The sequence below is a fragment of the Limnohabitans sp. G3-2 genome, assembly GCF_002778275.1.
GTDB lineage: Bacteria > Pseudomonadota > Gammaproteobacteria > Burkholderiales > Burkholderiaceae_C > Limnohabitans_A.
Map to the genome: position 1 here is coordinate 1 of NZ_NESG01000007.1, position 55,628 is coordinate 55,628.

Sequence of the window (55,628 nt, forward strand, 5' to 3'; positions counted from 1 at the left end):
GGAAGGTCAGAACATGCGTCCTGCCAACAGGTGCCGACGGTGTCGGCGTTGAACCCCTGTCCCCGATCAATTCAGGTGGGGGAGTTTGAGGTGGCCATAAGTGGGGGAATTTAGGTGGCCATCAGGGGCCAGTTCGCCTTTAGCCTGTTTTGCCTGTCTCAAAACACTTAACAAGTGCGTTTTCCCAGTGCCTCTGCGACCGAACACGATTTGATGATCGATCGAAGATAGCACTGTAAAAATAGATCCAAAATCAACAAAGGTCTTTTGAAGAACCGCGTCGTCCTGACGTTCTGCTCGCTTGACTATGCGTAAGAATGCAAGATTAGTTGGTCGCATTTTCGTTTCATTCATATTTTTCAACTTTCTTTAGATTTAGATTTGCGTGTTTTCTGCGCGGCTGGTGCGGGCAGCAAGCTGGTCATGCGTTGGTACAGCTCGAACAGGAAGGCGACGCGTTCGGCGTCGGAGGCGTAGGATTTTTTGCCGCCGCTGGGTTGGTAGGCGGCGTCTACGGCGGCGTCTAGTTTTTGGTGGGCCTTGAGCAGGGCCGGGGGCATGGTCAGTGGGTCGTACAGGTCGGCCAGTGATGCGTCTGCAAATTGGGCGCGGGCGTCGAGCACCCATTGCGCGGCTTGTTCGATGGCGTTCCGGTGTTTGTCGCTGAGTGGTTCGCCAGCGTAGCCGGGCCAGGGGTAGTTGTTGTAGACCACGCTTGCAGAATATTGGTAGTCGCTTTTCATGCGACCACAAACAGCCCGCATCCAAGACATGTGCATTGATGAATTGAGCACACCGAATTCATGCAATGTTGCGTTTGGAATGATTAATAGGCTTCCGCTTGCGATCCACTCCTTCGGGGCGTAGCAGATCGGGAGGTACAAACGCCTTTCTGATGAAACCTTTGGAATCGCCAAGTAATCGGTCGTTGGTTGCCGATCTTCTGTAAAAAGAGAGGGCGTGCTTGCCCATTCTTGTGTGCGTTGTTTGCCGCTGTTCAGTCGTGCAGTTTTTACCTTTTGGATTCGCTCAAGGGTTAAAGGCATGCTCCGTAATTCAGCTGGCGAAAGTCCTTTTAACCACAAACACCATCGATCTTGGTTGTTGATGAGTTCGTCACCGCCGACGAACTTTCTGATCCAGTGCTCAGCTTTGGGTTCGTTGGATATCAGTTCGGTTTTTTCCTCCGTTGATAAAACCAAATGCCCGAAGTCAGTCGCTTCGCTGCCTTTTGTTATCGGAGGTGATGCGCAAACGGGTGTGCTTCTTTTTGAAATTGCAATGCTCGGGGCATCAACCAAATACGGATTGATGTTCTTGGCTGGCACAGCCAGAGGCTCGCCTTTGATGTCGGCGTATTCATAAATGATTTTGTCGGAACGATCCTCTCGACCAAAACCCACGATCACGCAATGCACGGCTGCGTTGCCTTTGGCTTCGTTGGACCAAGAAAACGTGCGATGCGCAAATTGGATGTGGATGCCTTGCGACAACATCCACGCCCACAAAACGCCAACCTGTTCACCTTGAGTAATGCTGTTGGTTGAGACGAACGCCACGCGCGGGGCCTGTTGAGACTCAACGCAGCGCATGTAATTGGCCGCTTTGACGTACCAAGCTGCCACAAAATCCAAAACGCCAAACCCTTTGATGCGATTCATCACCGGCTCAAAGTCAGCTTTTTGATGTGGTGTTTGTTCTTTCTTGCCGATGAACGGTGGATTGCCCAACACATAACTGCACCGCTCCGCAGGTAGCACTTCGTTCCAGTCCAGCCGCAGCGCGTTGGCGTGGCGTATTTGCGGTGAGCTTTTGAGCGGGATGCGGGCAAAGTACAGGCCAAACTCCACGCTCACGCGCAGGTTCATCTGGTGGTCCACCAGCCACAGGGCCACTTGGGCAATTTGCGCCGGAAACTCTTCGATCTCGATGCCAAAGAATTGGTCCACGTTCACGCCGATCAGGCCATGCACGTCCACCGCCAGCTGGCCTTTGTGGGCGCTCAGTTCGTGGTCGGCCCGCAGCACTTTCAGTTCCAACTCGCGCAGTTCGCGGTAGCTGATGACCAAGAAGTTGCCGCACCCACAGGCCGGGTCCAAAAACGTCAGCCGCCGCAGCTTTTTGTGAAACTCAAACAGCTTGTTGCGGTGGCCTTTCACGCGCTCAAACTCGGCGTGCAGTTCGTCCAGAAACAGGGGCTTGATCAGCTTGAGGATGTTGGCCTCAGACGTGTAGTGCGCGCCCAGATTGCGGCGGGCTTGGTCGTCCATGATGCTTTGGAACAGGCTGCCAAAAATCGCCGGGCTGATGGCCGACCAGTCCAGCGCACAGGCGTCCAGCAGGGCTTCGCGCATGGCGGTGCTGAAGTCGGCCATGGGCAGGGTTTCTTCAAACAGGCGGCCGTTGATGTAGGCAAACTGGCCCAGCTGTTCGTCGATGTTTTGGCTGCGTTGGCTCTCGTGCGTGTTGAGCACCTGAAACAGTTGCCCCAGGCGCGGCCCCAAGTCCGAGCCGTCGGGCGCGGTGCGTTCTTCCACAAAGTCTCTGAAAGATTGCGCGGGCTGAAAGATGCCCGTGTCGTCGGCGAACAAACAAAACAGCAGGCGCACCAGCAGCACTTCGAGCGCGTGGCCTTGGTAGCCTGAGGCCTTGAGCGCGTCATGCAGGCGGCCCATGCGTTCGGCGGCCTTGATGTTGACCGGGTCTTCCGAACGGATGTCTTGCACCTTGTAGCCCGCCAACAGGCCAAACAGCTTGATGTGTTTGTGCAGGTGCCGGAGCTCAAACGCCACCGTCTCGCCCGTGGCCAGGCGGTGCAGCCGAAAGCGGGCAAAGTCGCAGACCACCACCAGCTGGGGCAGGTCGCGCTCGCTGAGGTTGTGCAGGTAGCCCATGGCCTGGTCTACCGCGCCGTCCAGGCTTTTGCCGCGCGACTTGTGCTCCACCAACAGCACGCCGGGCCAAAACAGGTCCACAAAGCCTTGCGCACCGCCGAGCTTTTTGACATTCAGCTCGAAGGTGGCGACGCGTTTGTTGGTGATGCCAAAGATTTCAAAGAAATCGATCCAAAAGGGCTTGGCCTGGCTGTCTTCGTTGCAGGCGTCGGCCCAAGTCTTGCTGAAAAGCAATGCCCTGGATTTGATTTCGTTCCAATTAAGACCCATTTGGTACTCACAAAGTGAGACCGGATGTTAACGGAAAGTTCTCGGTTTTTTGATGGAGGGAGTGCTGGGGGTGTAACTAAAGGGTCTGAGGCTCGGTCAGTCGCTGCTGTCGCCGATCAAGCTGCGAAGCGCTCAATCTTGGGACGTTTGACCTCGCCCGCTTGATAAAGGTCGTATTGCATCTGCATGCCCGCCCACATTTCGGCACTGGTGCCGAAGGCTTGCGCGAGTCGGTAGGCCATGTCAGCCGAAACGCCTGATGCGCCAGACACCACACGCGAGAGCGTGACACGGTTGACGCCCAGCCTGACAGCGGCCTCGGTGATGGTGATGTCACCCAGATATTCCCGAAGGACTTCCCCTGGGTGCGGAGGGTTGTGCATGCGAGTCATGACGGCCTTAGTGATAGTCGAGGTAATCCACAAGCACAGCGTCCGTTCCATCGAACATGAACACCATGCGCCAGTTGCCATTGACGGTGATGGCCCAATGACCTTTCAAGTCGCCCTTGAGGGGGTGCAGTCCCCATGCTGGTGCTGAGAGGTCTTCGGGCTTGACCGCTTGATCAAGAGCCGCCAACTGAAGACGCAGCCTTGCAGCGTGCGCAGCCTGAATACCTGCCTTGCTGCCGGTCTCAAAAAAGCGCTGCAGGCCTTTGTGACGAAATGTCTTGATCATTTCAGGGGCATTGTAGTGTGTAGCGCTTCAAGCTACAACTCGGTCAATAGGACGTGTACCCTGCCTCTCGCTCACGGCTTGGTTTCCTACAAAAACCGCTATCGCTCAGCCTTTCAAGCCTTCCAATACATTCACCGTGTTCACGCCCAAATCTGCCGCAGCGTAGCCACCTTCGAGCGTCAGCACCGTGGGCAAGCCCAAAGCGGCGATCGCTCGGCCGACCTGCAGGTAATCGGCACTGCGCAACTTGAAGCCCGAGATCGGGTCACCCTCGAACGTGTCCAGCCCCAGCGGCACCACCAGTGCTTGCGGGGCAAAGTCAGCTACCGCCTGCAAAGCGGTTTGCAGGGTGGCCCACCAAACGTCAAACCCGGTGCCACGCGGCAGCGGCAGGTTCAGGTTGAAGCCTTCGCCCGCACCATGCCCGCGCTCGTCGGCATGGCCCAAAAAGAAGGGGTATTCGGTGCGCGGATCGCCGTGGATGGATACCGTCAGCACATCGCTGCGCTCATAAAAACAAGTCTGTGTGCCGTTGCCGTGGTGGTAGTCCACATCGAGCACGGCCACGCGCTGCAGCCCGCCATCGCGCAAGGCCTGTGCGGCCATGGCGGCGTTGTTGATGAAGCAATAACCACCCATGTAGTTGGGGCCTGCATGGTGGCCCGGCGGGCGGGTCAGGGCCATGGCAACACGACCACCCGCCAGCACCGCTTGCGCGGCGGCCAGCGCACAGGCCGCGCCCTCGCGTGCGGCGGCCCAGCTGCCCGCCATCAAGGGCGTGCCCGAGTCAAACGCGTACTGCCCTAGCCGCGCCGCAAAGTTGAGAGGCGGCGCGTCGGTGCGAAAGCCGTGCCGAGCGGCCAGCGGCCAGACCGAGGGCAGGGCGTCGACCAACGCATTGGCCGGGTCCAGCGCCACCCAGTCGCGCCAAGCGTGGGCCAAAAAGTCCAGATAGTCGGCGTTGTGCACTTGGCGCAAAGCCGCGTCCAGCGGCAGGTCGGCTGCGGGTTGCACCAGGGTGCCGACAGGGCGCTTGTTCAGTTCATCGAGCACATGCTGCAGGCGCATGGGCACTTCGTGGCAATCGACCATGCGGCCCCGGAACATTTCCTGGCGGCCTGCGTGCTCAGCGTGGCGGGTGTTGTGGAAGATTTTCATAGGCTTGAGTCTTGTTTGGGCTCCAGTGTGCCAGTGCCCAAGGAAGGCAAACCGCTGCTTACCTTGACAGGGGTACGAAATATGAGCAGACTAGATGGCTGACTAGTTTAAGGGGGCTGAGATGCATACATGGCCGGTACAAGACGCGAAAGCGCGGTTCAGTGAGTTTTTGGATGCGTGCCTGGTCGATGGGCCGCAAATGGTCACCCGACGTGGCGCTGAAGCTGCCGTGTTGGTGCCCGTGCAGGAGTGGCGGCGTATGCAGTCGGCAGCTCGCCCTTCGCTGAAGCAACTGCTGCTCTCAGACCAAGCTCGCACCGAGTTGATCGTGCCGCCTCGAGGGCAGGCCAAACGTCGACCTGTGGAGCCGATGCTGTGACGCAGCGCTATTTGCTGGACACCAACGTGGTGTCTGAGTTGCGCAAGCCGCGCCCGCATGGGGGCGTTGTGGCTTGGCTGGAGTCGCTGGATGACGCTCAGCTTTACGTGTCGGCGGTCACCCTGGGCGAAATCCAAGTGGGCATCGAGCTGACGCGTGAACAAGACCCCGAAAAGGCTCAACAAATTGAAGACTGGCTGGCCTTGGTGGCGGGCGCTTACAACGTCTTGCCCATGGATGCGGCAGCCTTCACGGCTTGGGCGAAATTGATGCACCGCAAGTCAGACACCTTCTACGAAGACGCCATGATTGCCGCCACGGCCAAAGTGCATGGACTGACTGTGGCGACAAGGAATGTGGCGGACTTTCAGGCGCTGGGGTTTGAGGTCTTCAACCCGTTTGCCCCGGTTTAATCCAATTCTTTGCACGGGGCTTTGCTAAGCCATCAACCAAATTCCCGAAACCCCTTGAGCGGCGGCAGCGGCGCAAAGTTGGCTTCGCGTTTTTGTTGCATGGCGCTGATGGCTTCGCGCACGTTGGCGTTGCTCCAGATGGCGCCTTGCAGCCAGCCCATGTGGCGCAGGCTGTCTTCTGTGCTGTGGTCGCGGGCGTAGTGCAGCACTTGCTTGGTGCCCCAGATGGCCACGGGCGGTTTGCTGGCGATCTCTTTGGCCGCTTGCAGGGCGGCGGCCACGGTGGCTTCGTGGGTGGGCAGCACCTCGTTGACGAGGCCGTGGGCCAGCGCTTTGTCGGCGCTCAGGCGGCGGCCCGTGTAGGCCAGCTCTTTGACCAGAGCCATGGGCAGCAGCTTGGGCAAGCGCTGCAAGGTGCCCACGTCGGCCACCATGCCGATGTTGATTTCTTGGATGCAGAAGAACGCATCGGCCGAGGCATAACGCATGCAGCAGGCGGTGACCATGTCCACCGCGCCGCCAATGCAGCCGCCGTGGATGGCGGCGATGACCGGGATGCGCAGTTCTTCGAGCAGGGTGAAGGTGTGCTGCATGTCGGTCAGCAGGTCGTACACGGCCGAGCGGCCTTCTGCGCTGCTGTCGTCCATCTGGATGGCGCTGCCAAAGGTTTGCAGGTCCATGCCCGCGCTGAAGTGTTTGCCGGTGCTGGAGATCACCAGCGCCCGGGCGGTGCCCGCTTTGTGGATGTCGGTCAGCACCTCGTGCAGCTCGCGCCAAAACGTCGGGTGCATGGTGTTCATCGCCTCGGGGCGGTTCATCACCAGGTGGGCCACGTGGCCTTCAGTTGTCAAAGAAAAGCAGTTGAGTGATTTCATGGGGTGTCTCCTTTGGCGCAGGTTAGCCCATCGTTGATGGGCTGCGCTGTCCCCGTCTTGACCCGAGGGCTTGCACTGGGCGGCCCTGTCAAGTTGGATCAGAGGTATTCGGACTTGATGTTGGCGGCGTCTGCGACGAGTTGGCTCAGTCGCTTTGCCTGCTGCGCCACAAATTGAGCGATCCCTTGGACAAATGCCTGTTCGTCTGCTTTGTAATCCGCTGCTTGTGCTTGCGCCATGGCCGCTGTCTCGGCCAGTTTGGCCAGGCGTTGGCCTTCTCTGCGTAGCAATTTTCGGTCGATGCCGCAGCGGGTGGCAAAGTCGGCCAGAGCGAAAGCGCTCACGGTTTCGTGCTCGAAAACATCGCCATAGGCCATGGCCAGTTCGGTGTCGAAGCCTGGGTATTGCAGCACGCTCACCAGGTCGTACCAAGGGCTTGGCTCCAGCAGGCCACCGGGGCGCACGAAAAACGAAAAGTTTTTGCCGTGTGCATCGCTGTTGCCAATCAGGAACTGGAACAGTGCCCAGCGCAGCATCGCCAGCCGGGTGCTGGCCTTGTTGCCGCTCAAGTCGGCGCAGGCAAAAAGCTTTTCGTAGCTCACGCCATCCCGTATGTGTCGCACTTCGGGGGCATTGCCCAGATGGCGTTCATATTTGTAGCTCACGGGCAAGTCGCAGGCCTGACACGCGTCGATGATGTGCAGGCGTTGGACTTGCACTTGATCGCCCGTGTGCTGAACAGTTCGGTCGAAGCGGCGCACCACCAGCACGGGGCGAGGTGTGCGCAGCAAGTCCACTTCAGCCGCAGGCAGGCCCATGCGGCGGGCCAGTGACATGCAAAAGTGCTCGTTGACGGCCAGGTGAGGCGTCTTGGGGTGGCCCGTGTCGGGTTTGAGGATGTGTGTGGAGGCCATTTGTTGCCCGTCCACCAGGAAAAGTCGGCCCCCATCCACCCATGGTTTGTCGATGTAAACCAGCAGCTTGTCTTGCAGGCCTGCGACCGACATGCGCACATGGCCGTCCCAAACGGTCAGCGGCACCTGTTCGTGCTGGGCGATGCGCTCATCCAGTTCGCTCAGTGGTATTTCGCGTGGTGTCGATGCCTGGTCGCTCGCATCTTTGGTGGCTGTTGCTGCATCGCCCGTGAAGCGCAGGGCCCCCGCTGTCTCGGCACCCAGCGCCCAGATGAGGCCAAAGACATTGGTCTTGGTCAGGCCTTTGAAGGCGACCACCACGTCCAACGCCCGGCCCTCCGGGAGCAAGTGTTCGATGAAGCGCTTGATGGTTGCAGAGGCGTGCTCATTGGGTGCGCGCCCCAGTGGCAACGCGGGCGACAGCGGGAAAGCCTGTGCATCGGCGAGCCATGGCGGTGCATAGCGCAAGCCCCACCGATCATCCCGGCCTTCGTGCTCGATGACCGCGACGGGGTTGTTGTCCACCCAGACCTGCAGCGCATGGGTCATGGCTTGTCTTTCGTGGGTCTGCTGGCGTTTGCGGCCGTGGCCTGTTGAACCCAAGGGTGGTCTTTGGGCAGCACCATCAAAGTCAGTCCCAATCCGTCCAGCACGGCCATGGCTTTGTTCAGCTGCACCGTGCCTTGGCCGTTTTCGAGCCGGGACATGAGGTCTACCGACACACCCAGCAGCCCAGCAGCATCATCGATGCGCAAGGCTTGGGATTTGCGCCGTTCGCGCACAAGGGCGCCGAGTGCGCTGGCGCTGCTCAAAAGCTTGGCTTGCCGGGTGAGCGTTTCATTCATCCTGTACTTTCAAAGAGCACCCAAGTGTTGGCTTGGCTAAATTTCTGAAATTCCGAAAATATGAGATTTTTCAGGCTAAGTCAATAGATATTTCGGTAAATCAGAAATGTTTGAAGATAAATAGACTCAAGCTGTTAAATTTCTTATATTCCGAAACTTTAAAAGGGTCGCAAGGGCACATCAGGCGGCGACCCCCCCCATCGGTGGCCATCAGTCGTCTGTGAACAGAAGCTGCGTTTGCCACTCATGGCCCGGCTCTTCGGCCTTCATGGGCTGACTGACCGAATCAGGCGCTGTTCCCGCCTTGACCAGCGAGCCTACCCGCACACCCAGCAGCCGAATGCGGCGTGACAGGTCCACCCGTTTGAGGCATTGGCCAGCCACTTGGCGGATGCGTTTGGCGTCTGCGGTGTATTCGCTCAGGCTCTGGTCGCGGGTCACGGCTTGGAAGTTGTCATAGCGCAGCTTGATGCCGATGGTTTTGCCTTCGTAGCCTTTGCGCTGCAAATCGGCGGCCACCTGTTCGCACAGCCGGGTGAAGACGGCGCCGAGTTCTTCGCGGTCGCGCACGGCCTGCAGGTCGTGCTCAAACGTCGTTTCGCGGCTCATGCTGACGGGTTCGCTCTCGGTCTCCACCGGGCGGTCGTCGCGGCCCCACGAGGCCTCGTGCAACCAGGCGCCGTAGCTTTTGCCAAAGTTTTCAATCAGCCAGTGCTGTTCGCGCGCGGCCAGGTCGCCGATGGTGTGGATGCCAAAGCCTTTGAGCTTTTCATCGGCCTTGGGGCCCACGCCGTTGATCTTGCGGCAGGCCAGCGGCCAGATGTGGGTTTGCAGGTCGGCCTCGTGCACGATCGAGATGCCCTTGGGTTTGTTGAACTCGCTCGCCATCTTGGCGATCAGCTTGTTGGGGGCCACGCCCACCGAGCAGGTCAGGCCCGTGGCGTCAAAAATGCTTTTCTGGATCAGCCGCGCCAGCACGCGCCCGCCTTCGCGTTGGCCACCGGGCACGTGGGTGAAGTCGATGTAAACCTCGTCCACGCCTCGGTCCTGCATGACGGGGGCGATGTCGGTGATGATGCTTTTGAAGGTGCGCGAGAAGTAGCGGTAGCGTTCAAAGTCCACAGGCAACAGGATGGCCTGCGGGCAGAGCTTGGCGGCTTTCATCAGCCCCATGGCCGAGCCGATGCCAAACTGCCGCGCCGCATAGGTGGCGGTGGTGATGACACCGCGCCCGGTGTAGCCCTCAATCCGCGGGAAAAAATCGACCGGAATGCGGTCGAGCCGCTCGGCAAAGGTCTCTTCTGTCCACTCGCCTTCGGGGTAGGCCGTTTGGAGCTTGCCCAGCAGGTCGTCTTCTTTGCGGCGGCCGCCGCCAATGACCACGGGCAGGCCCTTGAGCTGCGGGTAGCGCAGCAGCTCGCACGACGCGTAAAACGCGTCCATGTCGAGGTGGGCGATGCGCCGGGGCAAGGCTGTGGTGGGGGCGGTCTCGGTCACCCTAGAAGCATAGCGCCACGCGAAGGCCACTCACGCACGGCGAGAAGCCCAGGCGCTGCATTCACGCCTTTGGGAATGTGCCGGGCAACAAGATGTTGGTGCCCACGTTCTGGATGTTGGTGTGGCCGCAAAAGGCCATGGTCACGTCCAGCTCTTTGTGGATGATTTGCAGCGCTTTGGTCACGCCTTCTTCGCCCATGGCGCCCAGGCCATAGACCATGGCGCGACCGATCATGACGCCTTTGGCACCCAAGGCCCAAGCCTTGAGCACGTCTTGGCCGGAGCGGATGCCGCCGTCCATCCAGACTTCGATTTGGTCGCCCACAGCGGCCACGATGGCGGGCAGGGCCTCGATGCTGCTGGGCGCGCCGTCAAGCTGGCGGCCGCCATGGTTGCTGACCACGATCGCGTCGGCCCCGCTGGCCACGGCCAACTTGGCGTCTTCCACGTCCATGATGCCCTTCAAGATCAGCTTGCCGCCCCATTGCTTTTTGACCCAGGCGATGTCTTCCCAATTGAGCGTCGGGTCAAACTGCTCGTTGGTCCACGAGGCCAGCGACTTCATATTGGTCACGGCTTTGACGTGGCCCACCAGGTTGCCAAAGGTGTGGCGTTTGGTGCCCGCCATCCCTAGGCACCAGCGCGGCTTGGTCATCAGGTTGAGGATGTTGGCAATGGTGGGGCGCGGTGGCGCGGTCAGGCCGTTTTTGAGGTCTTTGTGGCGTTGGCCGATCACCTGCAAGTCGAGCGTGAGCACCATGGCGCTCACGTTGGCGGCTTTGCAGCGGTCGATCATGCGGGCCATGGCTTCGCGGTCGCGCATCATGTACAGCTGAAACCAGAACGGTGCTTGGGTGTGGGCCGCGATGTCTTCGATGGAGCAGATGCTCATGGTCGACAGCGTGAAGGGGATGCCGAACTTCTTGGCGGCCATGGCGGCGTGCATTTCGCCATCGGCGTGCTGCATGCCCGTGAGGCCCACGGGGGCGATGCACACGGGCATCTTGGTGTCGATGCCGACCATCTTGGTGGCCGTGGTGCGGTTTTCCATGTTCACCGCCACGCGCTGGCGCAGCTTGATTTTGTGAAAGTCCGTCTCGTTGGCGCGGTAGGTGCCCTCGGTCCAGGAGCCGCTGTCGGCGTAGTCGTAAAACATGCGCGGCACGCGCTTTTCGGCCAGAACGCGCAGGTCTTCGATGTTGGTGATCACGGGCATGGGGGGTCTCCTGCTGGGGGTCGAGCGATTTTTGAAAGTCGCCCATCGTAGCCGCAGGCCTGGCCGCTCGCTGTGAAACTTGAGACAGCCCCTTTGAAATTTTTGGTGGGGCTGTGCCTGCGCCTGGGCCCGGGCCCAGGGTCCATGCGCCCAGGCGCAGGCTGGGGGCCGGATGCTCAGCCGTGCGGCGTGGCCTTGACGAAAGCGCCGCCTTGGTAAATGGCCGCCGGATCGTGCCGGTCGATGGTTTGCTGACGGGCTTCGACCGCTGGGCGAAACACATCAGAGGAATCGAGTGGCCGGTAACCGATGTGTTTGGCGTGGGTGTTGTCCCACCACGTGGTTTGGTTGTCCGACATGCCGTAGATGATGCTGTGGCCGACGATGGGGGCGCTGAGGGCCGCCACCACCAAGCGCTCCAAGTCGTCGTAGCTGAGGTAAGTGGCCAGCATGCGGCGGTCGCGCGGCTCTGTGAACGAGGAGCCAATGCGCAGGCTCACCGTTTCGATGCCCCAGCGGTCCCAGTACAGCTGGGCCAGGTCTTCGCCAAAGGCTTTGGACAGGCCGTAAAACCCGTCGGGCTTGGGCTGCATGCGGGTGTTGACGACTTCGTCCTGGCGGTAAAAACCGGTCACATGGTTGGAGCTGGCAAACACGATGCGCTGGACGCCCTTCAGGCGAGCGGCTTCATACAGGTTGACCATGCCCACGATGTTGCCCGCCAAAATCGGGTCCCAAGGCTGCTCGGTCGAGACGCCGCCCATGTGCACCACGGCGTTCACGCCGTCGAGCAAGGCCAGCATCTGGTCCTTGTCTTCCAAGGCGGCGAGTTGAACTTCCTCGCCGGCTGTGGCGGGTTCCAACTCGCGGCGGTGGCTCACGCGCAGCACATCGCAGTAGGCTTTCAGGCGGGGGCGCAGTTCTTTGCCCAGATTGCCGCCGGCGCCCGTGAGCAGCAAGCGGGGGAATCGGATGGTGGAAGCGGGGGTGTTGAGCATGTGGGTTGTCCTGTTCAGGCTTTGAAACGGCCAGCCAAGGCCGTGGCGCTGTCGCGCAACACGTTTTGGTCGGCGCCCACGGCCACAAACAGGCAGCCTTGGTCCACATAGTGTTTGGCCAGCGCTTCGTCGCCCGTCAAGATGCCCGCCGCTTTGCCGCAGGCCCGGATGCGGGCGATGGATTCGTCGATGACCTTGAGCACCTCGGGGTGCTTGGGGTTGCCCAAGTGGCCCAAGGCGGCCGACAAGTCGCCAGGGCCGATGAACACACCGTCCACGCCGTCCACGTTGGCAATGGCTTCGATGTTTTTGAGGCCCTCCACGGTTTCGACCTGGAGCAGCACGCAAATTTCTTCGCTGCTGTGTTGGGCGTAACCCTTCACGCGGCCATAGTGGCTGGCGCGGGGTGCGCCCGCGTAACCGCGCACGCCGTGGGGCGGGTAACGGGTGTAGGACACCGCTTGTTGGGCTTCCTCTTCGTTCTGGATGTAGGGCACCAACAGGGTCTGCACGCCCACATCGAGCAAGCGCTTGAAGGTCACCATGTCGTTCCACGGTGGGCGCACGATGGGCGTGGTGGGGCTGCCTTTCATGGCCTGCAATTGCGCCACGATTTCCGTGAGGTCGTTGGGCGAGTGCTCCATGTCCAGCAGCAGCCAGTCAAAGCCGCAGTGCGCCAGGATTTCGGTGCTGATGTTGCTGCACAGGTGCGACCACAGGCCGATTTGCTTTTGGCCGGACTGGATGGCGTGTTTGAAATGGTTGACGGGCATGTCCATGGTGTTGTTCTCTTAGGTGGAATGGGGGAAAGTTCAGTTGCCTGCAACCTGGAAATTGGCCGCGATCTCCAGTGCACGCACCATGCCGGAGTGGTCCCAGGCTGCGCCGCCGTGCGCCACGCAGGTGTTCATCAGTTGCTGCGCGTTGGCCGTGTTGGGCAGGCTCAGGCCCATGGCCTTGGCGCCTTCCAGCGCCAGGTTCAGGTCTTTCTGGTGCAGCTCGATGCGAAAGCCCGGGTTGAAGGTGCGCTTGATCATGCGCTCGCCATGCAGCTCCAGAATGCGGCTGGTGGCCAGGCCCCCCATCAGGGCTTGGCGCACCTTGGCCGGGTCGGCACCGGCTTTGGCGGCAAACAAGAGGGCTTCGCCCACGGCCTCGATGTTGAGCGCCACGATGATTTGGTTGGCCACTTTGCAGGTCTGGCCACTGCCGTTGTCACCGATCAGGGTGATGTTCTTGCCCATCAAGGCAAACAGGGGCTGCACTTGGTTGAAGGTGGCTTCAGATCCGCCGACCATGATGGTGAGGCTGGCGGCTTTGGCACCCACTTCGCCGCCCGACACGGGAGCGTCCAGGTACTCGCAACCCAGTGCGTTGATTTGGGCGGCGAAAGCCTTGGTGGCGATGGGTGAGATGGAGCTCATGTCCACCACCGTTTTGCCTGTGCTGAGGCCTTTGGCCACACCTTGCTCGCCAAACAGCACGTCTTGCACATGCGGGGTGTCGGGCACCATGGTGAAAATGATGTCCGCTTTTTGGGCGACTTCGGCCGGGCTGGCGCAGGCTTGGGCGCCTTGTTCGAGCACGGCCGCAGGCACGCCGCTGCGCGAAAAAGCAAAGACTTCGTGGCCGCCCGCGAGCAGGTGCCCGGCCATGGGCACGCCCATGATGCCCAAGCCAATGAATCCGAGTTTCATGGTGTTTCCTTTGAAATGAATGGCTCGGGTGCTCAGCGCACCATGCAAGGCATTTTGTTGTTGAATTTCCAACCGGGGATCAGGTATTGCATGGCGATGGCGTCATCGCGAGCACCCAGGCCGTGTTGTTGGTAAAGCCGGTTCGCTTGCATCACCGCATCCATGTCCACCTCGATGCCCAGGCCGGGTTTGGCGGGCACATCGACGTAGCCGTCCTTGATTTGGAGCGGGTCTTGGGTGAGGAACTGGCCGTCTTGCCAAATCCAGTGCGTGTCAATCGCGGTGACTTTGCCCGGCGCGGCGGCCGCGCATTGGGTGAACATGGCCAGCGAAATGTCGAAGTGGTTGTTGGAGTGCGAGCCCCAAGTCAAGTCGTACATCTGGCACAGCTGGGCCACGCGCACCGAGCCTTGCAGCGTCCAGAAATGCGGGTCGGCCAGCGGGATGTCGACCGACTGCAGCTGGATGCTGTGGGCCATCTCGCGCCAGTCGGTGGCCACCATGTTGGTGGCCGTCAGCAAGCCCGTGGCACGGCGGAATTCGGCCATCACCTCGCGGCCCGAGAACACGCCTTCTGCGCCGCAGGGGTCTTCGGCATAGGCCATGGTGCTGCGGTGGTCGCGCAAGAGGCGAACCGCGTCTTTGAGCAACCAGCCGCCGTTGGGGTCGAGCGTGATGCGGGCTTTGGGAAAGCGCTCGTGCAGCGCCACCACGGCTTCGACTTCTTCTTCGCCGCGCAGCACACCGCCCTTGAGTTTGAAGTCCTGAAAGCCGTAGCGCTCTTGTGCGGCTTCGGCCAAGCGCACCACGGCCTCGGCCGTCATGGCTTTTTCGTGGCGCAGGCGCAACCAGTCGTCGGCCTGATCGGGTTCGCTTCTGTAGGCCAGATCGGTCTGCTGGCGGTCGCCCACATAAAACAGATAGCCCAGCATTTGCACGCGGCTGCGTTGCTGTCCCTCGCCGAGCAGGGCGCACACGGGCACGTTCAGGTGCTGGCCCAGCACATCCAGCAAAGCCGACTCGACGGCGGTGACGGCGTGGATGGTGGTGCGCAGGTCAAAGGTCTGGTTGCCCCGGCCGCCGCTGTCGCGGTCGGCAAACTGCTGGCGCATGGCGCTCAGCACTTGGTTGTAATGGCCAATCGCTTGCCCTTCGACCAGGGGGCGGGCGTCTTCCAGCGTCTGGCGGATTTTTTCGCCACCGGGCACTTCGCCCAGGCCCGTGTGGCCTGAGGAGTCGGTCAGGATGACGATGTTGCGGGTGAAAAACGGGCCATGCGCGCCGCTCAGGTTGAGCAGCATGCCGTCGTGGCCGGCCACAGGGATCACCTGCATGCGGGTCACGGTGGGGGTGGAGGAAGGGGTCATCGTGGGTGCCTGTAGTCAATAGACATCGTACAACTCAAACGCCCATCTTGTGATGCGTGTTAACCCTTGGCAGCGCCTTCAGTGGTGGCTGGAGGCGCCTTTTTTGTGCCGCTCGCGGCTGTTGGACAGGTGTGTGCGCATGGCTGCGCGGGCCGATTCGGCGTCTTGAGCGCTGATCGCGTTCAGGATGCTTTCGTGTTCCTGGTGCACGCGCCGCAGATAGGCCAGGCGCGTGGGGTCTACCCGCAGCGAGGTTTCCAGCCGTGCACGCGGGATGGATTGCGATCCCAGCGAATTCATCATGTCGGCAAAGTGGTTGTTCTGGGTGGCGCGGGCGATTTCGTGGTGGAACTGGAAGTCTGCGGCAATGGCGTCTCGGCCTTCTTCGATGGCGCTGGAGAATGCGCTCATGGCCTCTTGCATGACCCGTAAATTGGCGTCGCTGCGCCGCACCGCTGCCAAGGCTGCGGCTTCGGTTTCGATGCTGATGCGCAACTCCAGCAGGGCAATCACATCGTGCAGGGTGCTCAGTTGGCTGGGGTTGACACGAAAAGAAGGTGACTCCGATTGCGTCAGTACAAAGGTGCCAATGCCGTGGCGCGTCTCGACCAGGCCGGCCGCTTGGAGCTTGGAAATCGCTTCGCGCACCACTGTGCGGCTCACGCCAAAACGCGCCATGATGGCGGCTTCGGTGGGCAGTTTCTGTCCGCTGCTCAGGGTGCTGTTCTGGATTTCGGCGCTCAGCTGATCCACCAGTTCGTAGGTCAGGCTGCGTGATTTGCGCTTTTCTGGGTCGGCTTGCGGGGTGTTCATCGGGTAAATACGCATTCCAGTTTGGACGGAGGGCTCTCACAATCAACTTGTACGACAACTGATCACATCAAGCATTGATGCGAATGTAGCAGAACACCGCAGACCATGGCCACTTTTTCATGAACGCATACCAAACCATCGCAGACACAGCGGACCGTGTGGGCGAATCCCCCGTGTGGGATGTTCGTGCCCAGCGTTTGTGGTGGGTGGACATCGAAGGTGCTTTTGTTCGCAGCACCCCTCTGGGTCAGGCCGAGGCTGTGCAGTCCTGGCGGATGCCCGAGCGCGTGGGCTGCATCGCACTCACACCGGTGCAGGGTCAATTGGTGGCCGCCATGGAAACCGGCATCGCCCGTGTGACCTTGCACGCAGACGGTCAGGTGGACCTGGTTTGGCTGGCCCAGATCCAACATCCCGCAGTGGGCATGCGCTTCAACGATGGACGTTGCGACGCCAGTGGTCGCCTCTGGGTGGGCACCATGGTCATGGACATGTCTTTGGCTAGCGACCAGGGTGGTCTGTATTGCCTGGACGAGCGGGGCCTGACAGGGCCGCACGTCAGCGGCTTGCTCACACCCAATGGCTTGGGGTTCAGCCCCGATGGCCGCACCTTGTATTTGTCCGATTCGCACCCCAAGGTGCAAAAAATCTGGGCTTTTGATCTGGACGCTGCCACGGGCCATTTGAGCCAGCAACGCTTGTTCGTGGACATGAACGACTGGCCCGGCCGACCCGATGGCGCGGCGGTGGATGCGCAAGGGCATTATTGGATCTGTGGCAACGATGCCGGGCAGATCCACGCCTTCGATGCGCAGGGGCAGTGGCAGCAATCCCTCACGGTGCCCATGCCCAAGCCCTCCATGTGCGCCTTTGCTGGCGCCGACCTGGACCAGATGGTGGTGACCTCCATCATTCCCGCGCAAACCACAGACGCCACCCGTGGCCAAAGTGGCGCGGTGATTGCCTTGCAGCCTGGCGTACGTGGACTGCCGGAGTCTGTTTTTTCTCGTTTTCCCGCCAGTGTGTAACGTGTTTTTTTAATCAACCTAAACCAGGAGACAACACCATGAAACTGAACAAATCCCTGATGGCCATCGCTGCGGCTTTGGCTTTTTCTGCACAAGCTGCCGAATTTCGTTCGGCCGACATCCACAACGCCGACGACTACCCCACCGTGGTCGCGGTCAAGCACATGAGCACCGTCCTCGAAAAATTGTCGGGTGGCAAGCACAAGATCAAGGTCTTCAACAAAGGCGCTTTGGGCTCTGAAAAAGAAACCATCGACCAAGTCAAGATCGGTGCGCTTGATCTGGTGCGCGTGAACGTGGCCCCCATGAACGGCATTTGCCCCATGACCATGGTGCCCACCATGCCCTTCTTGTTCAGCTCGGTCGAGCACATGCGCAAGTCGCTGGACGGCCCTGTTGGCGCAGAAATTTTGAAAAGCTGCGAGTCGGTGGGCTATGTGGGCCTGGCTTTTTATGACAGCGGTGCCCGCTCCATCTACGCCAAAAAACCCATCAGAACCGTGGCCGACACCAAGGGCATGAAAATCCGCGTGCAGCAATCCGACCTGTGGGTGGCCTTGGTCAGTGCCATGGGTGCCAACGCCACGCCCATGCCTTATGGCGAGGTTTACACCGGCCTGAAGACTGGCCTGATCGACGCGGCAGAAAACAACATCCCGTCTTTTGACACCGCCAAGCACGTCGAGGCAGTGAAGATCTACTCCAAGACCGAGCACTCCATGGCTCCCGAGATTTTGGTGATGTCCAAAGTGGTGTGGGACAAGTTGCCTGCCAACGAACAAGCCATGATTCGCCAAGCGGCCAAAGAGTCTGTGGCCGTGCAGCGCAAGGCCTGGGACGAGGCGGAAGGCAAATCGCTGGCCAATGTGAAGGCCGCGGGTGCCGAGATCGTCGAAGTGGACAAGCGTTCATTCCAGGCCGTGATGGGCCCGGTGTACGACAAGTTCATGACCACGCCTGACATGAAGCGTGCGATCAAAGCGATCCAAGACACCAAGTAATTGGCTTTTCCCCTGTGCCCCTGACATGGCGTCAGGGGTTGGAGTTTTTTCATGTTCACCAAATTTTGTGCAACGGTCTCCAAGATCTGCTTGGTGCTGGCCGTCGTTGGCCTGATCGCTGTGATCTTGTGTGTGCAGTGGCAGGTCATCGGTCGCTATGTGCTCAACGACACACCCACCTGGGCCGAAGCGCTGGCCATGTTGATCGTGCTTTTTGTCACCGCCTTCGGCTTGGCCGTGGGTGTGCGTGATGCAGGCCACATTGGTCTGGAGTCTTTGGTGATCCTGTTGCCCGAAAAATGGCAACACCGCATTGAGGTGTTGATCCATGGCTTGGTGGGCCTGTTTGGCTTTTTGATGGTGCAAGGCGGCTGGCTCTGGGCCAGTGCCAAGTGGGGTGAGAAAAAACCCATGCTGCCCGTGCCCGACGGCATCGACTATGTGCCAGTCATCATCGCCGGCGCTTTGATTTTGCTTTTCTCCATTGAACACATTGTTGCGCTCGTGCAAGGCAAAGTGGTCGAACCTGTTTGGGACTGATCATGGAACTCACCGTCCTTGCGCTGAGCTTCACGCTCCTTTTGATTCTGGGTGTACCGGTCGCCTTTGCCATCGGTTTGTCGTCTGTGGCCACCATCTTGGCCGCCGGATTGCCGGTGGCCATGGTGTTCCAGAAAATGGTCGGGGGCATGCAGGTGTTCTCTTTTCTGGCCATTCCGTTTTTTGTGTTTGCCGGAGAGTTGATGCTCTACGGCGGCATTGCCGACCGCATCGTGCGTTTTGCCAACAGCCTGGTGGGCCATGTGCGCGGCGGTCTGGGCATGAGCAATGTGATCGGTTGCACCATCTTTGGCGGTGTCGCCGGCTCCCCTCTGGCCGATGTGTCGGCCATGGGCTCGGTCATGATCCCGCTCATGAAGAAAGAAGGTTATGACGCCGACTACGCGGTGAACGTGACCACCCACGCGGCCTTGGTGGGCGCCATCATGCCCACCTCGCACAACATGATCATCTTCACGCTGGCGGCTTCAGGCTTGGCCTCGGTCAGTGTGCTGGGTTTGATCTTGGCGGGCTTGGTGCCCGCGATCATTTTGACGCTTTGCAATTTGGGCGCGGCTTACTGGGTGGCGGTGCGGCGGGGTTACCCGGTTCACGGCAATTTCCCGGGTTGGCTCGAAGTCTTCAAGGCCTTTGGCGCGGCTTTGCCCGGCTTGTTTGTGGTCGTCATCATTTTGGGCGGCATTTTGTCGGGTGCTTTCACCGCGACCGAGTCGGCCTCGATTGCGGTGGCCTGGGCCTTGTTTGTCACGGTGATCGTTTACCGGACCCTGACCTTTCAGAACTTCCTCAAAGCTTGTGCCAAAGCCTGCAAAACCACCGGTGTGGTGCTGCTCTTGATTGGCATTTCCAACGCCTTCGGTTATTTCATGGCCTTGTATGAGGTGCCACAGATGACCGGTGCACTGATGCAAAAAATCACCACCGAGCCTTGGATCATTTTCCTGATGATCAACATCTTGTTGTTCATCTTGGGCACCTTCCTCGACATGGCGGCCACGATCCTGATTTGCACGCCGATCTTCATGCCGATTGCCATGCACTTTGGCATGGACCCGATGCAGTTCGGCATCATGCTGCTCATCAATTGCGCTCTGGGCCTGAACACACCGCCTGTGGGCTCAGTGCAGTTTGTCGGCTGCGCGATTGGCGGCATATCGGTGGGGCAGGTCATGCGCACCATCGCGCCTTTTTATGGTGCCCTGACCGTGGCCGTGCTCTTGGTGACCTATGTGCCTGCGTTCACTTTGTGGCTGCCGAATTTGCTCAAATGAGTGATGGTGATGACCCTGGCCATCCGCTGCATCCGCATCACACCCATCGCGTTCCGTGATCCGCCGCTGCTCAATGCGGCGGGCATCCACGAGCCCTGGGCTTTGCGCTCGATCATCGAGATCGAAACCGCCTGTGGGCGCGTGGGCATCAACGAGACCTATGGCGACCAGTCCATGCTCGATGTGCTGGCCAAAGCCGCACCGGCTTTGCAGGGCCTCTCGCCCTGGGACCTCAACACCATGGAGACCCGAGTGGCCGCGTTGGTGGCGCCTGGCCATAGCGGCTCGGAGTTTTTGGGTGAACAGATCTCTTTGGCGCCCGGCACCCACGTGTCCAAGAACGTGGCCAAGGTCATCAGCGCTTTTGAGGTGGCCATGCTCGATCTGCAAGGTCAGCTGGCCAATGCCCCGATCGTTGACCTGTTGGGCGGTGCTGCGCGAGATACCGTGCCATTCAGCGCTTATCTGTTTTTCAAATACGCCGAACACATTGACAAACCTTACAGCGCTGATGCCTATGGCGAAGGCTTGAGCCCCGAACAGATGGTGGCGCAGGCGCGCACCATGATTGACCCACATGGCTTCAAGAGCATCAAGCTCAAGGCCGGAGCCTTGCCGCCCGAGCAGGAGGTGGCGGCGCTGCTGGCCCTGGCCGAAGCTTTTCCGGGTGCCCCCCTGCGCATCGACCCCAACGCCAACTGGACCGTGGCCACCAGCCTCAAGGTGGTCGAGCAGCTGCGCGGCGTGCTGGAGTATTACGAAGACCCTGCGCCCGGACTGGACGGCATGGCCGCGATTGCCCAGCAATGTGACGTGCCCTTGGCCACCAACATGGTGGTGACGGACTACAAAGAATTTGCTGAGAACGTGCGCCTGGGGTGCCCAGTGCGCATTGTGCTGTCCGACCATCACTACTGGGGTGGCCTGCGCACCACGCAGCAGCTCTCGCGTCTGTGCCAGACCTTTGACATGGGGCTGTCCATGCACTCCAACTCGCACTTGGGCATCAGCCTGACCGCGATGACACATCTGGCCGCTTCGGTGCCGCATTTGGCCTACGCCTGTGACACGCATTACCCTTGGCAGGACGACGAAGTGGTGCAGGGTGGTCGCCTGAAGTTTGAAAACGGCAGCCTGCGTGTGCCCCGTACACCGGGGCTGGGGGTCACCATCGACCCTGAAGCGCTGGCCCGTTTGCACAACAACTACTTGCATTGCGGCATCCGCAACCGCGATGATGGGGGTCAAATGCGCAAGTACGACCCCAGTTTCACGGGCAAACAACCCCGCTTTTGAGCACTTTGATGGACAAGAACACACCCATTCGCCCTCTGGCCATCCGCATGCACCCGGATGACAACGTGGCCATCATTGCCAACGACGGAGGATTACCTTCGGGCACGGTCATGCCCGAAGGTCCTGCGACCGGTCTGGTGTTGCGTGACAAGGTGCCGCAAGGCCACAAGGTGGCTTTGACCGATATCGCTGCGGGTCAAGCCGTGCGCCGCTACAACGTGCCCGTGGGTTACGCCCGCGAATCCATGGCAGCAGGCAGCTGGGTCCATGAGCGTTTGCTCGACATTCCGCCTGCACGCGAGTTGCAAGATCTGCCCATGGCCACTCAGCCAGCACCGGCCTGGCCTCCGCTCGAGGGCCATACCTTTGAAGGCTATGTGAATGCGGATGGCTCGGTCGGCACGCGCAACCTGCTGGCCATCACGACCACAGTGCAATGTGTGGCGGGTGTGGTCAAAATTGCCGTGGAGCGCATCGAACGCGAGTTGCTGCCGCTTTACCCCAATGTGGACGGTGTGGTGGGCTTGGAACACAGCTACGGTTGTGGCGTAGCGATCGACGCGCCGGGCGCTGAGATCCCTATCCGTACCCTGCGCCACATCAGCCTGAACCCCAATTTTGGTGGCGAGGTGATGGTGGTGAGCTTGGGCTGCGAGAAACTGCAGCCATCTCGCTTGCTGCCACCTGGCAGCTTCCCGATCCACGATGGCCGTGACAAGGAACAAGGCCCCGACCTGGTGTGTCTGCAAGACGATGAGCACGTCGGCTTCATGTCCATGATCGACGACATCGTGCAACGTGCCAAACCCCATTTGGAGCGCTTGAATGCTCGCAAGCGACAGACCGTGCCCGCGAGTGCTCTGGTGGTGGGTGTTCAGTGCGGTGGCAGCGACGCGTTCTCGGGCGTGACCGCCAACCCGGCGGTGGGCTTCATGGCCGATCTGATCGTGCGCGCGGGTGGCACGGTGATGTTTTCTGAAAACACCGAAGTGCGTGATGCGGTGGAGCAGCTCACCAGCCGCGCCGCGACGCCGCAAGTCGCGCAAGACGTGGTGCGCGAACTCGGCTGGTACGACCAATACCTCGACCGTGGTCGGGTGGACCGCACGGCCAACACCACACCGGGCAACAAGGCGGGCGGGCTGTCGAACATTGCCGAAAAAGCCATGGGCTCGATCATCAAGAGTGGCAGCGGCGCCATTGCGAGCGTGCTCGCGCCCGGCGACAAGCTCAAGCCAGATCAAAAAGGCCTGGTGTTCGCGGCCACCCCTGCCAGCGACTTCATCTGCGGCACGCTGCAGTTGGCCGCTGGCATGAATGTGCATGTGTTCACCACCGGCCGGGGTACACCCTATGGCCTGCAAGCCTGCCCGGTGGTCAAGGTGGCGACCCGCAGCGATTTGGCGCGTCGCTGGCACGACTTGATGGATTTCAACGCAGGTCAGATCGCCGATGGCGAGATGACGATTGAAGACGCTGGCTGGGCGCTGTTTCGCATGCTGCTCGAAACCGCCAGCGGTCACAGAACATGGGCTGAGCACTGGAAACTGCATAACGCACTGGTGCTGTTCAACCCGGCTCCGATCACTTGAGCATCCAAGCCCCTCTGCTTTTTTGACACGACAACACCAGGAGACAAAGATGATGAAAAAACGCCAACTGCTCACCGCGATCGGCCTCGCTGGTCTGGGCTTGCTCAGCCAAGGCCAAGCCTTGGCCCAAGCCGATTACCCCAACAAACCGATCAAACTGATCGTGGCTTTTCCACCTGGCGGCACCAGCGATGTCATGGGCCGCTTGATGGCCGAGGAACTGACCAAAGTCCTGAAACAGCCCGTGGTTGTCGAGAACATCGGTGGCGCCGGGGGCATTGTCGGCACCGATCGCGCCGTCAAGATGCCTGCAGATGGTTACACCATCATCCAGACCGGCGTGGGCCAGAACGCTGTGGCGCACGGCCTGGACCCCAACATCAAATACAACTCGGTGACCGATTTCATTCACCTCGCGCAGGTGCACTCGGGCCCCAACGTGCTGCTGGTTCACCCTTCACAACCGTTCAAGACGGTGAAAGAATTGGTGGAGCATGCCAAGAAGAACCCCGGAAAACTCGATTACGGCTACACCCATGCAGCCTCAGGACACATGGCGATGGAATTGTTCAAGCAGACCGCTGGCATTTTCCTGACGGGCATTCCTTACCGCGGCGGCGGTCCCATGCTCAACGACTTGCTGGCCGGTACCGTGCCCATGGTCTTTTTGAACCAGGATGTGGCGCTGCCCCATGTCAAAGCCGGCAAGCTGCGGGCACTGGCCGTGACCAGCAAAGAGCGCAATGCGCTTTACCCGGATGTACCGACCGTGGCCGAATCCGGCTACAAGGGTTTTGAAGCGCTGTCTTGGTCGGGCTTGTCGGTGGCCAAGGGCACGCCCCAGCCGATCGTGGACAAGCTCGAAGCGGCCATGGCACAGGCCATGCAGTCAGCCAATTTCAAGCAACGCCTGACTTCGACTGGCTTTGTGATTCCCGCTCAAGGCAGCAAGCCCTACACCGAGTTCGTCAAGTCCGAGTTGGACCAGTGGACCCGTGTGATCAAGACCGCCGGCATCAAACCCCAATAAGAAAACAATTCCCCATGTCCGATGCCATCTCTTGGGTGCGGGTGTCCGCGTGCACCTTGCCGTTGGCCAACCCCATCAGCGACGCCAAGGTGCTGACAGGCCGGCAAAAGCCGATGACCGAAATCGCCATTCTGTTTGTCGAGATCAAAACCAAGGATGGCGCTGAGGGTTTGGGCTTTTCTTATTCCAAGCGAGCAGGTGGCCCTGGCCAGTTCGCGCACGCCAAAGAGATTGCTCCGGTGTTGATTGGGGAAGACCCGAGCGACATCGCCAAGCTCTGGGACAAGCTGTGCTGGGCAGGTGCATCGGTAGGCCGCAGCGGCCTCTCTGTTCAGGCCATCGGGGCTTTTGATGTGGCTTTGTGGGACTTGAAAGCCAAGCGCGCGGGCTTGTCTCTGGCCAAGTTGCTCGGCACGCACCGCGACAGCGTGCGCTGTTACAACACCTCGGGCGGTTTTTTGCATACACCGCTGGATCAGCTCTTGGTCAACGCTTCGGCCTCGGTGGCCAAGGGCATTGGCGGTATCAAGCTCAAAGTGGGTCAGCCCGACTGTGACAAAGACATCGAGCGCGTGAGCGCCGTGCGCCAACATCTGGGCGATCGGTTTCCGATCATGGTGGACGCCAACCAACAATGGGACCGCCCCACCGCGCAGCGCATGTGTCGCCGCTTGGAGCCGATGAACTTGGTCTGGATCGAAGAGCCTTTGGATGCCTACGACCATGAAGGCCATGCCGCGCTGGCTGTGCAGTTGGATACCCCGATTGCCACGGGTGAGATGCTGACCAGCGTGCAGGAGCACTGGGACTTGATCCGCCACCGCGCTGCTGATTTCCTGATGCCCGATGGCCCTCGCGTGGGTGGCATCACCCCATTCCTCAAGATTGCGCAGCTGGCTGAACACGCTGGCGTCATGCTGGCGCCGCACTTTGCGATGGAGTTGCACATCCATTTGGCTGCAGCCTACAAAACCGAGCCTTGGGTCGAGCACTTTGAATGGTTGGAGCCCCTGTTCAATGAACGCATCCAAATCCAAGACGGCCGAATGCTGGTGCCGACCTTGCCGGGTTTGGGCGTGTCCCTCAGCGAGCAGGCCCGTCGCTGGACGCAGGGCAGTGTTGAGTTGTCGTGATGGCTGTGTATTTTTTTCAAAACCAGAGATTGAAATGAAAAAACCTTTGTTATTGGCTGCCTTGGCAGCGGTTCTGATCACACCCATGGCACCTGCTTGGACTCAGGCGGCTTTCCCGTCCAAGCCCATCAAAATCGTGGTGCCGTTCCCAGCCGGTGGCACCTCCGATGTGTTGGCCCGCATATTGGGTCAGAAGATGACCGAAAGCTGGGGCCAGCCCGTGGTGATCGAGAACAAGCCTGGCTCCAGTGGCAATTTGGGCGCGGACCTGGTGGCCAAATCGCCTGCCGATGGGCATACCTTGGTGCTGATGGACGTGGGCAATCTGGTGATCAGCCCGGCCTTGTTCAAGCTGCCCTTCCAGGTCGAGAAAGACTTTGCCCCTGTGGCGATGGTCGCGTATTCGCCCCATTTGCTGGCCGTGAGCACCAAAGTGCCCGCCAATACCCCTGCCGAATTGGTGGCTTACGCCAAGGCGCAAAAGGGTAAGGTCAATTACGCGGTGGCGGCCGGCATGGGCAGTGCCTCGCATCTGGCGGGCGTCATGTACGCGCAGCGCAACGGCATCGAGTGGGGCTATGTGCCTTACAAAGGGGGTGCACAAGCCATCACCGATTTGATTGGCGGGCAAGTGGATGTCATGTTCAATGGCATGGTGGCCACTTACCCGCACGTCAAGGCGGGCAAGATCAAACTGATCGCCATCTCGAGCACCCAACGCAACGCACAAATGCCCGGCACGCCGACCGTGGCCGAGAGTCTGCCGGGCTTTTTGACGGGCAGTTTCCAGGGCTTACTGGCCCCAGCGGGCACACCCAAGGCGGTCGTTGACAAGCTGCATGCCGAAGTTCAACGCATTGCCGCCTTGCCAGAGATCAAAGAGCGTTTGACCGCATTGGGCGCGGAGCCCTCGGGCATGACGCCCGAGCAATTTGGTCAATGGATGCGCTCAGAAATTCCAGCGATGGCCAAAATCGTCAAGGACGAAAAAATCACGGTGGAGTGACCCACTGGGTCGGGTTCAGCTGCAGCTGACGCTGCCGCAGCCCGACATGGTCACTTTTTGGACGGCCGAAGGGTCGGCCAGGGTTTCGGTCACGCTGTCAAAGCCCACGGACTTGAGGTGTGCGGCCAGCCCGGCGTCCATGCTGTTGGCGTGACCCGGAAACCACTCGGCCAATGCTTCGGCCATGCGGGTGATGATGGTGGTGTCGCTGTCCAGGTAGTGGGCTTCGACGACGCGCATGGTTTCCAAGATGGTGGCGTGGTGTTCGGCGTGGCAGTTGTCCGCTGAAAAACCGGTGGCCAACATCCAGCGCTCTTCTTGCGCGAAATGCTCCACCGTGTGGTTCAGGAAGGCCTTGTAGACCGGTAACTGCTGGTCTTCGGGCGTGGCCAAAATCTGGTTGATCATGTCCACAAATTCTTGGTGCGTTTCGTCCATGCGGGCGTCGCCCGTCTGCAGGGAATCGGTCCAGGGCATCAGGGTGGGGGCGGCAGTGGCTTGGGCAGTGTGTGACATGGTAGAAAATGATTGGGACTGTCGGCTCAATTATCGCCCTTCAGGCGCGGCCTTAGGGCTGCAGGGGTCGAACAGGCCGAACAGGCCGAACAGGTCGGCCAAGGGCTAGGCCTGTGAACAGACAGGTCATGCGCAAGCCTTTAACCTCTGCACTTTCGACATTGGATCGCTGAGTCACCACCATGGATTCCGTCACACAAGTCCTCTTGGGCGCCTCGGTTGGGGTGGCCGTCATGGGGCGGCGCACTGCGCTCTGGAAGTCTGCCCTCTGGGGTGGCGTTGCCGGCCTGTTGCCTGACCTCGATGTGCTGATCGACCATGGGGACCCGGTCCTCAACATGATTCGGCACCGGGCCGAGACCCACGCCTTGCTCTTGCTCACGCTCTTTGCATTTCCGATGGCGTGGGGGGTGAGCCGCATTCATCGCCAGCCTCAGCTTTATGGGCGCTGGTGGTGGGCCATCGCCTTGGCGCTGGTCACGCACCCTTTGTTGGACCTGATGACCGTTTATGGCACCCAGGTTTTCCAGCCTTTCACCGACGAAGCCTATGGTTTGGGCAGCATCTTCATCGTCGACCCGGTGTACTCATTGCCCTTGTTGGCCGGGGTCATCGCGGCGCTGCGCATCAAGAGGACAGGCCAGGCCTTGCGCATCAATGCCTGGGCACTGGCCTTCAGCACGGCCTATTTGGCCTGGAGTGCGCTGGCGCAAGCGTGGGTGACGCAGCACGCCCGCGAGTCCTTGCAAGCGCAAGGCTTGCCCAGCCAACAGCTGTTGGTCACACCCGCGCCTTTCAACACGGTGTTGTGGCGCGTGGTGGCCATGGATGGCGAGCGGTTTCACGAGGGCTTTTACGCGTTCATGGACGGCGACAGGGCCATTCGATTTGTGGCCCATGCGCGGGGCGCGGCTTTGGCGGCAGAAAACGCCCAACACCCTCAGCTGCAGCGTTTGAGCCGTTTCACCGATGGCTTTTTCAAAATCCAACGCGACGAGGACCGGTTGGTCGTGACCGACCTGCGCATGGGGCAAGAGCCCGCTTACGTGTTTGCTTTTGACATTGGCCCGCCATTGGCGGCTGGCCAGAGCCATGAGCCTGCAAAGCAACAAGCCCGCCGGATGGATGTCGGAGCGGGCTTGAAGTGGCTGGGGCAGCGGCTCATGGGGCGCGATGTACCGCCCCCCGGCACGGCAGGCGGCTCAGACTAAGCGGCTGCGGTGCCGTGCGATCTGCAGCCGCACCTGCGCAGGTGCGGTGCCGCCCAAGGTGTTGCGGGCATTGAGTGAGCCTTGCAAGCTGAGCGGGCCAAACACATCGGCTTCGATGCGGCTGTCGAACTTTTGCAGGGTTTCGAGTGGCAGCTCGGACAAATCCACACCCAGGCCTTGCGCAGTCTTGACCGCGTGGGCCACCACCTCGTGGGCGTCGCGGAAAGGCAGGCCTTTTTTCACCAAGTAGTCGGCCAAGTCGGTGGCGGTGGCGTAGCCTTTTTTCACGGCCGCTTCCATGGCCGCGGCGTTGACGGTGATGCCGCCTTCTTTTTGGCCCGTGGCCGGGTTGACTTGGCCGCCCACCATTTCGCTGAAGATGCGCAGGGTGTCCTTGAGCGTGTCCACGGTGTCGAACAGCGGCTCTTTGTCTTCTTGGTTGTCTTTGTTGTAGGCCAGGGGCTGGCCTTTCATCAGGGTGATCAGGCCCATCAGGTGGCCGACCACGCGGCCGGTTTTGCCGCGTGCCAGCTCGGGCACGTCGGGGTTTTTCTTCTGCGGCATGATGGACGAGCCGGTGGTGAAACGGTCGGCAATGCGCACAAAACCGAAGTTCTGGCTCATCCACAAAATCAACTCTTCCGAAAAGCGGCTGATGTGCACCATGCACAGGCTGGCCGCTGCGGTGAACTCGATCGCAAAGTCGCGGTCGCTCACGCCGTCCAAGCTGTTTTGGCAGACTTGCGGGTGGCCAGCTTCGTCGACCATGCCCAGGGTGCGGGCCACGCGTTCGCGGTCCAGCGGGTAGGTGGTGCCGGCCAAGGCGGCGCTGCCCAGGGGCAGGCGGTTGGTGCGGCGGCGCACGTCGCCCATGCGCTCGGCATCGCGGCTGAACATTTCCACATAGGCCAGCAGGTGGTGGGCAAAGCTCACGGGCTGGGCCACTTGCAGGTGGGTGAAGCCGGGCAGGATGACCTCGACGTTTTGCTCGGCCACATCGACCAGCGACTTTTGCAGGTCCACCAGCAAATCGATGATCAGGTCCATCTCGCTGCGCAACCACAGGCGCACGTCGGTGGCCACTTGGTCGTTGCGGCTGCGGCCTGTGTGCAGGCGTTTGCCCGCGTCACCCACCAGCTGGGTCAGGCGCGCTTCGATGTTCAGGTGCACGTCTTCCAGGTCCAGCTTCCACTCAAAAGCGCCGGACTCGATTTCTTGGGTGATTTGCGCCATGCCGCGCTGGATGTCGGCCAGGTCGCTCGCGCCGATGATGTTTTGTGCGGCCAGCATCTCGGCGTGGGCCAGCGAGCCCTGGATGTCGGCTTGCCACAGGCGCTTGTCAAAGAACACGCTGGCGGTGTAGCGCTTGACCAACTCGCTCATGGGTTCAGAAAAGAGCGCGGACCAGGCTTGGGATTTTTTGTCGAGTTGGTTTGTCATAAGCCCGCAATTTTATCGGGCTTCGGCGCGCTTGGACTTTCCGGCCCTCAGCCCAGCAAAGCCAGCGCCAAGGCGTGGTAAGCGGGCAGGGTGTGCGGGTCGTTGGCGATGTTGGCCGCCACAGGGTGCGAGGCGTAGCGGGCGATCACCATCTCGGCTTTGGGGTCGATGTAGATGTTTTGCCCGTGCACGCCGCGCGCCATGATGGCGCCGTGGGCGTTGTGCGACACCCACCACATGTTGCGGTAGCTCCAGCCCGCCAGCGTGGCCGGGCCATTGGCCGCAAACCGGGCCGGGTCGGCGCCCGCAAAGGTGTCGGCCACGGCCGCGGCGGGCAAGAGCTGGGCGTGGCCCACGCGGCCATGCTGGCGCACCAGTTCGCCAAAGCGGGCCAGGTCGCGCAGGCCGGTGTTGAGGCCTCCGCCCGCAAAGGCGGTGCCGATCGGGTCCACCGTGTAGCAGGCGTCCAGCTCGGCGCCCATGGGCTGCCAGATGCGCTCGGACAGCATCTGCTCTGTGTTTTGACCACTCACGCGGCGCACGATCCAGCCCAGCACATCGGTGTTGGCCGTGCGGTAGGTGAACTTTTCGCCATGCGCACCGAGCTTTCGAACGGTCTGGAGGTAGTCGTAGAAGTGGGCGGGGCCGCTGTAGCCAGGCGGGCGGGGCATCACGCCGCCCGCACGCATGTGGTTCCAGATTTCGGCCTGCGGGTCGGCATAGTTTTCGGAATAGTCAATGCCGGTGGTCATGTCCATGACTTGGCGCACCGTGGCATCGCCAAAGCCGCTGCCCGCGAGTTCGGGGACGTAGTGGTCGACGCGCTGGGCATCGTCCAGAACACCCTCGGCCACCAAAGCGGCGGCCAGCAAGCCCATGAAGGATTTGCTGACCGACATGGCGATGTGCGCGTGCAAAGGGGTCATCACCCCGCCGAAATGCTCAAACACCACCTGCCCCTTGTGCAAGACCAGCAAGGCATCGGTGTAGGTGGCCTCCATCATGTCGGCCCAGCTGCACTCGGCGCTGCTGCCCATGGGGCTGTAACGGATCTGGGGCAGCGAGCGGCTGGCTGGGGGCAAGGGCGTGGACGGCGCCAAGCCCTTGGACACGGTGGCGGTGGGCACCAGCTGGCGGTAGTGCGCAAAACTCCAGCGCAATTGCGGGAAGCGGTAGCCGCTGCCGTCGTGGGCCTGGATGATTTTGTCCGCTGAAGGTGGGGAGCCTTGCATCCACCCCAGTTGCAATGGATCGCAGTCGCTGGCGGCGGGGAAAATCGGCAATTCAGGGGGGTGGGACATGCAGGGCTTTCATCAAAGCGTCGGACATGCCCCGGCGGCAGGCCCGGTGCCCATTATGGGTGTCGAGAGCCTGCGCCGTCATGCGAAAAAACCCGCAGCACCCAAGGCGTGCAGGCCCGGTTTCAGCCTGTGTTGCGCAGGCCTGCTGCGATGCCGTTGATGCTGATGTGGATGCCGCGCTGCACGCGTTCGTCGGCCAGGCCTGCCCGGTAGCGGCGGATCAGCTCGACCTGCAGATGGTGCAGCGGGTCGATGTAGGGGAAGCGGTGGCGGATGGAGCGGTCGAGCGCCGGGTTGCTGGCCAGGCGGTTCTTTTCGCCTGTGATGTGGGCCAGTGCCTCGGCGGTGCGGTGCCATTCGGCCTCGATGGCGGCAAAGATTTTTTTGCGCAAGCGGGCGTCGCTGACCAATTCGGCATAGCGCGAGGCCAAGGCCAAATCGCTTTTGGCCAGCACCATGTCCATGTTGGACAAGAGGGTGCGGAAGAACGGCCACTGGCGGTACATCTTCTGCAACAAGGCCAAAGCGGCTTTGCGCTGGGCTGCATCGGGTTTGTCCAGAAAGGCTTGCACGGCCGAACCAAAGCCCAGCCAGCCGGGCAGCGTCAGGCGGCATTGGCCCCAGCTGAAGCCCCAGGGGATGGCGCGCAGGTCTTCGATTTTTTGCAGGGCTTTGCGCGACGCGGGGCGTGAGCCAATGTTGAGCTGCGCCAACTCTTTGAGCGGCGTCGCGCCGAAAAAATAGTCGGTGAAACCGGGGGTGTCGTACACCAAGCCTCGGTAGGCTTGCATGCTGGCTTCAGACAGTTGGGCTGCCGCGTCCAGAAAGGCCCGGGAGGCAGGCTTGGTGGGTTGCAGCAGCGTGGCCTCCAAGGTGGCGGCGACCAAGGTTTCCAGGTTGCGGCGACCAATTTCGGGGTTGGCGTATTTGGAGCCGATGACTTCGCCTTGCTCGGTCAGGCGGATCTGCCCGCGCACGGTGCCCGGGGGTTGCGCCAAGATGGCCTGGTAGCTGGGGCCGCCGCCGCGCCCCACGGTGCCCCCCCGGCCGTGGAACATGCGCAAGGTGATGCCGTGGCTGCTTTGCAGTTGGTCAAACAAGGCCACCAAAGCAATTTCGGCGCGGTACAGCTCCCAGTTGCTGGTGAAAATACCGCCGTCTTTGTTGCTGTCCGAGTAGCCCAGCATGATGTCTTGCTCCCCACCCGAGCGTGCGACCAGCGTGGCCACGCCGGGCAGGGCATAGAAGTCGCGCATGATGGGCGCGGCGTTGCGCAGGTCTTCAATGGTCTCGAACAGCGGCACCACGATCAGGTCGTTGACCGCTTCGCTGTCCAGCGTGCCCCGCAGAAGGCCCACTTCTTTTTGCAGCAGCAACACCTCGAGCAAGTCGCTCACAGTTTCGGTGTGGCTGATGATGTAGTGGCGGATGGCTGGAGGGCCGAAAGTGGCGAGCATGCGTTTGGCGCATTCAAAGATGGCCAGCTCGGATTGGGTGTGCGCGCTGTAGGGCGCACCGGGCACGCGCAGCGGGCGGGCGTCGTTCAGCAGGCCCAGCAGCAGGGCTTGCTTGGCGTGTTCGTCGAGCTGGCTGTAGTGCTTTTCCACGCGGGCGGTGGACAACAGTTCGGCCACGACTTCTTCGTGTTGGTCCGAGCTTTGGCGCAGGTCCACCGTGGCCAGATGAAAGCCGAAGACTTCCACCGCACGGATCAGGGGGTGCAGGCGCTGGGCCGCGAGGGCTTGGGCATGCTGGCTGCACAGCGAGGCTTCGATCACGCGCAGGTCGGCCAAAAACGCTTCGGCGCTGGGGTAAGGGTTTTGCGGGGCCACGGCGTGGCGTGCGGCATCCCCGCCCGTGAGCGCCTTCAGGGTCGAGGCCAGTCGGGCATAAATGCCCGTCAACGCCCGGCGGTAGGGCTCGTCTTGGCGGTGTTCGTTCGTGTCGGGTGACTGATGGGCCAAGGCCTGCATCGCGCTGCCAAAAGGCACCAGCATGGCCGACAGCGACAGCTCGCTGCCCAAAAAGTGCACCTCGGTCAGGTAATGCCGCAGCGCCACATCGCTTTGACGGGTCAGGGCGTGTTCCAAGGTGGACGCGGTCACATTGGGGTTGCCGTCGCGGTCACCGCCGATCCACTGGCCCATGCGCAAAAAACTGGCAATGGGCTGACCGGGCAGGGCTTCTTCCAGCTCGGCATAAAGCTTGGGGATTTCGCGCAAAAAAGTCGCTTCGTAGTAACTCAGCGCGTTTTCAATCTCATCCGCCACGGTGAGCTTGGTAAAACGCAGCAGGCGGGTTTGCCACAACTGCATCACGCGGGCGCGCATGTGCAATTCGTTGGCTGCCAGCTCTTTGGGCGTCAGCGCGTCCTTGGCGGCGTTGACGGCCGCGGCGCGGGCCTTGATGGCGTCGCGCTCGGTCAGCAGGTGGGCGATGTCGCGCTCCGCGTCCAGAATGCTTTTGCGCTGCACCTCGGTGGGGTGGGCGGTGAGCACGGGCGAGACGTAGCTGGTGGCCAACATGTCCGAGATGCTTTTGGGCGTGATGCCCGCCCAACGCAAGCGCTGCAGGGCCACATCGATGCTGCCCTCTTGCGTGTGGCCAGCCCGCTCGTGGATGGCGCGGCGGCGGATGTGGTGCCGGTCTTCGGCCAAGTTGGCCAAGTGGCTGAAATAAGTGAAGGCGCGGATCACGCTCACGGCGCGGTCACCGGGCAGGCTTTTGAGCAGCTTCTTCAGGGCTTTGTCGGCCTCTTGGTCAGCGTCGCGGCGGAAAGCCACCGAGAGTTTGCGAATTTGCTCGACCAGTTCATAAGCCTCTGGGCCCTCTTGCGAGCGGATCACATCGCCCAAAATACGCCCCAGCAGGCGGATGTCTTCGACCAAGGGGCGCTCACTGTCGCGTTTTTGGCTTTTATTGGGCGTGCTGGCGCTGCTGTTGACGGGCGGGGTGTTTTTGAGAGGGGCCTGTTTCATGGGTGCTGCGCTGTGGGGTGGATGCCGTGGGTCGGAAGGCGATCGACAACTGTCAAATGGGGGTGTCAATTCGCCTTGACATCATGCTAGCATCGCTCGGAGAGACAAAATTACCCATTGATTTCATTTTGATGATGTCAAAATTTTTTTCAGGAAATCCGCCGTGACCGAGTCCAAGCAGCCCTCTATCGTCATTGCCACCCGCGAGAGCCGTTTGGCTATGTGGCAAGCCGAGCATGTGAAGTCCTTGCTGGAGGGCTTGGGTTGCACAGTCAAGCTGCTGGGCATGACGACGCAAGGGGACCAAATCTTGGACCGCAGCCTGTCCAAGGTGGGCGGCAAGGGCCTGTTCGTCAAGGAGCTGGAAGTGGCGCTGCAAGAGGGCCACGCCGACATCGCGGTGCATTCGCTCAAAGACGTGCCCATGGACATGCCCGAGGGCTTTGAGCTGGCCTGTGTCATGGAACGAGAAGACCCCCGCGACGCTTGGGTGTCGTCGCAGTACGCCCGCCTGGAAGACTTGCCGCAAGGCGCTGTGGTGGGCACCTCCAGCCTGCGCCGCACGGTGCTGCTGCGGGCGCTGCGCCCCGATTTGAAGATCGAGCCCCTGCGCGGCAACCTGGACACGCGATTGCGCAAACTCGACGAGGGCCAGTACGCGGGCATTGTGCTGGCGGCGGCGGGCCTCAAGCGATTGGGCTTGTCGGATCGGATCCGCCATATTTTTGAAACCGCGCACATGCTGCCGGCCGCAGGGCAGGGCGCTTTGGGCATTGAAATCCGCAGCGACAGGGCCGATTTGCGTGCGCTGCTGGCCCAGCTGGCCGATGCCCCTTCGTGGCGTCGCGTGGCGGCCGAGCGCGCGGTGAGCCGTGCCATGGGCGGCAGCTGCTCCATGCCTTTGGCCGCGCATGCGACCATCGAGGGCGGTGTGCTCAAGTTGCAAGCGGCTTGGGGCGACCCCGAAGGCGCGAGCACCTTGGTCACCGCCGATGCGCAGGCCAGCACCGATGGCCTGCAGGCTGCCGAGGCACTGGGCCTGAGCGTGGCGCAGGCTTTGCGCGACGGCGGGGCGCATTGAACTCTGGCGCTGACATGGCGCTGGCAGCTTCCCCCTTTCCTGTGGCCCCGTCCCGGCGTGTGGTCGTGACCCGGCCTGAGCGCGAGGCCCGTGCTTGGGCGGATGCCTTGCAGTCCCATGGCGTGCCATGCGACACCTTGCCCCTCATCGAGATCGCGGCTTTGCCCGACGCCTCGGACTTGGCGCGCCACTGGCAAACGGTGTCCACGCACTTGGCTGTGATGTTTGTCAGCGCCAACGCCGTGCGTTTTTTCATGGCGGCCCGACCTGCGGGGGTGGCCCTGGCCAATTGCCGAGCGTGGTCCACAGGCCCCGGCACGCAGGCCGCGTTGCTGGCGGCGGGCTGGCCAGCGGAGTCGATTGACTCCCCACCCGAGACGGCCACGCAGTTTGATTCTGAGGCGCTCTGGGACTTGGTGGCCCAGCAGACCCAGGGCGCGGTGGAGTTGGCGGTTGACGGTTCACGCCCACAGCCCACGGTGTTGCTTGTTCGTGGTGCGGATACACAAGGCCAACTGGCTGGACGCGATTGGTTGGCTTTGCAGTTGGAGGGTGTGGGCGCGCAGGTGCTGCAAACCGTGGCCTATGTTCGGCGCGCACCCGTTTTGACGGCCCAGCAACAGGCCTTGAGCCAACAGGCCATACAAGAGGGCTCGTGGTGGTTGTTCAGCAGTTCTGAGGCGGCGCAGCATTTGCTGCAGGTGTGCCCCGAGTTGCCCATTGGCCAAGCGCGCGCGCTGGCCACCCACCCGCGCATTGCCCAGCGCTTGCTCAAAGCGGGTTGGGGGCGTGTGGAAATCGTGCCTGCAGGACTGCAAGCCCAAGCCGAGTCTATAAAATCGCTGGCATGAGTGCATCACCTGAAACCGCCCAAGCCCCTGCCATCCCCGAAGGGCCTGCGCCATCGCATCGCTTGGCTTGGCGCTGGTTGGCCATCGTGGTCGCTGGCTTGGCGTTGTTCGTGTCGGTGTTGTTGTGGCAAAAGCTCTCGCGTATCCAAGAACAATTGGCGCGCCAAAGCGCCGATGCGGGCCAGCAATCGCTGGAGGCCAAGGCTTGGGCCAAACAGGCCCAGGAAACGGTCAAAGACAGTGCCGCGCGTTTGGCACTGGTCGAAACCCGATTGGGCGAGGTCGCTCTGCAGCGCAGCCAGCTGGAGGAGTTGATCCAAAGCTTGTCGCGTTCGCGCGATGAAAATTTGGTGGTGGACATCGAGTCGGCCCTGCGCATGGCGCAGCAGCAGAGCCAGCTGACAGGCAGTTTGGAGCCTTTGTTGGCGGCACTCAAATCGGCTCAAACCCGTTTGCAGCGGGCCGCTCAGCCCCGGCTGGCGCCGGTGCTGCGGGCTTTGGAAAAAGACCTGGACCGTCTGAGCACGGCCCAAGTTTTTGATCTGCCCGGTTTGTTGATCAAGTTGGACGAGGGCGTGGCCTTGGTGGATGGTCTGGTGTTGGCCAACCAGGCTTTGCCCACAGCGCTCATGAATGCTGCTTCGTCTGCGGTGCCGCCCGAAGCCGCGCCTTCCTGGTGGATGGCGGGCCTCAAGCAATTTGCCGATCAGCTCAAAGGGCTGGTGAGGGTGAGCCGAATTGAGTCGCCTGAGGCGGCCTTGTTGTCACCGGAGCAGGGGTTTTTCTTGCGTGAAAACCTCAAGCTGAAACTGCTCAACGCGCGCCTGGGTTTGTTGGCGCGGCAAAAAGACGCGGCACGCGCCGATTTGGCGTCTGCCTCGATCACGGTGCGCCGCTACGCCGACGCGTCTTCGCGCAAGACGGTGCAGATGCTGCAATTGCTGGAGCAATCGGCCGAGCAGTTGAAAGCCAGCGACAGTCCACGGCTCGAAGGCTCCTTGGCTGCGTTGGCCACGGCCGCGGCTGGAAGGTAAACCCCCATGCGAGCAGCGCTTTGGCTCATCAGCTTGTTTGCTTTGGCGGCGGCTGCGGCTTGGTTGGCAGGCAACAACCAAGGCACCGTGACGCTCTTCCTGTCCCCTTACCGGATCGATCTGTCGCTGAACTTGGTCTTGCTGGTGCTGGGCTTGGTGGTGTTGGTGGTCGTGTTGGCGCAGCAAGCCTTGTCGGCTTTGTTGTCCTTGCCCCAACAAGCCCAGCGGTGGCGTTTGCAACAAAAAGAACGTGCTGCCCACGCGGCCATGCTCGAGTCGATCAGCCATTTCATGGCCGGGCGGTTTTTGCGTGCCCGCAAGTCGGCGCAATCGGCCCTTGAAAAAGAAGCTTTGCTGACCGAGGCTGGACTCGACTTGGACCATGCGGTGGTTTTGCGCACCTTGGCCCACGTCATGGCCGCCGAATCGGCCCATGCGTTGCAAGACAGGGATGTGCGGCAAACCCATTGGGACGCTGCTTTGGAATCGGCCAAGGCCGCGCCTGCTTTCGAGTCGCGGACCTTGAGCGAGGGCATTCAGCTGCGCGCTGCCCGTTGGTTACTGGACGACCGCGATGCCCCAGCGAGTCTTGCCCTGTTGCAGGCATTGCCCTCGGCCGCTTCCCGGCGCATGGTGGCCATGCGCCTGCAACTCAAGGCTGCCCGCCTGGCTGGCCAGCCCGCGAAAGCTTTGGACACGGCCGTCTTGCTGGCCAAACACCGCGCCTTCACCCCGGCTGCAGCCGACAGTTTGGTGCGCAGCCTGATCTTGACTTGGCTGTCTCATACGCACGACGCCGATGCGCTTCAGCGCCTGTGGCTCAAGCTGAGCCCAGCGCAGCGCAGCATGCCCGATTTGGCGGCAGAGGCCGCTTTGCGTTTTCTGTCTTTGGGTGGCGCTTGCGCGGTGGCCAGACCTTGGCTTCAAGCGGTGTGGGAGCCTTTGCAATCCCCCAAATCCAAGCCCTGGACGCCAGACCAATTGGCCCGAATGGTGCAAGCCTTGGAGGCCACTTTGACCGATGCCCAAGCCAGCGATGCCAGGGCTTGGTTGGCCCGTGTGGAGGCGGCGCAATTGGCGCGCCCACAAGACCCCTTGTGGCAATACTTGGCCGGCATGCTGTGTCTGCGCCACCAGTTGTGGGGCAAAGCCCAAGGCCTGCTGTCCCAATCTGTCAAAGGCTTGCAAGCCCCCGCCTTGAAGCGTCAGGCTTGGTGCGCTTTGGCCGAATTGGCCGAGCAGCGACAAGATCTGCCCGCAGCCACAGCGGCCTGGAAGCAGGCCGCACAACTCACCGCGTCCTGACCTTGACCGCCCTGAGCGGCACCAACCGGTGAAGCTTCAGGCAGTGCGAAAGACATGCCCTGGTGATTCGCTCGAGGTCGCGCCCTTGGTAAGCCGCAGGCGAAAAAAAACCGGGCCATGGGCCCGGTTTTTTTGTGCCAGCTGGCCCTGCAGGTCAGAACGGCAGGTTCATGTCTTTCAGGTCTTTGCGTGTTTCCACCAAAACCAAGGGACCTTCGTTCACCACCACTGCGGGGGGACGCTCGCGGGGCACGCGCACGGGCTGGGGTTCGGCAGCAATCGCCGCCTGAACCGCGGCCACTTTGGCGGCATCCGAGTTGACCCAAACCAAGCCAGAGCCTTGTGCCACTTGCTGGAGTTGGTCCATTTGCAGGATGTATTGCGCTGCAGCCGGCATGGCCGCAGGCGCTGCGGCCACCGGCTCAGCGGGCGCTGACACGGGTTTTTCGGCCACCACGGGGGCTGGGGCTGCGACAGGCGCCACAGGTGCAGCCGCCACAGGTGCAGCCGCCACAGGTGCAGCGCTGACAGGGGCTTGCGCAGGCGCAGCGGCGGGTTCGGCCGCAGGGGCTTGTGCGCGAGTGTCGGCCGTTTGGGCCGCCGCTTGCTGGGCACGTTCAAAGTAAGAACGTGGTGCTGGGCGGTCTTCGCTCTGGGGCGCTGCAGCCGCTTCCGTTGCTTGGGCGTTCACATCGCTTGGGCTTTCCTCGCCAGCGCTTTCTGCACGGTTGTCACCGCCACGTTCACGGCGGTCACGGCCGTAACGGTCACGCGAGCGGCGCTCACGGCGCTCGCCCGTGTTTTCTGCGCCCGAAGCTTCCGAGGTCGATGGGTTGTCTTGGCCTTGTGCAGCGGTCACTTCGCTGGCCGAGCTGTTGACGTCGCTGGGGGCGGCATCGCCTTGGCGGCTGTCGCCACCGCGCTCACCGCCGCGTTCGCCACGCTCACGTCGGCCTTCGCTGCTGCGCTCGCCGCGTTCACGGCGACCTTCTCCGCGCGGCGCACGTTCTTGGCGGACTTCGGTGCCTTCGGCAGTCAACTCTGGCGCGGCATCGCTGCGGCCTTCGTTTCTGCTGTCGTTGCGACCCTCACTGCGGCCATCGCGGCGACCTTCGCGCGGCGCACGTTCGCCAGCAGGGCGCTCAGTGCGTTCGCCGCGTTCAGCACGCTCACCGCGTGCCGGGCGGGCTTCGCCTTCGCGCAATTCGTTGCGGCCTTCTGCGCGTCCTTCACTGCGGCCTTCACCACGGCGACCCCCTTCGCGAGGTGCACGGATTTCGCCGTTGGCACTGTCGCTGCGTTCACCGCGGCGGCCACCGCGGCGGCCATCGCGACCGCCTTCACGGCGCTCGCCATCACGGCCCTCACGGCGCTCGCCGCTGCGACCTTCGCGGGTTTTGTCGTCTTGTTTGCCCACAGCCGCTGGCGCTGCTTCAGGGGCGCTGCCACCGAACAGGTTTTTCAGCCAACCGAAGAAACCACCGCTCGCCGCTGGCGCGACCTCGGCGGCTTGGGGTGCTGCCGCTGCGGCCTTGCGCACAGGCTTGGCGCTGGCCACTGGGGCTTCGGCCTTCACGGGTGCAATCGGTGCAGGTGCATCGGGCAAAACACCCTTGATGACCGGCGTTTGCTTGTTGGTGGGCTCTTGCGAGCGGCGCGTCACGGTGGTCGCATCTTCCATTTCTTCGGCCATCTTGTAGCTGGCTTCGATGCGGTCCAGACGTGGATCGTCGTGCTTCAAGCGCTCGAGCTTGTAGTGTGGGGTTTCCAGCGACTTGTTGGGCACCAGCAGCACGTTGATGCGTTGCTGAAGTTCGATTTTGGCGATCTCGGAACGCTTTTCGTTGAGCAGGAAAGACGCGACTTCGACAGGCACTTGGGCGTGCACGGCGGCGCTGTTGTCCTTCATGGACTCTTCCTGGATGATGCGCAGGATTTGCAGTGCCGAGCTTTCGGTGTCACGGATGTGGCCAGCGCCGCCGCAACGTGGGCAAGGGATGGATGCACCTTCGGACAAGGCAGGTTTCAAGCGTTGACGGCTCATTTCCATGAGGCCGAACTTGCTGATGGTGCCGAACTGCACACGGGCGCGGTCTTGGCGCAGCGCGTCGCGCAGGCGGTTTTCCACTTCGCGGCGGTTTTTCGACTCTTCCATGTCGATGAAGTCGATCACGATCAGGCCACCCAGATCGCGCAGGCGCATCTGGCGGGCCACTTCGTCAGCGGCTTCGAGGTTGGTGCGGGTCGCGGTTTCTTCGATGTCGCCGCCTTTGATGGCGCGGGCCGAGTTCACGTCCACCGACACCAAAGCTTCGGTGTGGTCGATCACGATCGCACCGCCAGAGGGCAGCTGCACCGTGCGGGCATAGGCCGACTCGATTTGGTGCTCGATCTGGAAGCGGCTGAACAGCGGCGCGTCGTCGCGGTAGCGCTTCACGCGTGGGGCAAATTCGGGCATCACGTGGCTCATGAACTGCTGAGCCTGGTCGTAGATGTCGTCGGTGTCGATCAGGATGTCGCCGATGTCGTTGTTGAAGTAGTCACGAATCGCGCGGATGACCAGCGACGACTCTTGGTAAATCAGGAAGGCACCCTTGCCGCCTTTGGAGGCGCCATCGATGGCGGTCCACAGTTTGAGCAGGTAGTTCAAGTCCCACTGCAGCTCGGGCGCGGAGCGGCCAATGCCAGCGGTGCGGGCGATGATGGACATGCCCTTGGGGTACTCGAGCTGGTCCATGGCTTCTTTGAGCTCGGCCCGGTCGTCGCCCTCAATGCGGCGGCTGACGCCACCGCCACGGGGGTTGTTGGGCATGAGCACCACATAGCGGCCAGCCAAGCTGACGAAAGTGGTCAGGGCCGCACCCTTGTTGCCGCGCTCTTCTTTCTCGACCTGCACCAGCAGGGACTGGCCTTCTTTGATGACGTCTTGAATGCGCGCTTGGCTGACGGACACGCCTTCAGCAAAGTATTGGCGCGAGATTTCTTTGAAGGGCAAAAAGCCGTGGCGGTCTTCGCCGTAGTCCACAAAGCAGGCTTCGAGCGAGGGCTCGACGCGGGTCACCACCGCTTGGTAGATGTTGCCTTTGCGCTGTTCGCGGCCTTCGATTTCGATTTCGTAGTCGAGGAGTTTTTGTCCGTCGACGATGGCCAGGCGGCGCTCTTCAGCTTGCGTGGCGTTGATCAGCATCCGTTTCATGATGCGTTCCTTTTCATATCAGCTTGGCCCCAGTGCAGAAAGATGTCTGCGGTCTGAGACCTGTTTACACAACAGGCTTTGGATTTTTGGAAATCTCAAAGCCACCGTTGCCGGAGCTGACGCCTGAAACGAAGGGAACTGCCGAAGTTGACCGCCATTCAGCTGTGCGTGAGCACAGGAATGGGGATCGTGGCGCGTGGATGGGGCGAGTCAAAAGGCATGCAAAGATTTGTCCACTGCCGGGGGCTTCCCCCGGTGTCCAAGACAAACTGTTCGGCACCAGGCGTGACGGTGTTGAGCGGCTTTGTAAGCCACTCCAAGCACATCAGCAAAGTTCCGAACAACACAACCATCTCGCTTTGATCCGTTCAACAGCCCTTCGGGCTGCTGAACTTGGGGTATTCCGTATCTGGGTTTCTGGGCGTCGGCCCAACCTCCGGGGCGATCGGCCACTGTTGGCAAGGGCCTTCAGTCTGCAAATCGTGCCGAGGGTGGCATCGACCATCTGGATTGGCGAGGTGGTGGTGGACTAAACTCCTGCTCTCAGGAATTCATTTCCATTTGAATCAACCACTTACAGCCAATAGCCAGTGAATCACATTATAGGGGCCAAGTCAGACAGCGCTGCACCTGCCGTCAAAAGCTTGGAAGTGGACGAGGAGTCGGCTGGACAGCGTTTGGACAACTTTTTGATGCGTCATTTGAAGGGCGTACCCAAAACGCATGTCTACCGCATCATCCGCAGCGGTGAAGTGCGCATCAACAAAGGACGCGCCGCCGCCGAGACACGGGTTCAAACCGGCGACCAAGTGCGTGTGCCCCCGGTGCGCATGTCGGACAAAGTGGCAGAAAAGGCCGCGAACCCCGCGCCCAGCCGTGAATTCCCCATGCTGATGGAAGACGACAGCCTGATGGCGATCGACAAACCCTCGGGGGTGGCGGTCCATGGTGGCTCCGGGGTGAGTTTTGGCGTGATCGAGCAGTTGCGCCAGGCCCGCCCTCAAGCCAAATTGCTGGAGTTGGTGCACCGGCTGGACCGTGACACCAGTGGGATCTTGTTGGTGGCCAAAAAACGCAGCGCACTCAAGCACCTGCAAGACCAGTTTCGAGAGCGCGAGACAGGCAAAACCTATTTGGCCCTGGTCAAGGGCGATTGGCCAGCCAAGCTCAAGGTGATTGACCAGCCTTTGCACAAATACCTTTTGCCCGGGAAAGACGGGCAAGAGGGTGAGCGCCGTGTGCGCGTGACCACGGCAGATGACCCGGATGGCATGCGTTCCATCACCTTGGTCAAGGTGGCGCAGCGGCTGCCGGGCGCTTCTTTGCTAGAGGTCACCATCAAGACCGGACGCACCCACCAAATCCGGGTGCATTTGTCAGCCCAAGGGCACCCGATCGCGGGAGATGACAAATATGGGGACTTTGACTGGAACCGCCAGTTGCTCAAACCCAGCTCGGGCCCGGGCCTCAAGCGCATGTTTTTGCACGCCTGGCGCTTGCAATTCAATCACCCGGTGTCCGCCGAGCGCGTGGCCCTTCAAGCCGATTTACCCCCTGAATTGAAAGCGTATGTCGACCATGCCCAAGACAAGACCCCGCCAGTTTGACCTGATCGCTTTCGACTGGGATGGCACGTTGTTCGATTCCACAGCCATCATCACCCGCTGCATCCAGCGTGCGGTGGTGGATGTGGGCGGTCGGGAGCCTACGCGCGAAGCCGCTTCTTATGTGATCGGCATGGCCTTGATGCCCGCGCTGGCCCATGCCGCGCCAGATGTGCCGAAAGACAAGTACCCCGCTTTGGGTGAACGCTACCGCCACCATTACATCCAGCACCAAAACGACATCAGCCTGTTTGAGGGGGTGTTGCCATTACTCGACGCCCTCAAGGCCCGGCACCATTGGCTCACCGTGGCCACCGGCAAAAGCCGCCAAGGCCTGAACGAGGCTTTGCATGCGGTGGAGCTGCGCGGCGTTTTCGATGGCTCGCGCACCGCCGATGAAACGGCCGGCAAACCCAACCCCTTGATGCTGCATGAATTGATGCGCGAGTTCGGCGCCGAGCCCGAGCGCACGTTGATGATCGGCGACACCACGCACGACCTGCAAATGGCCCTGAATGCGGGCTGTGCCAGTGTGGGCGTGAGCTACGGGGCGCATGAACCTGAAGCCTTTCATGTTTTAAAACCTCGCCATGTGGCGCACAGCGTGCAGGATTTGCACGACTGGTTGTTGCAAAACGCCTGACCCAAGGAGTTTTTATGCAAGCTGCGGTCCCTTTGTGCAACAGCGCTGACTTGGTCAACGGTGGTCGCGCAGTCCCTTTTGACATCGTGTATGCCGGTCAGACCTGCCGCGCCTTTGCCATTCGCTACCAGGGCCAGGTGCATGCTTATCTGAACCGATGCACCCATGTGGCCATGGAGATGGATTACCAGCCCGACCGTTTTTTTGACGACACGGGCCGATGGTTGATGTGTGCGACACACGGTGCCACTTACCAGCCCGATACCGGTGCTTGTTCGGGTGGGCCTTGCCGTGGAGGCCTGGTGAAAATAGACCTTTCAGAGCAGGGCGGCGTGGTTCACTGGCATACTGCCTACAACTTAAAACCGCTTGAATTTTGACCATGCAAGATCCCCAGGACCACGCGTCCGCCTCGGCCTCCAGTGACCCCCTGAAAGACAGCGCACCCGTCGACAGTGTTTGGTCGCGCCAGACGCTGGAGCGATTGGCCTTTGCCAATTTGAACGAACAAAAAACCGCCCGCCGCTGGAAGGTGGGCCTTCGCATGGCGTGGTTGGTTTTTTTGGCGGTGGTGTTTTGGCATTTGTTCAGTTATGGCTCGCCAAGCAGCAACCCGAGCTTGCCACACACGGCCATGGTCTCCATCGTGGGTGAGATTGGCTCAGAGACCGAGGCCAGTGCAGAAAACGTCATGTCGTCGATGCGTTTGGCTCTAGAAGATTCGGGATCGCAAGCCTTGGTTTTGCTGATCAATTCTCCCGGCGGAAGCCCCGTGCAGGCAGGCCTCATCAACGATGAGATTGTTCGTCTGCGGGCTTTGCACAACAAGCCGATTTACGCTGTGGTCGAAGAGTCTTGCGCCTCGGCGGCTTACTACATTGCCGCCGCTGCAGACCAAATTTATGTGGACAAAGCCAGCATTGTGGGCAGCATCGGCGTGCTGATGGATGGTTTCGGATTCACCGAGTTGATGAACAAATTGGGGGTGGAGCGCCGCCTGATGACGGCGGGTGCCAACAAAGGTTTTCTGGACCCGTTCAGCCCGCAAACCGAGCCCCAGCGCAAGCATGCCCAAGCCATGCTGGACCAAATCCACACCCAGTTCATTGAGGTAGTGAAAAAGGGCCGCGGCGATCGGTTGAAGGAAACCCCGGAGATGTTCAGCGGCCTGTTTTGGAGTGGTCAGCAAGCGGTGGATCTGGGTTTGGCCGACAGTCTGGGCAGCCTCGACGGCGTGGCCCGTGAAGTCGTCAAAGCCCCCGATGTGATCGACTACACGCAGCGTGAAAACGTGGCCGAGCGCTTGGTCAAACGCTTTGGTGCTGCGGTCGGTGAGGGCTCGGTCCGCGCTTTGCGCCACAGCACGGGCCTGCGCTGAGGCGCAAGTCCCAAAGCCGCTTCAAGGCCCGATGGCGTAAACCGCGGGCGTGTGACCATCAGGGCCTTTGAGGCCCTTTTTCCATTGCGCCACGCTGTGGCTTTGGATGCTGACCGACGGCAAGGTCAAGCCGCTGGCGATGGCCAGGCGCGTGTTGGCGTGCAGGCTTTGCAGCAAGCCGCTGAGCATGGCCGCGTTGCGGTAAGGGGTTTCAATCCACAACTGGGTTTGACCGGTTTTGAGGGCCAAGGACTCCAGTTGTTTGAGGCGCGCGGAACGCTCTGCTGCATCTTGCGGCAGGTAACCCACAAAGGCAAAGTTTTGGCCGTTCAGGCCGCTGGCAGCCAAAGCCAACAACAAGGATACCGGGCCGACCAGCGGGACCACGGCGATGCCCAGATCGTGCGCGGCGCGCACCACCGAGCTGCCGGGGTCGGCGACAGCGGGCATGCCCGCTTCACTGATCAGGCCCACGTCCTTTCCTTGCAATGCCGCCGCCAACAAAGGTTTGCCGTCAAACCCCGATTGGTGGTCGCCTTTTTTGTGCACATGGCGAGGCAGTTCGGTGATGGTTTGTTCGGCCAAAGGGGCGATCAAAGGATGGGTTTCCCCCACCCGCTTTAAGAAGGCGCGGGTGCTTTTGGCGTTTTCGCAGACCCAATGCTGGATGCTGGCCGCTGTGGCCAAGGTGTGGGTGGGCAACACATCGGTGATGGGTGCTTGTTCGGCGCAGCCAAAGTCGAGGGGCGTGGGGACCAAAAACAGGCGGCCTTGAAGAGGCTTGGGGGTGTTCACAGCAATTTCACTCCAGCTTGGCGCAGCATGCGGGCGGTGCGTATCAGCGGCAGCCCAATGAGGGCGGTCGGATCGTCGTTGTCAATGGACTCGAGCAGGGCGATGCCCAAGCCTTCGCTTTTGGCGCTGCCTGCACAGTCATAGGGTTTTTCGGCCTGCAAATACGCCTCGATCTCCTCGTCGCTCAAATCGCGGAAAACCACACGCACCTCGGCCAAGTCCACTTGTTCAAAGCCCGTGGCCAAACAGACCACGGCCAATGCGGTCTGGAAAATCACCGTTTGGCCGCGCATTTGGCGCAGTTGGGCCACGGCGCGTTCGTGCTCGCCGGGTTTGCCCAGCGGCTGGCCTGCCAAATCGGCCACTTGGTCTGAGCCAATGACCACCGCTTCGGGGTGCAGGGCCGCCACGGCTTGTGCCTTGGCCAAAGCCAGCCGCAGTGCCAAAGCTTTCGGCGCTTCGCCGGGCAAGGGGGTTTCGTCCACATGCGGCGGCGCAACGGTGAAAGGCACACGCAGGCGTTCCATCAATTCCCGGCGGTAGCGCGAGGTGGAGCCCAGCACCACAGAGCGTGGCGCAGCGGTCGAGGCATCTGCTGTCGGTGTCAAAGTGCATTTCCCAGTCAATTCAGATGGGTGATTCTCTTACACTGCGGGCATGGAAAAAAAATCAGACCCCCAACATTTGGATGTGCTGGCTTTCGCCCGCGACGCCTGCCATCTGCAAGGCGAGGGCGTATTGGCCGATTGGCCCCGTTTGGCCTCTGAGCAGCACGGCGCTACCCTGGCGCCCGGCGCTGTGCATTGGCAATTGGACGGTCGCACGGTTTCTCAATCGGGCGGCGCTGACCAAGCTTGGTTGGATGTGCGTGCCTCGGTGCAACTGCCCATGCAGTGCCAGCGCTGCCTGACCCCTGTGCTGGAGACGGTAGAGGCCGAGCGTTCGTTCCGTTTTGTGGCCGACGAGGCCACCGCCGCGGCACTGGACGATGAAGCCGAAGAGGACATTTTGGTCATCAGCCGAGACTTTGACGCTTTGTCGCTGGTCGAGGATGAGTTGATTTTGTCCTTGCCTCTGGTGCCTTTGCACGAGGTTTGCCCTGAAACCGTCCCCATGTCCGCTGTGGACCCCGAGTTCGACGTGGCGGCCGAGCGTCCCAACCCCTTTGGGGTCTTGGCGGGCCTCAAAACGGGTGCCAACAAGTGAGTCCAAACCCAGGCCACTTTCCTTGGGCTTGGGTTTGGGCTATAATCAGCGGCTTCGCTCAATCACACTGAGCGACACCATCATCAACCAGACGCTGCGTTCATTGGCGCGGCCTCCAAGCTTCCAAGGAGCCACCATGGCTGTTCAGCAAAACAAAAAGTCGCCTTCCAAGCGCGGTATGCACCGTTCGCACAATGCCCTGAACGTGCCAGGCATTGCTGTGGAGCCCACAACAGGCGAAACTCACCTGCGTCACCACATCAGCCCCAACGGCTTTTACCGTGGCCGCCAAGTGTTGAAAAACAAATCCGAAGCCTGATCGGCGTCAGCCCCAAGCCTCAAGAGGCCCGGCGCTACTTTTGCAAGTAGCATCGGGCTTTTGTTTTTTTGGCTTTGAATTCATTCACGGTTTTGAGCTTTAGGATTGCATGACCTCGCCCAACCCGATCACCCTGGCAGTCGATTGCATGGGCGGCGACCACGGTCCCCGCGTCACGCTGGCGGCTTGCCGAAGCTTTTTGGCCAAACACCCGGATGCCCGTCTGCTCCTGGTGGGGCGTTTGGAAGCTTTGTCCTCCTTCACCGATCCCCGCGCCGAGGTGGTGGCTGCCAGTGAAGTGGTTGAAATGGACGATCCGCTGGAAGTGGCTTTGCGCAAAAAGAAAGACTCGTCGATGCGCCTGGCCATTGAGCAGGTGCGCGACGGCAAAGCCTCAGCGGCTGTGTCGGCGGGCAACACGGGTGCTTTGATGGCGATTGCCCGCTACGTCCTCAAGACCATGGACGGCATTGACCGTCCTGCCATTGCTGGCCAAATGCCCAATTTCAAGGGTGGCGGCACCACCATGCTGGATTTGGGTGCCAATGTCGACTGCTCGCCCGAGCATTTGCTTCAATTCGCTGTGATGGGTTCTGCGCTGGTGTCTGTCTTGCAAAACAAAGAGCAGCCGACGGTGGGTTTGCTGAACATTGGTGAAGAAGCGATCAAAGGCAATGAAAACATCAAAAAAACCGGTGAATTGTTGCGATTTGCAGCCAATAACGGTGATTTGAACTTTCATGGCAATGTCGAAGGCAATGACATTTTCAAGGGCACGGTCGACATCGTGGTCTGTGATGGCTTTGTGGGCAATGTGGCGCTCAAAGCCAGCGAAGGCTTGGCCACCATGATTGGCGGCTTCCTGAAAAATGAGTTTTCACGCAATATCTTCACGAAAATTGTCGCAATTTTCGCCTATCCGGTCTTAACTGCTTTTAAAAATCGCGTTGACCATCGCCGTTACAACGGTGCGGCTTTGCTGGGTTTGCGAGGTTTGGTGTTCAAGAGTCACGGTTCAGCCGACGAGGTGGCTTTTGAGACCGCCTTGAACCGGGCTTATGATGCTTCTAAAAATCAATTGCTGGAACGTGTTCGCGAACGCATCGCCCGTGCTGCGCCTTTGTTGATGGGTGTACAGGCGGATCGGGCGGAACCTACCAGCCCAACTGTATGAGAATTTATTCCCGCATTTTGGGCACAGGCAGCTACCTGCCTGAGAAACGCCTGAGCAACGCTGACTTGGCGGCCGAACTGGCGCTGCAGGGCGTTGAAACTTCGGACGACTGGATCGTGGAGCGCACCGGCATCCGTGCCCGCCATTTTGCGGCCGACACTCAGGGCAGCAGCGACTTGGCGACCGAAGCGGCACGCCAAGCCCTGACCGCGTCAGGCATCACGGCCGACGAGTTGGACCTGATCATCGTGGCCACATCCACCCCAGACATGGTGTTCCCGTCTGTGGCGACCATGGTGCAGCACAAATTGGGCACCGCAGGTTGCCCGGCGTTTGATGTACAGGCCGTGTGCAGCGGTTTTATTTATGCGTTGACGATCGCCGATTCGATGATCCAGTCAGGTTCGGCCAAGCGCGCTTTGGTGATCGGCTCGGAAGTGTTCAGCCGCATCCTCGACTTCAAGGACCGCACGACCTGTGTGTTGTTCGGTGACGGCGCAGGCGCAGTCATTTTGGAAGCTTCGGACCAAGCCGGCATCTTGGCCACCGATTTGCACGCCGACGGCAAATACAAGGACATCCTGTGTGTGCCCGGGCACGTGAACCGGGGCGCGATTTTGGGTGACCCGGTGCTCAAGATGGACGGCCAAGCTGTCTTCAAGCTGGCCGTGGGGGTGCTCGAAGACACCGCACGGGCCAGCTTGGCCAAAGCCCACTTGACCGATGCCGACATTGACTGGTTGATTCCGCACCAAGCCAACATCCGCATCATGCAAAGCACCGCCAAGAAGCTCAAGATGGGTCCTGACAGGGTGGTCGTGACGGTGGACCAGCATGGCAACACCTCGGCCGCCTCGATACCGCTGGCGCTGGACACCGCTGTGCGCGATGGTCGCATTCAGCGGGGCCAGACCCTCATGCTCGAAGGTGTGGGTGGCGGCTTCACCTGGGGCTCCGTACTCCTTCGCTATTGATTTGACAGGCCCGGGTCAGCGATGCGCGGCACGCTGCCCCCGATTCTTTACAGAGACAGAATTTGCACATGACCTTATTTGCTTTTGTTTTTCCCGGTCAAGGCTCCCAATCGGTGGGCATGTTGGACGCTTGGGGCGACCACCCCGTGGTGCGCGAAACCTTGAAAGAAGCCTCGGACGCCTTGGGCGAAGACGTGGCCCAACTGATCCACGAAGGCCCCAAAGAGGCCTTGGCCATGACCACCAACACCCAGCCCGTGATGCTGGTGTCGGCGGTCGCCGCGTACCGTGCTTGGTTGGCCGAAGGCGGCGCCAAGCCGTCGGTGGTGGCGGGGCACTCGCTGGGCGAGTACAGCGCCCTGGTGGCTTCGGGGGTGTTGACCTTGTCACAAGCCGCGCCGCTGGTGCGATTGCGCGCTGCGGCCATGCAAGAAGCCGTGCCCGTGGGCGTGGGGGCCATGGCCGCCATTCTCGGTTTGCCCTCGGACAAAGTCATTGCAGGCTGCCAAGAGGCGCAAGCCACCTTTCCTGCAGGCAGCGCTGAAGTGGTGGAAGCCGTCAACTTCAACGATGCGGCACAAACCGTGATCGCGGGGAGCAAAGCGGCGGTGGACAAGGCCTGCGAAGTGCTCAAGGCCCTGGGGGCCAAGCGTGCGCTGCTCTTGCCTGTGTCGGCTCCGTTTCATTCAAGTTTGATGAAGCCTGCGGCAGAAAAGCTGCGCGAGAAGCTCGCCACACTGCCCTTGGGCGTGCCCCAAATCCCGGTCCTCAACAACATCGACGTGGCCATCGAAACCGATGCCGATCGCATCCGTGATGCGCTCTACCGTCAGGCTTTTGGCCCGGTTCGCTGGGTGGAGTGTGTGCAGGCCATCAAGGCCCGTGGCGTGAGCACGCTGGTCGAATGCGGCCCCGGTAAGGTGTTGGCCGGCATGACCAAGCGCATTGATGCTGAATTGAACGGTGTGGCGCTGTACGACCCCGCCACCCTGGCTGAAGTGAAAGGACTTCTCGGATGAGCGAAGCACCAAAACAAGTGGCCCTGGTCACAGGGGCGTCCCGCGGCATTGGGGCATCGATTGCCCTGCATTTGGCCCAACAAGGTTTTGTGGTCATTGGCACCGCCACCAGCGACGACGGTGCTGCCAAAATCAGCCAGGCCCTCTCAGCCTACCCAGGCAGCCGTGGTGCCAACCTGAATGTGAACGATGCAGACGCGGGTGCGGCCCTGATCGATGCCATCGTCAAAGAGCAGGGCGGCCTGCAGGTGCTGGTCAACAACGCGGGCATCACCCGCGACACCTTGGCCATGCGCATGAAAGACGACGACTGGGATGCGGTGCTCGACACCAACCTCAAGGCGGTATTTCGCATGAGCCGAGCGGTCATGCGCCCCATGATGAAGCAGCGTTATGGCCGCATCATCAGCATCACCAGCGTGGTGGGCGCTTCGGGCAACCCCGGTCAGGCCAACTACGCTGCCGCCAAGGCGGGTGTGGCGGGCATGACCCGTGCGCTGGCCCGTGAGCTGGGCAGCCGAGGCATCACGGTCAACTGTGTGGCCCCCGGTTTCATCGAAACCGACATGACCGCCAGCCTGCCTGAAGAGCAACAAAAAGCCTTGTTGGGCCAGATTCCTCTGGGCCATTTGGGCAAACCCGATGACATTGCCCATGCTGTGGCCTACCTGGCTGGCGCGCACGCGGGCTATGTCACCGGACAAGAATTGCATGTCAATGGTGGCATGTTCATGGCCTGATTTCCGGAAAGCCCTTCCGGACAGGTAAAATCTCCATTTTTCACAACCCTCAGAGGGACCCCATGAGCGATATCGAAGCACGTGTCAAAAAAATCATTGCTGAACAACTCGGCGTTGAAGAGTCACAAGTCACCAACGAAAAAGCCTTCGTGGCCGATCTGGGTGCCGACTCCCTGGACACGGTGGAATTGGTGATGGCACTCGAAGACGAGTTCGGCATCGAGATTCCTGACGAAGACGCAGAAAAAATCACCACGGTGCAAGCTGCGATCGACTACGCCCAAAGCAAAAAGGCCTGATCGACGATGACCCGGCGCCGCGTTGTTGTCACGGGTTTGGGATGCATCAGCCCCGTGGGCAACACGGTGGCGGATGCATGGTCCAGCCTGATCGCCGGTCAATCCGGCATTGGTCCGATCACACGTTTTGACTCTGCTGCCGTGGCTTGCCGCTTTGCAGGCGAAGTCAAAAATTTTGATCTTGAGTCCTACATGTCTTCGAAAGAAGCCAGGACCATGGACCGCTTCATTCACTTTGGCATCGCTGCTGCTGCGCAAGCCATTCAAGATGCGGGTTTGCCCACCGGGGACGCGCTGAGCGAGGATGAAGCGTGCCGCATCGGTGTGGTGATTGGTTCGGGCATTGGTGGCTTGCCGCTGATCGAAGAAACCCACAGCGAGTACACGGCGCGCGGCGCGCGTCGCATTTCTCCATTTTTCGTGCCTGCCTCGATCATCAACATGATCTCGGGGCATGTGTCCATGCGCAGCGGCTTCAAAGGGCCTAATTTGGCCGTTGTGACCGCTTGCACCACGGGTTTGCACAGCATCGGCGAAGCGGGTCGTTTGATTGAATACGGCGACGCCGATGTCATGGTCGCAGGTGGCTCTGAAGCTTGCGTGTCTCCACTGGGTGTCGGTGGCTTTGCGGCCATGCGCGCCTTGTCAACACGCAACGATGACCCGACTGCCGCATCCCGGCCTTGGGACAAAGACCGTGATGGTTTTGTGCTGGGCGAAGGTGCGGGTGTGATGGTGCTCGAAGAGTACGAACATGCCAAAGCGCGCGGTGCCAAGATTTACGCCGAACTCGGTGGTTATGGCATGAGTGCAGACGCGGGTCACATGACGGCGCCGAGCATGGACGGCCCCCGTCGCGCCATGGTCAATGCCATGCGCAATGCGGGTGTCAATGCCGACCAGATCGATTACCTGAACGCCCACGGCACGTCCACACCGTTGGGCGACATCAACGAAACCAATGCCATCAAGGCGGCTTTGGGTGAGCACGCTTACAAAACCGTGGTCAGTTCAACCAAGTCCATGACCGGTCACCTTTTGGGTGGCGCGGGCGGCATTGAGAGTGTGTTCACCGTCTTGGCCTTGCACCACCAAAAGGTGCCGCCGACCATCAACCTGCACAACCCTGACCCGGAATGTGATTTGGACTACTGTGCCAACACGGCACGCGACATGAAAATCGAAGTGGCCCTGAAAAACAACTTCGGTTTTGGCGGCACCAACGGTTCCTTGGTTTTCAAACGCCTCGGATGACTTGAAAGTCAGGTTGCCTTGATGCACAACGCCCCACCTGTGGCTTACCCGGTGGGGCGTTTTGTTTGGGGGCCGGTGTTGTTGGGGGGTGTCCTGTTTTTGTCTGCAGCCGGGCTGATGGCTTGGCAATGGCAAAGCCAGGCCTCCCACGCCATGGTCTGGGGCGCTTGGATTTTTTGGGCCGCAAGCGCTGCTGCCACCGCCTGCGCTGGACCTCGGCAGATCCTGTCCGGGGGCGACCTGTTGTGGCTTGGCGAGACTTGGTTGTGGCGAAGCGCAGTGGCCGCAGATGCCTTGAGCGAAGAAGAGCAAGAGCTCAATGTGGCCGTGGGCTTGGATTGGGGCACCGGTATGCTGCTCTTGCTGCAGGAGGAGCCGACGGCGCAGCAGGGCCGAGGGCCGTGGTTTTGTGCGTGGGTCAGCCAGCAGACCATGCCCTCTCAGTGGCATGGATTTAGATGCGCTGTATATTCGCGCCCAAAGCCTGATAAGCCATCTGGCCTTGCAGGACTTTGACCAGAAGAGGCCAGGCTTGAATCCCGTCAGTCCGGCCACATCTGTTTCAAGCAGAGGACATCGTTATGGACAACACATGGAGGTATTTGTGCTCAAGCTCAATTGGATGAACAAGGCGGCCTCGGTCGCACTGAGCAGTGCCATGGTCGTGGGTGGGTTCTGGGCAGCGCCCGCCACAGTGCTGGCGCAAGCCCCAGCTGCGGTGCGCGGTTTGCCTGACTTCACGGACTTGGTCGAGCAGGTGGGGCCTTCGGTGGTCAATATCCGCACCCTTGAAAAGGTCCGCCCCAGTGCCCAAGCGGGTTCTTCGCCCGACGACGAAATGCAGGAATTGTTTCGGCGTTTCTTTGGCGTGCCCATGCCCAACGCACCCAGGCAAGCCCCTCGCCAGAACCGTCCGCAGGAAGAAGCTCAGCCGCGTGGTGTCGGGTCCGGTTTTATCTTGAGTGCCGATGGCCTGATCATGACCAATGCCCATGTGGTGGACGGCGCAGACGAGGTCATGGTGACCCTGACCGACAAGCGTGAATTCAAGGCGCGCATCGTGGGCGCTGACAAGCGCACCGATGTGGCGGTGGTCAAAATCCAGGCCACGGGTTTGCCCGCTGTGAAGGTGGGGGATGTGAGCCGATTGCGTGTGGGCGAATGGGTCATGGCGATTGGTTCGCCGTTTGGTTTGGAAAATACCGTCACAGCTGGAATTGTGAGCGCCAAGCAACGCGATACGGGTGACTATCTGTCTTTCATCCAGACCGATGTGGCCATCAACCCTGGTAATTCGGGCGGTCCGCTGATCAACATGCGCGGTGAGGTGGTGGGCATCAACAGCCAAATTTACTCGCGCTCAGGGGGCTTCATGGGAATCTCGTTTGCGATCCCCATGGACGAGGCCATGCGTGTGAGCGAGCAGCTGCGCACGAGCGGTCGGGTCAGCCGTGGCCGCATTGGTGTCCAAATTGCGCCCGTGACCAAAGAGGTGGCCGAATCGATTGGTTTGGGGAAAGCCCAAGGCGTGCTTGTCAGAGGCGTGGAGGAGGGCTCGCCCGCAGAGAAGGCGGGCATCGAAGCGGGTGACATCATCACGCGTTTTGACGGCAAGGTGGTTGACAAGCCGGCCGATTTGCCCCGCGCTGTGGGCAATACCAAGCCGGGCAGCAAGGTCAACATCAGCGTTTTCCGTCGCGGCAGTGTCAAAGAGATGAGCATCACGGTCGCTGAGATCGAGGCCGAGAAAGTGGCCGCCAGCACGCCGGACAAAAATGTGCCTGCCGCCCATGCGCAACATTGGGGTTTGACGGTCAGCGATCTGACCGAGGTTCAAAAGAAAGAGTTTCGTGTCCGGGGTGGCGTGCGGGTTGACGCGGCCGTCGATGCCGCGGCCAGAGCGGGTATCCGTGAAGGTGATGTGATTGTGGCGATTGCCAACACCGAAGTGACCTCGGTGAAGTCCTTCGAAGCCATCATGTCTCGGGTGGACAAGAGTCGACCTGCCAGCGTGCTGGTTCGGCGCGGGGATGGCGCGCAGTACGTCTTGATACGACCTGCCCCTTGAGGGGCTGGACTTTGAAATGCCCCCATTAACATGCAGGTCAATGGGGGCAATTCGGTCCAAAAAGCGGGATTTCCAAAAAAAAGACGACAGCTTGAAATGTTTTTATAAGTTTGTGCAAACTAACTTCCTGCGGTGCTCATACCGAATTTGGATAAAATCAGGCCTCCTGACCCCAGATTCATGGCACAAAGCGCAAGTTTGAGTTCACGATGCGAGATGCAAACCCTGCATCCACCGTTGATCCACAGATGGCCCACAAGTTGTTCAACATGATGCCGAAAATCCTGTGTACAACGTGTGGATAAAATGAGTGTTGCACTGCAGCAACGACTTGCCCAAGCTGTTTGGAAGGCTTTGCATGTGGGCCAATTTGCCTACAATGAAAGCCCAACCATCGCAGTTGCCAAAGATTGTTGGTTCAGGGCGCGTCACCACCAGACGCGCCCTTTTTTCTTTTCCGGATCCTTGATCCACAAACACTTGCAGACCGTCCTTGATGAATCACATCAGAAATTTTTCGATCATTGCGCACATTGACCACGGCAAATCGACGTTGGCCGATCGTTTGATTCAACGTTGTGGTGGACTCGAGGCGCGTGAAATGGAAGCCCAAGTGCTCGACTCGATGGACATCGAGAAAGAGCGTGGCATCACCATCAAAGCGCAGACAGCCGCACTGCACTACAAGGCCAAAGACGGGCAGGTCTACAACCTCAACTTGATCGACACACCCGGCCATGTGGACTTCTCCTATGAAGTTTCGCGTTCCTTGTCGGCCTGCGAAGGCGCCTTGCTGGTGGTGGACGCCAGCCAAGGCGTGGAAGCGCAGACCGTTGCCAATTGCTACACCGCACTCGACCTGGGTGTGGAAGTGGTGCCCGTGCTCAACAAGATGGATCTGCCAAACGCGGACCCCGACAACGCCAGGGCCGAAGTCGAAGACGTGATCGGCATCGACGCGACCGATGCGATTCCGTGCTCGGCCAAAACAGGCATGGGCATCGAGGAAATTTTGGAGGCCGTGGTGGCGCGCATTCCGGCGCCCAAAGGCAACCCGGATGCGCCGCTGCGCGCCATGATCATCGACAGCTGGTTCGACAGTTATGTGGGCGTGGTCATGCTGGTGCGCGTGGTCGATGGCCAGTTGCTCAAGAATGAGCGCATCCGCATGATGGCCAGCAACGCGGTCTACGAAGCGGGCAGCTTGGGTGTGTTCACACCCGCCAACCAGCCCCGAGAAATGCTCAAGGCGGGCGAGGTGGGGTACATCATTGCTGGCATCAAGGAATTGCAAGCGGCCAAGGTGGGCG

The 55,628-nt window shown here is 60.8% G+C and carries 53 protein-coding genes (1 of these 53 running past the window's edge); 31 read left to right on the forward strand and 22 right to left on the reverse strand.

Features of this window, described 5'->3' with window-relative positions; all coding sequences use genetic code 11:
- Positions 1-66: 66 nt before the first annotated feature.
- From B9Z31_RS15385 to B9Z31_RS12125, 5 genes are all read right to left on the reverse strand, one after another.
- Positions 67-354: a hypothetical protein gene (locus B9Z31_RS15385; RefSeq protein WP_143473849.1), complete on the reverse strand. Its 288-nt coding sequence runs from the start codon at positions 352-354 to the stop codon at positions 67-69.
- 5 nt (positions 355-359) lie between these two features.
- On the reverse strand, positions 360-3,164 hold the full coding sequence (locus B9Z31_RS12110) for a DNA methyltransferase (RefSeq protein ID WP_100119840.1): 2,805 nt from the start codon (positions 3,162-3,164) through the stop codon (positions 360-362).
- A gap of 116 nt (positions 3,165-3,280) precedes the next feature.
- On the reverse strand, positions 3,281-3,556 hold the full coding sequence (locus B9Z31_RS12115) for a HigA family addiction module antitoxin (RefSeq protein WP_100119841.1): 276 nt from the start codon (positions 3,554-3,556) through the stop codon (positions 3,281-3,283).
- 7 nt (positions 3,557-3,563) lie between these two features.
- Positions 3,564-3,842: a type II toxin-antitoxin system RelE/ParE family toxin gene (locus tag B9Z31_RS12120; RefSeq protein WP_100119842.1), complete on the reverse strand. Its 279-nt coding sequence runs from the start codon at positions 3,840-3,842 to the stop codon at positions 3,564-3,566.
- A 105-nt stretch (positions 3,843-3,947) separates the two neighbouring features.
- On the reverse strand, positions 3,948-5,000 hold the full coding sequence (locus tag B9Z31_RS12125; protein WP_100119843.1) for a histone deacetylase family protein: 1,053 nt from the start codon (positions 4,998-5,000) through the stop codon (positions 3,948-3,950).
- A gap of 121 nt (positions 5,001-5,121) precedes the next feature.
- Here B9Z31_RS12125 and B9Z31_RS12130 point away from each other — a divergent pair, with 121 nt between their 5' ends.
- Together B9Z31_RS12130 and B9Z31_RS12135 are read left to right on the forward strand one after the other, a co-directional pair.
- Positions 5,122-5,379: a type II toxin-antitoxin system Phd/YefM family antitoxin gene (locus tag B9Z31_RS12130; RefSeq protein WP_100119844.1), complete on the forward strand. Its 258-nt coding sequence runs from the start codon at positions 5,122-5,124 to the stop codon at positions 5,377-5,379.
- Positions 5,376-5,792, forward strand: coding sequence for a type II toxin-antitoxin system VapC family toxin (locus B9Z31_RS12135; RefSeq protein ID WP_100119845.1), 417 nt, complete (start codon positions 5,376-5,378; stop codon positions 5,790-5,792). Before B9Z31_RS12130 ends, B9Z31_RS12135 begins: the two co-directional genes overlap by 4 nt.
- 32 nt (positions 5,793-5,824) lie before the next feature.
- Here the strand turns inward: B9Z31_RS12135 and B9Z31_RS12140 are convergent, their stop codons facing one another.
- From B9Z31_RS12140 to B9Z31_RS12185, 10 genes are all read right to left on the reverse strand, one after another.
- Entirely contained in the window at positions 5,825-6,667 is an 843-nt protein-coding gene (locus tag B9Z31_RS12140; protein ID WP_100119846.1) for an enoyl-CoA hydratase-related protein, read from the reverse strand.
- Between the two features lie 98 nt (positions 6,668-6,765).
- On the reverse strand, positions 6,766-8,130 hold the full coding sequence (locus B9Z31_RS12145; protein ID WP_100119847.1) for a HipA domain-containing protein: 1,365 nt from the start codon (positions 8,128-8,130) through the stop codon (positions 6,766-6,768).
- Complete coding sequence (locus tag B9Z31_RS12150; RefSeq protein ID WP_100119848.1) at positions 8,127-8,426, reverse strand: helix-turn-helix domain-containing protein; 300 nt, start codon at positions 8,424-8,426, stop codon at positions 8,127-8,129. The genes B9Z31_RS12145 and B9Z31_RS12150 overlap by 4 nt, the downstream gene beginning before the upstream one ends.
- 210 nt (positions 8,427-8,636) lie before the next feature.
- A complete protein-coding gene (dinB, locus tag B9Z31_RS12155; protein ID WP_233200965.1) occupies positions 8,637-9,869 on the reverse strand; it encodes a DNA polymerase IV in 1,233 nt (410 codons plus the stop codon).
- A 115-nt stretch (positions 9,870-9,984) separates the two neighbouring features.
- A complete protein-coding gene (locus tag B9Z31_RS12160; RefSeq protein WP_100119850.1) occupies positions 9,985-11,139 on the reverse strand; it encodes an alpha-hydroxy acid oxidase in 1,155 nt (384 codons plus the stop codon).
- A gap of 176 nt (positions 11,140-11,315) precedes the next feature.
- A complete protein-coding gene (locus B9Z31_RS12165; RefSeq protein WP_100119851.1) occupies positions 11,316-12,137 on the reverse strand; it encodes an NAD(P)-dependent oxidoreductase in 822 nt (273 codons plus the stop codon).
- A gap of 14 nt (positions 12,138-12,151) precedes the next feature.
- Entirely contained in the window at positions 12,152-12,916 is a 765-nt protein-coding gene (locus B9Z31_RS12170; protein WP_100119852.1) for an HpcH/HpaI aldolase/citrate lyase family protein, read from the reverse strand.
- 33 nt (positions 12,917-12,949) lie between these two features.
- Complete coding sequence (locus B9Z31_RS12175) at positions 12,950-13,834, reverse strand: 2-hydroxy-3-oxopropionate reductase (protein ID WP_100120047.1); 885 nt, start codon at positions 13,832-13,834, stop codon at positions 12,950-12,952.
- Between the two features lie 32 nt (positions 13,835-13,866).
- Entirely contained in the window at positions 13,867-15,201 is a 1,335-nt protein-coding gene (gene gudD, locus B9Z31_RS12180; RefSeq protein ID WP_100119853.1) for a glucarate dehydratase, read from the reverse strand.
- Positions 15,202-15,279: 78 nt separating this feature from the next.
- Positions 15,280-16,014 carry a FadR/GntR family transcriptional regulator gene (locus B9Z31_RS12185; RefSeq protein ID WP_100119854.1) on the reverse strand — a complete coding sequence of 245 codons (735 nt, stop codon included), beginning with the start codon at positions 16,012-16,014 and terminating at the stop codon, positions 15,280-15,282.
- Positions 16,015-16,133: 119 nt separating this feature from the next.
- On the opposite strand from B9Z31_RS12185, the gene B9Z31_RS12190 reads away from it, so the two are divergent.
- Genes B9Z31_RS12190 through B9Z31_RS12230 form a run of 9 tightly spaced genes read left to right on the forward strand, consistent with a single transcriptional unit; the run spans position 16,134 to position 25,932 of the window.
- Positions 16,134-17,042, forward strand: a complete 909-nt coding sequence (locus B9Z31_RS12190; RefSeq protein WP_100119855.1) for an SMP-30/gluconolactonase/LRE family protein — start codon at positions 16,134-16,136, stop codon at positions 17,040-17,042.
- A gap of 38 nt (positions 17,043-17,080) precedes the next feature.
- A complete protein-coding gene (locus B9Z31_RS12195) occupies positions 17,081-18,043 on the forward strand; it encodes a TRAP transporter substrate-binding protein (protein ID WP_100119856.1) in 963 nt (320 codons plus the stop codon).
- A 51-nt stretch (positions 18,044-18,094) separates the two neighbouring features.
- Positions 18,095-18,583 carry a TRAP transporter small permease gene (locus tag B9Z31_RS12200; RefSeq protein WP_100119857.1) on the forward strand — a complete coding sequence of 163 codons (489 nt, stop codon included), beginning with the start codon at positions 18,095-18,097 and terminating at the stop codon, positions 18,581-18,583.
- A 2-nt stretch (positions 18,584-18,585) separates the two neighbouring features.
- The gene (locus B9Z31_RS12205) at positions 18,586-19,875 is read left to right on the forward strand and encodes a TRAP transporter large permease (protein WP_100119858.1); all 1,290 of its coding nucleotides are present in this window, start codon (positions 18,586-18,588) and stop codon (positions 19,873-19,875) included.
- 3 nt (positions 19,876-19,878) lie between these two features.
- Positions 19,879-21,171 (forward strand): enolase C-terminal domain-like protein, encoded by a 1,293-nt coding sequence (locus B9Z31_RS12210; protein ID WP_100119859.1) that lies wholly within the window; start codon positions 19,879-19,881, stop codon positions 21,169-21,171.
- Between the two features lie 8 nt (positions 21,172-21,179).
- Complete coding sequence (gene garD / locus B9Z31_RS12215; RefSeq protein WP_100119860.1) at positions 21,180-22,763, forward strand: galactarate dehydratase; 1,584 nt, start codon at positions 21,180-21,182, stop codon at positions 22,761-22,763.
- A 49-nt stretch (positions 22,764-22,812) separates the two neighbouring features.
- Positions 22,813-23,793: a tripartite tricarboxylate transporter substrate binding protein gene (locus B9Z31_RS12220; protein WP_100119861.1), complete on the forward strand. Its 981-nt coding sequence runs from the start codon at positions 22,813-22,815 to the stop codon at positions 23,791-23,793.
- Between the two features lie 14 nt (positions 23,794-23,807).
- Entirely contained in the window at positions 23,808-24,926 is a 1,119-nt protein-coding gene (locus B9Z31_RS12225; protein WP_100119862.1) for a mandelate racemase/muconate lactonizing enzyme family protein, read from the forward strand.
- A gap of 34 nt (positions 24,927-24,960) precedes the next feature.
- A complete protein-coding gene (locus B9Z31_RS12230) occupies positions 24,961-25,932 on the forward strand; it encodes a tripartite tricarboxylate transporter substrate binding protein (protein ID WP_100119863.1) in 972 nt (323 codons plus the stop codon).
- Positions 25,933-25,947: 15 nt separating this feature from the next.
- Here B9Z31_RS12230 and B9Z31_RS12235 read toward each other — a convergent pair whose 3' ends face one another.
- Positions 25,948-26,448 carry a bacteriohemerythrin gene (locus B9Z31_RS12235; RefSeq protein WP_100119864.1) on the reverse strand — a complete coding sequence of 167 codons (501 nt, stop codon included), beginning with the start codon at positions 26,446-26,448 and terminating at the stop codon, positions 25,948-25,950.
- A gap of 182 nt (positions 26,449-26,630) precedes the next feature.
- Between B9Z31_RS12235 and B9Z31_RS12240 the strand changes: the two genes are divergently transcribed.
- Complete coding sequence (locus B9Z31_RS12240) at positions 26,631-27,659, forward strand: metal-dependent hydrolase (protein ID WP_100119865.1); 1,029 nt, start codon at positions 26,631-26,633, stop codon at positions 27,657-27,659.
- Here B9Z31_RS12240 and argH read toward each other — a convergent pair.
- The 3 genes from argH to ppc form a co-directional block, all read right to left on the reverse strand.
- Complete coding sequence (gene argH / locus B9Z31_RS12245; protein ID WP_100119866.1) at positions 27,651-29,099, reverse strand: argininosuccinate lyase; 1,449 nt, start codon at positions 29,097-29,099, stop codon at positions 27,651-27,653. The two genes, B9Z31_RS12240 and argH, sit on opposite strands and share 9 nt — an antisense overlap.
- 47 nt (positions 29,100-29,146) lie before the next feature.
- The gene (locus B9Z31_RS12250) at positions 29,147-30,400 is read right to left on the reverse strand and encodes a serine hydrolase (RefSeq protein ID WP_100119867.1); all 1,254 of its coding nucleotides are present in this window, start codon (positions 30,398-30,400) and stop codon (positions 29,147-29,149) included.
- A 122-nt stretch (positions 30,401-30,522) separates the two neighbouring features.
- Positions 30,523-33,378 carry a phosphoenolpyruvate carboxylase gene (gene ppc, locus B9Z31_RS12255; RefSeq protein WP_100119868.1) on the reverse strand — a complete coding sequence of 952 codons (2,856 nt, stop codon included), beginning with the start codon at positions 33,376-33,378 and terminating at the stop codon, positions 30,523-30,525.
- A gap of 220 nt (positions 33,379-33,598) precedes the next feature.
- On the opposite strand from ppc, the gene hemC reads away from it, so the two are divergent.
- Genes hemC through B9Z31_RS12275 form a run of 4 tightly spaced genes read left to right on the forward strand, consistent with a single transcriptional unit; the run spans position 33,599 to position 37,649 of the window.
- Entirely contained in the window at positions 33,599-34,459 is an 861-nt protein-coding gene (gene hemC, locus B9Z31_RS12260) for a hydroxymethylbilane synthase (protein ID WP_233200967.1), read from the forward strand.
- 14 nt (positions 34,460-34,473) lie between these two features.
- A complete protein-coding gene (locus B9Z31_RS12265) occupies positions 34,474-35,310 on the forward strand; it encodes a uroporphyrinogen-III synthase (protein WP_199174494.1) in 837 nt (278 codons plus the stop codon).
- On the forward strand, positions 35,307-36,344 hold the full coding sequence (locus B9Z31_RS12270) for a uroporphyrinogen-III C-methyltransferase (protein ID WP_100119870.1): 1,038 nt from the start codon (positions 35,307-35,309) through the stop codon (positions 36,342-36,344). Before B9Z31_RS12265 ends, B9Z31_RS12270 begins: the two co-directional genes overlap by 4 nt.
- Positions 36,345-36,350: 6 nt before the next feature.
- Positions 36,351-37,649, forward strand: a complete 1,299-nt coding sequence (locus B9Z31_RS12275) for a heme biosynthesis protein HemY (RefSeq protein ID WP_100119871.1) — start codon at positions 36,351-36,353, stop codon at positions 37,647-37,649.
- Between the two features lie 154 nt (positions 37,650-37,803).
- On the opposite strand, the gene B9Z31_RS12280 is transcribed toward B9Z31_RS12275, so the two are convergent.
- A complete protein-coding gene (locus B9Z31_RS12280) occupies positions 37,804-40,845 on the reverse strand; it encodes an Rne/Rng family ribonuclease (protein ID WP_100119872.1) in 3,042 nt (1,013 codons plus the stop codon).
- Between the two features lie 590 nt (positions 40,846-41,435).
- Between B9Z31_RS12280 and B9Z31_RS12285 the strand changes: the two genes are divergently transcribed.
- The 4 genes from B9Z31_RS12285 to B9Z31_RS12300 are packed head-to-tail and all read left to right on the forward strand — an operon-like array spanning position 41,436 to position 44,470.
- A complete protein-coding gene (locus tag B9Z31_RS12285) occupies positions 41,436-42,452 on the forward strand; it encodes an RluA family pseudouridine synthase (RefSeq protein ID WP_100119873.1) in 1,017 nt (338 codons plus the stop codon).
- On the forward strand, positions 42,424-43,092 hold the full coding sequence (locus B9Z31_RS12290; protein ID WP_100119874.1) for an HAD family hydrolase: 669 nt from the start codon (positions 42,424-42,426) through the stop codon (positions 43,090-43,092). Before B9Z31_RS12285 ends, B9Z31_RS12290 begins: the two co-directional genes overlap by 29 nt.
- A gap of 14 nt (positions 43,093-43,106) precedes the next feature.
- Entirely contained in the window at positions 43,107-43,472 is a 366-nt protein-coding gene (locus B9Z31_RS12295) for a Rieske 2Fe-2S domain-containing protein (RefSeq protein ID WP_100119875.1), read from the forward strand.
- A 2-nt stretch (positions 43,473-43,474) separates the two neighbouring features.
- Entirely contained in the window at positions 43,475-44,470 is a 996-nt protein-coding gene (locus tag B9Z31_RS12300) for a S49 family peptidase (RefSeq protein WP_100119876.1), read from the forward strand.
- Between the two features lie 21 nt (positions 44,471-44,491).
- Here B9Z31_RS12300 and B9Z31_RS12305 read toward each other — a convergent pair whose 3' ends face one another.
- Both B9Z31_RS12305 and B9Z31_RS12310 read right to left on the reverse strand, forming a co-directional pair.
- Positions 44,492-45,265 (reverse strand): SAM-dependent methyltransferase, encoded by a 774-nt coding sequence (locus tag B9Z31_RS12305; protein ID WP_100119877.1) that lies wholly within the window; start codon positions 45,263-45,265, stop codon positions 44,492-44,494.
- Positions 45,262-45,792 (reverse strand): Maf family nucleotide pyrophosphatase, encoded by a 531-nt coding sequence (locus tag B9Z31_RS12310; RefSeq protein WP_233200969.1) that lies wholly within the window; start codon positions 45,790-45,792, stop codon positions 45,262-45,264. Before B9Z31_RS12310 ends, B9Z31_RS12305 begins: the two co-directional genes overlap by 4 nt.
- A gap of 130 nt (positions 45,793-45,922) precedes the next feature.
- Here B9Z31_RS12310 and B9Z31_RS12315 point away from each other — a divergent pair, with 130 nt between their 5' ends.
- The 11 genes from B9Z31_RS12315 to lepA all read left to right on the forward strand — a co-directional run.
- On the forward strand, positions 45,923-46,471 hold the full coding sequence (locus B9Z31_RS12315; protein WP_100119878.1) for a DUF177 domain-containing protein: 549 nt from the start codon (positions 45,923-45,925) through the stop codon (positions 46,469-46,471).
- A gap of 136 nt (positions 46,472-46,607) precedes the next feature.
- Positions 46,608-46,790 (forward strand): 50S ribosomal protein L32, encoded by a 183-nt coding sequence (gene rpmF / locus B9Z31_RS12320; protein WP_005794249.1) that lies wholly within the window; start codon positions 46,608-46,610, stop codon positions 46,788-46,790.
- Positions 46,791-46,899: 109 nt separating this feature from the next.
- On the forward strand, positions 46,900-47,964 hold the full coding sequence (gene plsX / locus B9Z31_RS12325; RefSeq protein WP_100119879.1) for a phosphate acyltransferase PlsX: 1,065 nt from the start codon (positions 46,900-46,902) through the stop codon (positions 47,962-47,964).
- Complete coding sequence (locus B9Z31_RS12330; protein ID WP_100119880.1) at positions 47,961-48,938, forward strand: beta-ketoacyl-ACP synthase III; 978 nt, start codon at positions 47,961-47,963, stop codon at positions 48,936-48,938. The genes plsX and B9Z31_RS12330 overlap by 4 nt, the downstream gene beginning before the upstream one ends.
- A 68-nt stretch (positions 48,939-49,006) precedes the next feature.
- On the forward strand, positions 49,007-49,957 hold the full coding sequence (gene fabD, locus B9Z31_RS12335; protein WP_100119881.1) for an ACP S-malonyltransferase: 951 nt from the start codon (positions 49,007-49,009) through the stop codon (positions 49,955-49,957).
- Complete coding sequence (gene fabG, locus B9Z31_RS12340) at positions 49,954-50,697, forward strand: 3-oxoacyl-ACP reductase FabG (RefSeq protein ID WP_100119882.1); 744 nt, start codon at positions 49,954-49,956, stop codon at positions 50,695-50,697. Before fabD ends, fabG begins: the two co-directional genes overlap by 4 nt.
- A 62-nt stretch (positions 50,698-50,759) precedes the next feature.
- A complete protein-coding gene (acpP, locus tag B9Z31_RS12345) occupies positions 50,760-50,996 on the forward strand; it encodes an acyl carrier protein (protein WP_019427049.1) in 237 nt (78 codons plus the stop codon).
- A gap of 6 nt (positions 50,997-51,002) precedes the next feature.
- On the forward strand, positions 51,003-52,250 hold the full coding sequence (fabF, locus tag B9Z31_RS12350) for a beta-ketoacyl-ACP synthase II (RefSeq protein ID WP_100119883.1): 1,248 nt from the start codon (positions 51,003-51,005) through the stop codon (positions 52,248-52,250).
- 21 nt (positions 52,251-52,271) lie between these two features.
- Positions 52,272-52,766, forward strand: coding sequence for a hypothetical protein (locus B9Z31_RS12355; RefSeq protein ID WP_100119884.1), 495 nt, complete (start codon positions 52,272-52,274; stop codon positions 52,764-52,766).
- Positions 52,767-52,872: 106 nt separating this feature from the next.
- Positions 52,873-54,318, forward strand: coding sequence for a DegQ family serine endoprotease (locus B9Z31_RS12360; protein ID WP_199174503.1), 1,446 nt, complete (start codon positions 52,873-52,875; stop codon positions 54,316-54,318).
- Between the two features lie 496 nt (positions 54,319-54,814).
- Positions 54,815-55,628 carry the beginning of a translation elongation factor 4 gene (gene lepA, locus B9Z31_RS12365; RefSeq protein WP_100119886.1) on the forward strand. It continues 995 nt past the right edge of the window, so only the first 814 of its 1,809 coding nucleotides appear in the window; it begins with the start codon at positions 54,815-54,817; the stop codon falls past the right edge of the window.

What these genes read in the sequence shown, in the direction of transcription:
- plsX (WP_100119879.1), top strand. Translation starts at nt 46,900, where the DNA reads ATGACCTCGCCCAACCCGATCACCCTGGCAGTCGATTGCATGGGCGGC.
- acpP (WP_019427049.1), top strand. Translation starts at nt 50,760, where the DNA reads ATGAGCGATATCGAAGCACGTGTCAAAAAAATCATTGCTGAACAACTC.
- B9Z31_RS12250 (WP_100119867.1), bottom strand. Translation starts at nt 30,400, where the DNA reads ATGTCCCACCCCCCTGAATTGCCGATTTTCCCCGCCGCCAGCGACTGC.
- B9Z31_RS12360 (WP_199174503.1), top strand. Translation starts at nt 52,873, where the DNA reads ATGAACAAGGCGGCCTCGGTCGCACTGAGCAGTGCCATGGTCGTGGGT.
- B9Z31_RS12220 (WP_100119861.1), top strand. Translation starts at nt 22,813, where the DNA reads ATGATGAAAAAACGCCAACTGCTCACCGCGATCGGCCTCGCTGGTCTG.
- B9Z31_RS12170 (WP_100119852.1), bottom strand. Translation starts at nt 12,916, where the DNA reads ATGGACATGCCCGTCAACCATTTCAAACACGCCATCCAGTCCGGCCAA.
- rpmF (WP_005794249.1), top strand. Translation starts at nt 46,608, where the DNA reads ATGGCTGTTCAGCAAAACAAAAAGTCGCCTTCCAAGCGCGGTATGCAC.
- B9Z31_RS12235 (WP_100119864.1), bottom strand. Translation starts at nt 26,448, where the DNA reads ATGTCACACACTGCCCAAGCCACTGCCGCCCCCACCCTGATGCCCTGG.
- B9Z31_RS12115 (WP_100119841.1), bottom strand. Translation starts at nt 3,556, where the DNA reads ATGACTCGCATGCACAACCCTCCGCACCCAGGGGAAGTCCTTCGGGAA.
- B9Z31_RS12270 (WP_100119870.1), top strand. Translation starts at nt 35,307, where the DNA reads ATGAGTGCATCACCTGAAACCGCCCAAGCCCCTGCCATCCCCGAAGGG.
- B9Z31_RS12315 (WP_100119878.1), top strand. Translation starts at nt 45,923, where the DNA reads ATGGAAAAAAAATCAGACCCCCAACATTTGGATGTGCTGGCTTTCGCC.
- B9Z31_RS12130 (WP_100119844.1), top strand. Translation starts at nt 5,122, where the DNA reads ATGCATACATGGCCGGTACAAGACGCGAAAGCGCGGTTCAGTGAGTTT.
- gudD (WP_100119853.1), bottom strand. Translation starts at nt 15,201, where the DNA reads ATGACCCCTTCCTCCACCCCCACCGTGACCCGCATGCAGGTGATCCCT.
- fabF (WP_100119883.1), top strand. Translation starts at nt 51,003, where the DNA reads ATGACCCGGCGCCGCGTTGTTGTCACGGGTTTGGGATGCATCAGCCCC.
- B9Z31_RS12300 (WP_100119876.1), top strand. Translation starts at nt 43,475, where the DNA reads ATGCAAGATCCCCAGGACCACGCGTCCGCCTCGGCCTCCAGTGACCCC.
- B9Z31_RS12310 (WP_233200969.1), bottom strand. Translation starts at nt 45,792, where the DNA reads ATGGAACGCCTGCGTGTGCCTTTCACCGTTGCGCCGCCGCATGTGGAC.
- B9Z31_RS12355 (WP_100119884.1), top strand. Translation starts at nt 52,272, where the DNA reads ATGCACAACGCCCCACCTGTGGCTTACCCGGTGGGGCGTTTTGTTTGG.
- B9Z31_RS12165 (WP_100119851.1), bottom strand. Translation starts at nt 12,137, where the DNA reads ATGCTCAACACCCCCGCTTCCACCATCCGATTCCCCCGCTTGCTGCTC.
- ppc (WP_100119868.1), bottom strand. Translation starts at nt 33,378, where the DNA reads ATGAAACAGGCCCCTCTCAAAAACACCCCGCCCGTCAACAGCAGCGCC.
- B9Z31_RS15385 (WP_143473849.1), bottom strand. Translation starts at nt 354, where the DNA reads ATGAATGAAACGAAAATGCGACCAACTAATCTTGCATTCTTACGCATA.
- fabD (WP_100119881.1), top strand. Translation starts at nt 49,007, where the DNA reads ATGACCTTATTTGCTTTTGTTTTTCCCGGTCAAGGCTCCCAATCGGTG.
- B9Z31_RS12240 (WP_100119865.1), top strand. Translation starts at nt 26,631, where the DNA reads ATGGATTCCGTCACACAAGTCCTCTTGGGCGCCTCGGTTGGGGTGGCC.
- B9Z31_RS12110 (WP_100119840.1), bottom strand. Translation starts at nt 3,164, where the DNA reads ATGGGTCTTAATTGGAACGAAATCAAATCCAGGGCATTGCTTTTCAGC.
- dinB (WP_233200965.1), bottom strand. Translation starts at nt 9,869, where the DNA reads ATGGACGCGTTTTACGCGTCGTGCGAGCTGCTGCGCTACCCGCAGCTC.
- B9Z31_RS12200 (WP_100119857.1), top strand. Translation starts at nt 18,095, where the DNA reads ATGTTCACCAAATTTTGTGCAACGGTCTCCAAGATCTGCTTGGTGCTG.
- B9Z31_RS12125 (WP_100119843.1), bottom strand. Translation starts at nt 5,000, where the DNA reads ATGAAAATCTTCCACAACACCCGCCACGCTGAGCACGCAGGCCGCCAG.
- B9Z31_RS12120 (WP_100119842.1), bottom strand. Translation starts at nt 3,842, where the DNA reads ATGATCAAGACATTTCGTCACAAAGGCCTGCAGCGCTTTTTTGAGACC.
- B9Z31_RS12195 (WP_100119856.1), top strand. Translation starts at nt 17,081, where the DNA reads ATGAAACTGAACAAATCCCTGATGGCCATCGCTGCGGCTTTGGCTTTT.
- B9Z31_RS12175 (WP_100120047.1), bottom strand. Translation starts at nt 13,834, where the DNA reads ATGAAACTCGGATTCATTGGCTTGGGCATCATGGGCGTGCCCATGGCC.
- garD (WP_100119860.1), top strand. Translation starts at nt 21,180, where the DNA reads ATGGACAAGAACACACCCATTCGCCCTCTGGCCATCCGCATGCACCCG.
- B9Z31_RS12295 (WP_100119875.1), top strand. Translation starts at nt 43,107, where the DNA reads ATGCAAGCTGCGGTCCCTTTGTGCAACAGCGCTGACTTGGTCAACGGT.
- B9Z31_RS12160 (WP_100119850.1), bottom strand. Translation starts at nt 11,139, where the DNA reads ATGCCCGTGATCACCAACATCGAAGACCTGCGCGTTCTGGCCGAAAAG.
- fabG (WP_100119882.1), top strand. Translation starts at nt 49,954, where the DNA reads ATGAGCGAAGCACCAAAACAAGTGGCCCTGGTCACAGGGGCGTCCCGC.
- B9Z31_RS12190 (WP_100119855.1), top strand. Translation starts at nt 16,134, where the DNA reads ATGAACGCATACCAAACCATCGCAGACACAGCGGACCGTGTGGGCGAA.
- B9Z31_RS12205 (WP_100119858.1), top strand. Translation starts at nt 18,586, where the DNA reads ATGGAACTCACCGTCCTTGCGCTGAGCTTCACGCTCCTTTTGATTCTG.
- B9Z31_RS12230 (WP_100119863.1), top strand. Translation starts at nt 24,961, where the DNA reads ATGAAAAAACCTTTGTTATTGGCTGCCTTGGCAGCGGTTCTGATCACA.
- hemC (WP_233200967.1), top strand. Translation starts at nt 33,599, where the DNA reads ATGTGGCAAGCCGAGCATGTGAAGTCCTTGCTGGAGGGCTTGGGTTGC.
- argH (WP_100119866.1), bottom strand. Translation starts at nt 29,099, where the DNA reads ATGACAAACCAACTCGACAAAAAATCCCAAGCCTGGTCCGCGCTCTTT.
- B9Z31_RS12145 (WP_100119847.1), bottom strand. Translation starts at nt 8,130, where the DNA reads ATGACCCATGCGCTGCAGGTCTGGGTGGACAACAACCCCGTCGCGGTC.
- B9Z31_RS12280 (WP_100119872.1), bottom strand. Translation starts at nt 40,845, where the DNA reads ATGAAACGGATGCTGATCAACGCCACGCAAGCTGAAGAGCGCCGCCTG.
- B9Z31_RS12225 (WP_100119862.1), top strand. Translation starts at nt 23,808, where the DNA reads ATGTCCGATGCCATCTCTTGGGTGCGGGTGTCCGCGTGCACCTTGCCG.
- B9Z31_RS12330 (WP_100119880.1), top strand. Translation starts at nt 47,961, where the DNA reads ATGAGAATTTATTCCCGCATTTTGGGCACAGGCAGCTACCTGCCTGAG.
- B9Z31_RS12290 (WP_100119874.1), top strand. Translation starts at nt 42,424, where the DNA reads ATGCCCAAGACAAGACCCCGCCAGTTTGACCTGATCGCTTTCGACTGG.
- B9Z31_RS12185 (WP_100119854.1), bottom strand. Translation starts at nt 16,014, where the DNA reads ATGAACACCCCGCAAGCCGACCCAGAAAAGCGCAAATCACGCAGCCTG.
- B9Z31_RS12140 (WP_100119846.1), bottom strand. Translation starts at nt 6,667, where the DNA reads ATGAAATCACTCAACTGCTTTTCTTTGACAACTGAAGGCCACGTGGCC.
- B9Z31_RS12210 (WP_100119859.1), top strand. Translation starts at nt 19,879, where the DNA reads ATGGTGATGACCCTGGCCATCCGCTGCATCCGCATCACACCCATCGCG.
- B9Z31_RS12275 (WP_100119871.1), top strand. Translation starts at nt 36,351, where the DNA reads ATGCGAGCAGCGCTTTGGCTCATCAGCTTGTTTGCTTTGGCGGCGGCT.
- B9Z31_RS12150 (WP_100119848.1), bottom strand. Translation starts at nt 8,426, where the DNA reads ATGAATGAAACGCTCACCCGGCAAGCCAAGCTTTTGAGCAGCGCCAGC.
- B9Z31_RS12265 (WP_199174494.1), top strand. Translation starts at nt 34,474, where the DNA reads ATGGCGCTGGCAGCTTCCCCCTTTCCTGTGGCCCCGTCCCGGCGTGTG.